The 56,576-nt window shown below is 45.4% G+C and carries 61 protein-coding genes and 1 tRNA gene (1 of these 62 running past the window's edge); 34 read left to right on the forward strand and 28 right to left on the reverse strand.

The features are described from left to right. Positions 1-743: 743 nt before the first annotated feature. The 4 genes from PN466_RS04370 to PN466_RS04385 all read right to left on the reverse strand — a co-directional run bounded on the left by PN466_RS04370 (position 744) and on the right by PN466_RS04385 (position 3,468). Positions 744-1,055, reverse strand: coding sequence for a hypothetical protein (locus PN466_RS04370; protein WP_271937284.1), 312 nt, complete (start codon positions 1,053-1,055; stop codon positions 744-746). A gap of 60 nt (positions 1,056-1,115) precedes the next feature. Further along, positions 1,116-1,658, reverse strand: a complete 543-nt coding sequence (locus tag PN466_RS04375; protein WP_271937286.1) for an EndoU domain-containing protein — start codon at positions 1,656-1,658, stop codon at positions 1,116-1,118. A 42-nt stretch (positions 1,659-1,700) separates the two neighbouring features. Beyond that, positions 1,701-2,948, reverse strand: a complete 1,248-nt coding sequence (locus tag PN466_RS04380; protein ID WP_271937288.1) for an FAD-dependent hydroxylase — start codon at positions 2,946-2,948, stop codon at positions 1,701-1,703. Between the two features lie 265 nt (positions 2,949-3,213). Beyond that, positions 3,214-3,468, reverse strand: coding sequence for a glutaredoxin family protein (locus PN466_RS04385; RefSeq protein ID WP_271937289.1), 255 nt, complete (start codon positions 3,466-3,468; stop codon positions 3,214-3,216). Positions 3,469-3,668: 200 nt separating this feature from the next. Between PN466_RS04385 and PN466_RS04390 the strand changes: the two genes are divergently transcribed. Then, complete coding sequence (locus PN466_RS04390; protein ID WP_271937290.1) at positions 3,669-4,406, forward strand: phosphoadenylyl-sulfate reductase; 738 nt, start codon at positions 3,669-3,671, stop codon at positions 4,404-4,406. Between the two features lie 45 nt (positions 4,407-4,451). Here the strand turns inward: PN466_RS04390 and PN466_RS04395 are convergent, their stop codons facing one another. Beyond that, entirely contained in the window at positions 4,452-5,087 is a 636-nt protein-coding gene (locus PN466_RS04395; RefSeq protein WP_271937291.1) for a hypothetical protein, read from the reverse strand. Further along, positions 5,071-6,135, reverse strand: a complete 1,065-nt coding sequence (locus PN466_RS04400) for a peptidoglycan-binding protein (RefSeq protein WP_271937292.1) — start codon at positions 6,133-6,135, stop codon at positions 5,071-5,073. The genes PN466_RS04395 and PN466_RS04400 overlap by 17 nt, the downstream gene beginning before the upstream one ends. A 128-nt stretch (positions 6,136-6,263) precedes the next feature. Between PN466_RS04400 and PN466_RS04405 the strand changes: the two genes are divergently transcribed. Continuing rightward, positions 6,264-7,376 (forward strand): Gfo/Idh/MocA family protein, encoded by a 1,113-nt coding sequence (locus PN466_RS04405; RefSeq protein WP_271937293.1) that lies wholly within the window; start codon positions 6,264-6,266, stop codon positions 7,374-7,376. On the opposite strand, the gene PN466_RS04410 is transcribed toward PN466_RS04405, so the two are convergent. Both PN466_RS04410 and PN466_RS04415 read right to left on the reverse strand, forming a co-directional pair. Beyond that, on the reverse strand, positions 7,348-7,818 hold the full coding sequence (locus tag PN466_RS04410) for a DUF2656 family protein (protein ID WP_271937294.1): 471 nt from the start codon (positions 7,816-7,818) through the stop codon (positions 7,348-7,350). The two genes, PN466_RS04405 and PN466_RS04410, sit on opposite strands and share 29 nt — an antisense overlap. Before the next feature lie 232 nt (positions 7,819-8,050). After that, complete coding sequence (locus tag PN466_RS04415; RefSeq protein WP_271937297.1) at positions 8,051-9,448, reverse strand: MFS transporter; 1,398 nt, start codon at positions 9,446-9,448, stop codon at positions 8,051-8,053. Positions 9,449-9,567: 119 nt separating this feature from the next. Between PN466_RS04415 and PN466_RS04420 the strand changes: the two genes are divergently transcribed. Next, positions 9,568-10,092 (forward strand): phosphoribosyltransferase, encoded by a 525-nt coding sequence (locus PN466_RS04420; RefSeq protein WP_271937298.1) that lies wholly within the window; start codon positions 9,568-9,570, stop codon positions 10,090-10,092. Further along, positions 10,049-11,689: a phospholipase D-like domain-containing protein gene (locus PN466_RS04425; RefSeq protein ID WP_271937299.1), complete on the forward strand. Its 1,641-nt coding sequence runs from the start codon at positions 10,049-10,051 to the stop codon at positions 11,687-11,689. Before PN466_RS04420 ends, PN466_RS04425 begins: the two co-directional genes overlap by 44 nt. Positions 11,690-11,756: 67 nt before the next feature. Here PN466_RS04425 and PN466_RS04430 read toward each other — a convergent pair whose 3' ends face one another. Then, positions 11,757-12,086 carry a XisI protein gene (locus PN466_RS04430; RefSeq protein ID WP_271937301.1) on the reverse strand — a complete coding sequence of 110 codons (330 nt, stop codon included), beginning with the start codon at positions 12,084-12,086 and terminating at the stop codon, positions 11,757-11,759. Then, entirely contained in the window at positions 12,074-12,490 is a 417-nt protein-coding gene (locus PN466_RS04435; protein ID WP_271937303.1) for a XisH family protein, read from the reverse strand. Before PN466_RS04435 ends, PN466_RS04430 begins: the two co-directional genes overlap by 13 nt. 308 nt (positions 12,491-12,798) lie before the next feature. Between PN466_RS04435 and PN466_RS04440 the strand changes: the two genes are divergently transcribed. After that, entirely contained in the window at positions 12,799-13,797 is a 999-nt protein-coding gene (locus tag PN466_RS04440; protein ID WP_271937304.1) for a PEP-CTERM sorting domain-containing protein, read from the forward strand. A gap of 311 nt (positions 13,798-14,108) precedes the next feature. Beyond that, positions 14,109-14,291: a 30S ribosomal protein S21 gene (gene rpsU / locus PN466_RS04445; RefSeq protein ID WP_271937305.1), complete on the forward strand. Its 183-nt coding sequence runs from the start codon at positions 14,109-14,111 to the stop codon at positions 14,289-14,291. Positions 14,292-14,390: 99 nt separating this feature from the next. Here rpsU and PN466_RS04450 read toward each other — a convergent pair whose 3' ends face one another. Both PN466_RS04450 and PN466_RS04455 read right to left on the reverse strand, forming a co-directional pair. Then, on the reverse strand, positions 14,391-15,050 hold the full coding sequence (locus PN466_RS04450; RefSeq protein ID WP_271937307.1) for an ImmA/IrrE family metallo-endopeptidase: 660 nt from the start codon (positions 15,048-15,050) through the stop codon (positions 14,391-14,393). Then, complete coding sequence (locus tag PN466_RS04455; RefSeq protein WP_271937308.1) at positions 15,047-15,394, reverse strand: helix-turn-helix domain-containing protein; 348 nt, start codon at positions 15,392-15,394, stop codon at positions 15,047-15,049. Before PN466_RS04455 ends, PN466_RS04450 begins: the two co-directional genes overlap by 4 nt. A 135-nt stretch (positions 15,395-15,529) precedes the next feature. Here PN466_RS04455 and PN466_RS04460 point away from each other — a divergent pair, with 135 nt between their 5' ends. Then, positions 15,530-15,799: a hypothetical protein gene (locus PN466_RS04460; protein ID WP_271937310.1), complete on the forward strand. Its 270-nt coding sequence runs from the start codon at positions 15,530-15,532 to the stop codon at positions 15,797-15,799. Positions 15,800-15,872: 73 nt separating this feature from the next. Here the strand turns inward: PN466_RS04460 and PN466_RS04465 are convergent, their stop codons facing one another. Both PN466_RS04465 and PN466_RS04470 read right to left on the reverse strand, forming a co-directional pair. Continuing rightward, positions 15,873-16,262: a RidA family protein gene (locus tag PN466_RS04465; protein ID WP_271937311.1), complete on the reverse strand. Its 390-nt coding sequence runs from the start codon at positions 16,260-16,262 to the stop codon at positions 15,873-15,875. Between the two features lie 18 nt (positions 16,263-16,280). Continuing rightward, positions 16,281-16,712, reverse strand: a complete 432-nt coding sequence (locus PN466_RS04470; protein ID WP_271937312.1) for an NUDIX hydrolase — start codon at positions 16,710-16,712, stop codon at positions 16,281-16,283. A gap of 111 nt (positions 16,713-16,823) precedes the next feature. Between PN466_RS04470 and malQ the strand changes: the two genes are divergently transcribed. Next, the gene (gene malQ / locus PN466_RS04475; RefSeq protein WP_271937313.1) at positions 16,824-18,341 is read left to right on the forward strand and encodes a 4-alpha-glucanotransferase; all 1,518 of its coding nucleotides are present in this window, start codon (positions 16,824-16,826) and stop codon (positions 18,339-18,341) included. Here the strand turns inward: malQ and PN466_RS04480 are convergent. The 4 genes from PN466_RS04480 to PN466_RS04495 form a co-directional block, all read right to left on the reverse strand. Further along, on the reverse strand, positions 18,338-19,162 hold the full coding sequence (locus PN466_RS04480) for a helix-turn-helix domain-containing protein (protein WP_271937316.1): 825 nt from the start codon (positions 19,160-19,162) through the stop codon (positions 18,338-18,340). The two genes, malQ and PN466_RS04480, sit on opposite strands and share 4 nt — an antisense overlap. Continuing rightward, positions 19,162-19,956: a pseudouridine synthase gene (locus PN466_RS04485; RefSeq protein WP_271937380.1), complete on the reverse strand. Its 795-nt coding sequence runs from the start codon at positions 19,954-19,956 to the stop codon at positions 19,162-19,164. Before PN466_RS04485 ends, PN466_RS04480 begins: the two co-directional genes overlap by 1 nt. 243 nt (positions 19,957-20,199) lie before the next feature. Then, positions 20,200-21,570, reverse strand: a complete 1,371-nt coding sequence (locus PN466_RS04490) for a sensor histidine kinase (RefSeq protein ID WP_271937318.1) — start codon at positions 21,568-21,570, stop codon at positions 20,200-20,202. Between the two features lie 65 nt (positions 21,571-21,635). Further along, positions 21,636-22,397: a response regulator transcription factor gene (locus PN466_RS04495; protein ID WP_271937319.1), complete on the reverse strand. Its 762-nt coding sequence runs from the start codon at positions 22,395-22,397 to the stop codon at positions 21,636-21,638. A gap of 606 nt (positions 22,398-23,003) precedes the next feature. Here PN466_RS04495 and PN466_RS04500 point away from each other — a divergent pair. From PN466_RS04500 to modB, 18 genes are all read left to right on the forward strand, one after another. Next, on the forward strand, positions 23,004-23,405 hold the full coding sequence (locus PN466_RS04500; protein WP_271937321.1) for a NifB/NifX family molybdenum-iron cluster-binding protein: 402 nt from the start codon (positions 23,004-23,006) through the stop codon (positions 23,403-23,405). 91 nt (positions 23,406-23,496) lie between these two features. Beyond that, positions 23,497-24,726, forward strand: coding sequence for a cysteine desulfurase NifS (gene nifS, locus PN466_RS04505; RefSeq protein ID WP_271937323.1), 1,230 nt, complete (start codon positions 23,497-23,499; stop codon positions 24,724-24,726). Between the two features lie 58 nt (positions 24,727-24,784). Then, positions 24,785-25,720 (forward strand): Fe-S cluster assembly protein NifU, encoded by a 936-nt coding sequence (gene nifU / locus PN466_RS04510; RefSeq protein ID WP_271937325.1) that lies wholly within the window; start codon positions 24,785-24,787, stop codon positions 25,718-25,720. Between the two features lie 555 nt (positions 25,721-26,275). Next, positions 26,276-27,100, forward strand: coding sequence for a nitrogenase iron protein (gene nifH, locus PN466_RS04515; protein ID WP_271937326.1), 825 nt, complete (start codon positions 26,276-26,278; stop codon positions 27,098-27,100). A gap of 74 nt (positions 27,101-27,174) precedes the next feature. Continuing rightward, positions 27,175-27,561, forward strand: coding sequence for a P-II family nitrogen regulator (locus PN466_RS04520; RefSeq protein ID WP_271937327.1), 387 nt, complete (start codon positions 27,175-27,177; stop codon positions 27,559-27,561). 141 nt (positions 27,562-27,702) lie between these two features. After that, positions 27,703-28,113, forward strand: a complete 411-nt coding sequence (locus PN466_RS04525) for a P-II family nitrogen regulator (protein ID WP_271937329.1) — start codon at positions 27,703-27,705, stop codon at positions 28,111-28,113. A 237-nt stretch (positions 28,114-28,350) separates the two neighbouring features. Further along, positions 28,351-29,940, forward strand: coding sequence for a nitrogenase molybdenum-iron protein alpha chain (gene nifD, locus PN466_RS04530; RefSeq protein WP_390889968.1), 1,590 nt, complete (start codon positions 28,351-28,353; stop codon positions 29,938-29,940). Positions 29,941-30,048: 108 nt separating this feature from the next. After that, positions 30,049-31,422 carry a nitrogenase molybdenum-iron protein subunit beta gene (gene nifK / locus PN466_RS04535; RefSeq protein ID WP_271937333.1) on the forward strand — a complete coding sequence of 458 codons (1,374 nt, stop codon included), beginning with the start codon at positions 30,049-30,051 and terminating at the stop codon, positions 31,420-31,422. A gap of 119 nt (positions 31,423-31,541) precedes the next feature. Further along, positions 31,542-31,859 carry a (2Fe-2S) ferredoxin domain-containing protein gene (locus PN466_RS04540; protein ID WP_271937335.1) on the forward strand — a complete coding sequence of 106 codons (318 nt, stop codon included), beginning with the start codon at positions 31,542-31,544 and terminating at the stop codon, positions 31,857-31,859. 214 nt (positions 31,860-32,073) lie between these two features. Then, a complete protein-coding gene (nifE, locus tag PN466_RS04545; RefSeq protein WP_271937336.1) occupies positions 32,074-33,423 on the forward strand; it encodes a nitrogenase iron-molybdenum cofactor biosynthesis protein NifE in 1,350 nt (449 codons plus the stop codon). A 42-nt stretch (positions 33,424-33,465) separates the two neighbouring features. Continuing rightward, positions 33,466-34,860 carry a nitrogenase component 1 gene (locus PN466_RS04550; protein WP_271937338.1) on the forward strand — a complete coding sequence of 465 codons (1,395 nt, stop codon included), beginning with the start codon at positions 33,466-33,468 and terminating at the stop codon, positions 34,858-34,860. Between the two features lie 129 nt (positions 34,861-34,989). Continuing rightward, positions 34,990-36,285, forward strand: coding sequence for a nitrogenase cofactor biosynthesis protein NifB (gene nifB / locus PN466_RS04555; RefSeq protein WP_271937339.1), 1,296 nt, complete (start codon positions 34,990-34,992; stop codon positions 36,283-36,285). A 94-nt stretch (positions 36,286-36,379) separates the two neighbouring features. Then, entirely contained in the window at positions 36,380-37,054 is a 675-nt protein-coding gene (cysE, locus tag PN466_RS04560) for a serine O-acetyltransferase (RefSeq protein ID WP_271937381.1), read from the forward strand. Then, on the forward strand, positions 37,044-38,195 hold the full coding sequence (gene nifV, locus PN466_RS04565; protein WP_271937341.1) for a homocitrate synthase: 1,152 nt from the start codon (positions 37,044-37,046) through the stop codon (positions 38,193-38,195). The genes cysE and nifV overlap by 11 nt, the downstream gene beginning before the upstream one ends. 349 nt (positions 38,196-38,544) lie before the next feature. Next, complete coding sequence (locus PN466_RS04570) at positions 38,545-38,847, forward strand: hypothetical protein (protein WP_271937343.1); 303 nt, start codon at positions 38,545-38,547, stop codon at positions 38,845-38,847. Positions 38,848-38,935: 88 nt separating this feature from the next. Continuing rightward, a complete protein-coding gene (gene modA / locus PN466_RS04575; protein WP_271937345.1) occupies positions 38,936-39,718 on the forward strand; it encodes a molybdate ABC transporter substrate-binding protein in 783 nt (260 codons plus the stop codon). A 94-nt stretch (positions 39,719-39,812) separates the two neighbouring features. Next, entirely contained in the window at positions 39,813-40,022 is a 210-nt protein-coding gene (locus PN466_RS04580; protein ID WP_271937347.1) for a TOBE domain-containing protein, read from the forward strand. A gap of 10 nt (positions 40,023-40,032) precedes the next feature. Then, positions 40,033-41,895 carry a molybdate ABC transporter permease subunit gene (modB, locus tag PN466_RS04585; protein ID WP_271937348.1) on the forward strand — a complete coding sequence of 621 codons (1,863 nt, stop codon included), beginning with the start codon at positions 40,033-40,035 and terminating at the stop codon, positions 41,893-41,895. 5 nt (positions 41,896-41,900) lie between these two features. On the opposite strand, the gene PN466_RS04590 is transcribed toward modB, so the two are convergent. After that, entirely contained in the window at positions 41,901-44,504 is a 2,604-nt protein-coding gene (locus PN466_RS04590) for an eCIS core domain-containing protein (protein ID WP_271937349.1), read from the reverse strand. A 486-nt stretch (positions 44,505-44,990) separates the two neighbouring features. Then, entirely contained in the window at positions 44,991-45,395 is a 405-nt protein-coding gene (locus PN466_RS04595) for an NIL domain-containing protein (protein ID WP_271937351.1), read from the reverse strand. 82 nt (positions 45,396-45,477) lie between these two features. Here PN466_RS04595 and PN466_RS04600 point away from each other — a divergent pair, with 82 nt between their 5' ends. Beyond that, entirely contained in the window at positions 45,478-47,076 is a 1,599-nt protein-coding gene (locus PN466_RS04600) for an Hsp70 family protein (protein WP_271937353.1), read from the forward strand. 42 nt (positions 47,077-47,118) lie between these two features. Then, positions 47,119-47,985: a Cof-type HAD-IIB family hydrolase gene (locus tag PN466_RS04605; RefSeq protein WP_271937354.1), complete on the forward strand. Its 867-nt coding sequence runs from the start codon at positions 47,119-47,121 to the stop codon at positions 47,983-47,985. A gap of 102 nt (positions 47,986-48,087) precedes the next feature. On the opposite strand, the gene PN466_RS04610 is transcribed toward PN466_RS04605, so the two are convergent. The 7 genes from PN466_RS04610 to psbH all read right to left on the reverse strand — a co-directional run bounded on the left by PN466_RS04610 (position 48,088) and on the right by psbH (position 52,341). Next, the gene (locus tag PN466_RS04610) at positions 48,088-48,924 is read right to left on the reverse strand and encodes a DUF928 domain-containing protein (RefSeq protein WP_271937356.1); all 837 of its coding nucleotides are present in this window, start codon (positions 48,922-48,924) and stop codon (positions 48,088-48,090) included. A 78-nt stretch (positions 48,925-49,002) separates the two neighbouring features. Beyond that, complete coding sequence (locus PN466_RS04615) at positions 49,003-49,707, reverse strand: metallophosphoesterase family protein (protein WP_271937357.1); 705 nt, start codon at positions 49,705-49,707, stop codon at positions 49,003-49,005. 100 nt (positions 49,708-49,807) lie between these two features. Continuing rightward, positions 49,808-50,677, reverse strand: a complete 870-nt coding sequence (locus tag PN466_RS04620; protein ID WP_271937358.1) for an SDH family Clp fold serine proteinase — start codon at positions 50,675-50,677, stop codon at positions 49,808-49,810. A gap of 41 nt (positions 50,678-50,718) precedes the next feature. Beyond that, positions 50,719-50,982, reverse strand: coding sequence for a DUF3146 family protein (locus PN466_RS04625; RefSeq protein WP_271937359.1), 264 nt, complete (start codon positions 50,980-50,982; stop codon positions 50,719-50,721). A 42-nt stretch (positions 50,983-51,024) separates the two neighbouring features. Next, positions 51,025-51,669, reverse strand: coding sequence for an aminoacyl-tRNA hydrolase (gene pth / locus PN466_RS04630; RefSeq protein WP_271937360.1), 645 nt, complete (start codon positions 51,667-51,669; stop codon positions 51,025-51,027). 9 nt (positions 51,670-51,678) lie between these two features. Next, positions 51,679-51,972: a TatA/E family twin arginine-targeting protein translocase gene (locus PN466_RS04635; RefSeq protein ID WP_271937361.1), complete on the reverse strand. Its 294-nt coding sequence runs from the start codon at positions 51,970-51,972 to the stop codon at positions 51,679-51,681. Positions 51,973-52,137: 165 nt separating this feature from the next. Continuing rightward, positions 52,138-52,341, reverse strand: a complete 204-nt coding sequence (psbH, locus tag PN466_RS04640; RefSeq protein WP_271937362.1) for a photosystem II reaction center phosphoprotein PsbH — start codon at positions 52,339-52,341, stop codon at positions 52,138-52,140. A gap of 156 nt (positions 52,342-52,497) precedes the next feature. On the opposite strand from psbH, the gene psbN reads away from it, so the two are divergent. Beyond that, on the forward strand, positions 52,498-52,629 hold the full coding sequence (psbN, locus tag PN466_RS04645; protein WP_271937363.1) for a photosystem II reaction center protein PsbN: 132 nt from the start codon (positions 52,498-52,500) through the stop codon (positions 52,627-52,629). A 380-nt stretch (positions 52,630-53,009) separates the two neighbouring features. Here psbN and PN466_RS04650 read toward each other — a convergent pair. Beyond that, positions 53,010-53,082: transfer RNA gene (locus PN466_RS04650), tRNA-Val, on the reverse strand. Positions 53,083-53,154: 72 nt separating this feature from the next. On the opposite strand from PN466_RS04650, the gene PN466_RS04655 reads away from it, so the two are divergent. The 5 genes from PN466_RS04655 to PN466_RS04675 form a co-directional block, all read left to right on the forward strand. Continuing rightward, complete coding sequence (locus PN466_RS04655; protein WP_271937365.1) at positions 53,155-53,760, forward strand: metal-binding protein; 606 nt, start codon at positions 53,155-53,157, stop codon at positions 53,758-53,760. Between the two features lie 124 nt (positions 53,761-53,884). Continuing rightward, the gene (gene mazG / locus PN466_RS04660) at positions 53,885-54,706 is read left to right on the forward strand and encodes a nucleoside triphosphate pyrophosphohydrolase (RefSeq protein ID WP_271937366.1); all 822 of its coding nucleotides are present in this window, start codon (positions 53,885-53,887) and stop codon (positions 54,704-54,706) included. Between the two features lie 84 nt (positions 54,707-54,790). After that, a complete protein-coding gene (locus tag PN466_RS04665; protein WP_271937367.1) occupies positions 54,791-54,994 on the forward strand; it encodes a DUF751 family protein in 204 nt (67 codons plus the stop codon). A 77-nt stretch (positions 54,995-55,071) separates the two neighbouring features. Then, a complete protein-coding gene (gene rbfA, locus PN466_RS04670; protein ID WP_271937369.1) occupies positions 55,072-55,482 on the forward strand; it encodes a 30S ribosome-binding factor RbfA in 411 nt (136 codons plus the stop codon). 23 nt (positions 55,483-55,505) lie between these two features. Further along, positions 55,506-56,576: the 5' portion of a glycoside hydrolase family 3 N-terminal domain-containing protein gene (locus tag PN466_RS04675; protein ID WP_271937370.1), read on the forward strand. The gene runs 501 nt beyond the window's last position; the window shows 1,071 of its 1,572 coding nt (coding positions 1-1,071); it begins with the start codon at positions 55,506-55,508; its stop codon lies beyond the right edge, outside the window.

A 56,576-nucleotide genomic window follows, 5' to 3' on the forward strand; every position in this document is an offset into this window, starting at 1 on the left:
ATCTCGATGAACTCGAAGAGGTTTTATACCAACGTTGCCGAAAGTTACTGACCCAGAGGGCATTGATTCGAGACTTGACCCGTTTTCATTGGTGGCGTGAAATCGCGGCTATACTTTGATTGATTCTCCGGACTTGATATCATGGGGGGATGGGGAGATGGGGAGATAGGGGGAAGAAACAACAGACTCGGTGGCGCTTTGAGCTATTCTAGCTATCGTTAAAAACCGTCATTAATGTACCTCATAGCAGAGGAAACTGCTGTAAGAGGGAGAAGAGGAGCGTGAATTCTAGGGATTTAAAAACTCAAGTGAATTCCTGCAATTATAAAAATCATCATCCTATGTGTTTGAAAAGTGGCTATCATGAAATAGCTCAAAGCCCTAGAAATTGGTTAAAGTTGCATTGAGATCTTCCAAGTTGATGATGGGGTGAAAACATTATGCCCAGAGGTGTTAAGAGTTTTAGGAGATGTCTAATAGGCACGAATAGCAATAGAAAATGTCCTAACTCTCCTTTTCTCTGCTATAGCTCTCTTCTGTCACTCTTGGCAATTCTGACGTTTCATGTCCGCGAAGCGGAAATTTCCGTCATTACAGCCCGCGATCGCGAAGCGATGCGGACCATTATCGCTAACGAAAGAATCAGGGTTTCACCCCCCTTTTTTGGAAAGTGACAGGACAAGCTGTATTGGTCTATCCATATTCAAGATAAAGGTTAAGGGTCATAACTGACCACTATCCAATTAGGGTGACAACTGCTGGAGCCAGGTTAGGACTGCCATGCGAAATTCAGCAAGAGAAACGGTTTGTATTGGTATAGACTCATCTACGAGATCCTCAATTGAAGCACCACGGGTAGATAGCTCTAGATGAAAAGCATTACCAGTGCGCTCCCATTGACGCAGTTTACCGGACATCACTGCTTCAATTTTTTCAGCTAAATCCTCTGCCCATTCTGGACTGTGCTGAATGTCCACAACCAAAAACGTGCTCACCCGACGATGGGCAGGGTTTGTTGCGGAGTAACCGGGCCATTCAAAAGGAGGTTGAGACATTTATTGATAGAGGTTGTACCTAAAAATAACGATGGCTTTGTGGAGATTGGCAAACTTAGATTAGCGCAAGGGGAATGCTGTATTAATGTTGCCGTTTCTCAAGGAAGCCCCAGCAATAGTAAAAACGTTATTGTCATCGCCGTTGCAATAGCCTTGGGCTGCTCGAGCGGGGGCACTCCGCCCGCACCATGCCCAATCCGGGGCGCTACCCGGACAACTTTGCCGATGGGCAGCGGAATACAAGATTGAATTTAGTACTTCCTGCTGGGTGCAGCGATCTGGAAACATGGTGGAGAATTTCGTTCTTCCCGCTTGTCCCACATAGCCCCAAGTTGCACCATAGATGCCCTGAGCATTGCCTCGCTGGGTAATCTGAAAATTGGTGACGGTTTGCGGACTGATGCCATTGGGTCGTGAGTGGAACCCTTTCGGTCTGCCACGTCGGCTATCCCACTCGCCACAAAAGATATGAGTCTGACTGACGGGTGGATTGGTAGCCGACCAATGGGAGAGTTGGGCACAGTTGACCTGAGATCGGGCAGCGGAGGAAAAGAAGAGAACCGTGCCGATCGCCATGACCAAGGCCAAGCCAATAAGTTTCATTTTCCTTTTCATGGTTGTGCTTGCTCTTTCTGATATTAACTTTTAATCGGTTTCTGGAGCGCGTCCCATTAAACCGGTCATTAATCTGAGGGAAAGAGTACGACCGATACGAAACTTCTGCAAGAAGAGTAATCCTAAACGGCGCGTCCAGACTACGGGGAACCAGTCGGTGGAAAATGTCCGGTCTAAGAAATCGGTAAAACCGAGAATCATCCAATTCTGAGGTTTACGCCACTGTTGATAGGGTTTGAGGTTCTTTAAGTGGCCGATATCTTTGTTTTGAGTATGGGAATTTTTAATAATTTCAGCTAACGCAGCCGCATCACGAATGCCTAAATTCAGCCCTTGTCCTCCTACGGGATGGCAACAATGGGCTGCATCTCCAGCTAGGGCAAGACGATGGCCGACGTAGCGATCGCACTGCATTAATTGTACCGGAAACACCAACCGGGGGCTATCAAGTTCTAGCCGTCCCAAAATACCGTCGGTTCGATATTCCAAAAGACGCAAAAACTCAGCCTCATTTAATTGTTGCAGCGCTTCTGCTTGTTCGTGGGGAGCCGTCCAAACCACCTGTACCCGATTTCCTGGCAAAGGTAAAACCCCCATAGGGCCGGTATACCAAAACCGTTCAAAAGCCACATTATTGTGGGGTTTTTCTGTTTTAATGGTTGTCGCAACGCAAGATTGCCAATAGCGCCATCCTTGGGTCGAAATTTCCGCTGCTTGGCGAATGGGCGATTTTGCGCCATCAGTAGCCACAACTAACCGACTCTCAATCACTACCGGTTCCGAATGTTCGGCTGAGTTGACCCAAACCTGAGCAAAATCTTCAAAATATTTGATTTCTTGCACCTGTCCTGGGCATACCCATTGAATCTGATTGGATTGATTAATCTGCTGTTGCAGCGCGGTTAAAATCACCCGATGTTCTCCCACATAACCCAGATGATCCATACCTAAATCATCTGGCGTTAAGTTCACTACCCACTGATTGGCATCAGATATCTGAATCTGGTTAAACGTAACGATTTGAGGCAAAATTTCTTGCCAAACCCCTAATCGATCAAAAATCTTCCCAGACATCAATGTAAGGGCATAGGCTTGGCGCTTAGATGTGGCTTTCTCTTGGGGTTGAGCCTCAATCAGGGTAATGTTTAAGCCAGAGTCTTTTAAGGCACAAGCTAACGTGGCTCCCACAATTCCTGCACCCACAATAGCGATATCCGTTTTGTAGGTTGGGTGAGGGTGAATAGTGGGTTGAGCTGTCAGGGGTGCAGCAATGGTCATAACTCAATTAAAAATTAAAAATGATTTCCTCAATGGATTTGAAGTCAGGTAAGCTTGACATTCCTACACTGATTCTCTTCTAGTTATTGTGACGCGAAGTTCTCTTCTGAGCAAGGTAGAGATCGAACTCCCCACTGCTGACTCCCTGACTAAAAGAATGATTTTTTAGGATTGAGCATCCATAGAGTCATGCCATTCTTGGCGTTCCTATTTCTCCGTGTTGCCCTCACTCAAAGAGTAAAAAATACCTTAAAATAATCCCTCTCTACAGCGCAAAGCGCTGCAACATCTTCTCGAGTTGGGCAACCGTTCCCCTTGGAGAGAGACGAGGTAAGCGCTCAGGAGGATTGCCCTCAAGCACTAAAACGGGTATTTCATATTCATAGGCTTGCCACCAAGTGTCATTAGTGGTAATGTCCCTAACTTCTAACTCGAAGGCAATGCTCTGTATTTGTTCAAGCTTTTCTTGTAATCCCTCACAGAGATGACATCCAGGCTTACTGTATAAGATTAGTCGCATAACCAGAAATTTTACAATCTATTTCCATCCCATTGTCTCACTCGAAGGATTAAAAATGGGGATTCCAGAGTGTGAAAAACTGTTTTCCCATTACCGATTACCCTTCTGCCGTGCGAAGCGCTATAAATCAAAGATGTATGGGCACAATCTTAAGGTAAACTAAAGAATGGAGGTCACATCATAAAGGGTATTCAGTCTTCATGACCAATCTGACTGCAACTTTAGGCCAAGTTCACACTAACCTCGACTTACAGGAACTTAATCGCCGATTCAGCCATACCCATCCTTTACATATCATTGGTTGGTGCTTGCAGAACTTTCCTACGGGTCTAGTACAAGCAAGTATTTTTAACGTAGATGATATGGTGATTACAGATATGCTGTATCGCTATCTGTGTCCAGAGCAGAAAATTCCGGTACTGTTTGTCGATACGTTGTATCATTTTCCCGAAACTCTAGCGTTTATTTCAGAAGTAGAAGCCTGCTATGACCTAGAGCTGAAAGTCTATACCATGGCGAAGATGGCGACACGCAAAGCGTTTGAAAAGTCCTATGGTAAAGCCCTGTGGCAAAGTGACTTAGAACGATTTGTAACTCTAACCCGTCGCGAACCCCTAGAACAGGGACTCAAAGATTTAGGAGCGATCGCCTATTTGACAGGAAGACGACGCGATCAAATGACGAGCCATCATCAGATCAATGTCCTAGAACTCGATCCCATGGGACGCTTGAAAATCAATCCTCTCGCCTACTGGCGCGGACGGGAAACTTGGGCTTATGTCTACGAACATGAAGTGAGGTACAACCCCCTCCATGACCAAGGCTATCCCTACATTAGCGATCGCCCAACCACCTCCTTAATTCCCAAACCAGTGGAAGATGAAACGCTCAAGCGGTGGAGAGGTAGTCATAAAACCGAATGTGGGATTCGGTTTTAATGGGTTCTATCTTCATAATGATCAGCGATCGCTCTCCCTTCAAGTCTAGGGAGTGGCGGCGATCGCTGAATTTGCCATCTCGATTAGCTGTTCCTTATCTCCCGCTTTCAAGCCCACACTATAGTGTCCTTCAGCTTGTTCCCACATCACCACAGCATCGGAACAATTAGCCCCACAAGTGGCAGGAACAAAATAACCTTTAATTCCTTGGGCCAGAGTAATCGATTCTCCTCCTTCTGGAGCTGTCAACGGCCCCATTTGACCGGACAGTTCTCCCCAACGGCAAGCCGTTCCACCATTACAATCCGCACTAAAGGCCAGCAAAACTTGATATTCAGAAGCAGACACTTCTGTCAGGATAGCAAACACTGGAGAAGCTTCCGTCTCTTCAGGAAGCCAACTGGGTAAAAGAACCGGTAGCTGAGTCTTCTGGTCCAACTCCGACAAAATTGGTGCAAATACCCCATGGGGAAGTTTAGCCTCAGCCGTCAGAACTGGGGGAGTAGCTCCCCCAGAAAATTCCTGAGATGTTGAGGCTCCAGAAGAAGCAGAAGAGCGGGAAACTGGGGCATCTTGACATGCAGCAAGAGCGACGACCATCAAAAGAGTCATCCACTTGACAGGAGCTAATCTAAATGTATTCATAGAACGATCGCGATAGACGCTACAGAACTCTGTCATACTCTTCTGCGATCGCCCCTATCAGTCCGGCACGATCTAAACCATTAATAATCCGCCGAGCGCCACGAAACTCTCGAGTTGACCCAGCAATAAAATGGCCCAACCGATATCCTGTAAACGTTCCATCGCGCATTCCAATCACCAGAATTCTCGCGGCAATCTCCCAATCTTTGGCCAAACTCGGATTGCCCACCAAATCAATTCCTAACCGATTTGACCAATCCGTATAATTGCGCCGTCCCGTAATTTGCACAAACCCTCGTCCCTTATAACGAGGCCCATCTCCATACTGAGTATTGCCCAAATCTGAGCGATATTCATAAGCCCAACCACTGGCAAACTCTTCCATCCATTTACCTAACCGAGATTCATGCTCGGCAGTGGCCAAAATATAAGCAATCTGTCCCTTATCGGTCACATTAGCCGCCTCAGCTTCCCGAATAATCAAGGGAATGGAATCCCAAGCATACGATCGCACATCGGGATAAGGAATAGAGTAAATTACCTTATCGAGATCGATGGACAACAGTAAATTGCCATAGGGTAAATAGGTTTCTACCTCTTCATCCGATAAGGCTGACCAGGTTTTTTGCCCCGCTACTCCATCATCGACGAGATTATTGGCTCTCTGGAATTGTTTGAGCGCCGATTCAGTATCATTGCCAAATAGACCATCTAGGGGAGAATCAGCCGGTAACATCTGGGCCTTTTTCAGCAATTCTTGCAGGACTTTTACCTCATCCTTTAAGTCCGTGAACGTAATCCCATCGCCCTTCCGTAATACGGGATAGCGCAGTTTTTTCGGGGTAGCGGACTCTAAAGCTGCCCAGGTATTTGGCCCAACAAAGCCATCGGCTCTTAAGCCTTTCTTCGCCTGAAATGCTTTGACCGCCTGTTCTGTGCCTGAACCAAAGAGACCATCAATCGGATCGGTCGATTGGAATATCCCTGCTTCCTTGAGCAAGTTTTGCAGGTATTTGACCGGTTCTTTGAGGTCGGGGTAATTGATGCCGTCACCTTTTTGTAAAATGGGCTTGTCGCTGGCCATAATCAGTTTGGGTGGGTGTAGTTGTGATCTTCTTTCAAAAATATATGGTTCTGGGAAAGGGCACAACTGGGTTTTGCCTATTCTCTATGGCCTTATAATGCACCATAAGACGTAATCTTTCACATTCTATGAATCAGTCTCCTGTTGGTATCGGCATTGTGGGTACAGGATTTGGTCAAAAAGTCCATATTCCTGCTTTTGAGCATCACCATCGGACTCAAGTGGTGGCAGTGTATCATCACGATCTAGCAACGGCTCAGAAAATTGCCACTCAACATCAGATTCCCCATGCTGTCGATACTGTGGAGGCGATCGCCAATTTACCAGACGTAGAGGCGGTTAGTATTTCTACCCCGCCTTTCCTGCACTACGAGATGGCGAAAACGGTTCTGAAGGCCAAAAAACATTTATTACTGGAAAAACCGACGACGCTTTCCGTTGAGTCTGCCCAAGATCTTCACAAATTGGCCCAATCACAAGGAGTCGTGGCAGCGATGGATTTTGAATTTCGCTTTGTCCCTGCCTGGCAAAGGTTTCAAGAACTCCTTGCCGATAATTATGTGGGTGAAAAACGGTTTATTAAAATTGATTGGTTGGTTCCTTCTCGCTCCGATCCCAACCGTGCTTGGAATTGGTATTCCCAAAAAGAGAAAGGGGGTGGCGTATTAGGGGCGATTGGTTCTCATGCTTTTGACTATATTGCCTGGCTATTTGGAGACATCAAGCGCCTATCGGCTCGTTTGAGTACCGCTATTTCCGAACGCCGAGATCCGACGACAGGGGAACTCAAACCGGTTGACGCGGATGATACCTGTTTATTGATGCTGGAATTGGCTGATGGTACGCCGTGTCAAGTGTCACTCAGTTCGGTTGCATATCAAGGACGGGGGCATTGGGTGGAAGTTTATGGCGATCGCGCTACCTTAATTCTGGGTAGTTCCAATCAAAAGGACTATATCTATGGGTTTACCCTACAAGGAGCCAAATTTGGCGAACCCTTAAGCCAACTGGAGATTCCCCAACGCCTAGAATTTCCCCAAACCTATCCCGATGGACGGATTGCCGCTTTTATGCGCGTCGTTGATGCTTGGGTAGACAGCATCGAAAACCATCCGGAGCAACCCACCGTTCCCACCCTACGAGAAGGAGTATATTCCCAACTGTTGATGGATTTAACCCATCAATCCCATACCACAAATAACTGGGTCGAGGTTATATCCGAACTTCAACCCGAAAAATAGTGGGTTTGCGATCGTTTTCTTCCTGCCAACCGATTGAGGTGAGAAAATCCGGAATTGATTCGGTTTCAACGACATCAACCCCCCATTCACCGGTTTTCAACGTCTCGGGATCGGAACGGGTAGCAGGCGTTTGTTTCTGTCCGGCTAGAACCAGAAGATCATAAGAACTCTTGGTGGATACTTTCTGTTCTTTGCGAGTTTCTGCAAGAATTGCAGCGCAGATTTCGCCCACTTGTTGGGGTTCTAAGTGTTCTAAGTCAAAGAGAATTTCAACCATCCAATGAGCGTGAGTTAAAGCACGACCCTTGATATCGGTGCGATCGCCCAATCCTTCTAGAAAAATAGCGGCAAATGCGTCCCGGGAGATTTCGGGGACGATCTTGTCAGTTAAAGCAAAATTATGAGCGAGGAGCATTCGGCCTTGCCGGCGATCGAGATCCATGGTTATCACCCTTGAGTTTGAGACTTTTCGCTCCAGAGTATAGAACAAGGTGGGTTAACCATCAAGGGCACTTCTATGTAGGAGATTAAAATCAAAATATTGCCCATAATTTATTGCCTATTTTTAAGGTATGAAATCCCATCTTTTTGGGAAAATGTGGAATTTCGATCTTATTAATTGCTCTTTTGAGCAATTAATAGAAGTGCCCTAAACTTTTGTAGGGCTTTAGCCCTTATTTTCGATTCTGTTCCAACTTGAGTACAATCTCTTGATGAACCGTGCGAGTAATGGGATAGAAGTAAGCTAAGATCGCACCGAGTACCACACAGGCAAGGGGAAGCAGGGTAATACACAAACGAATGGCTAATAGGGCAGAATCCGGTTGGATAGGAGGGGTCGATCCGGCGATCGCCGATTGATACCCCGACCACTCCAAAATCTGTCCCACTAATGCTAAACCCAGGGCAAGTCCCATTTTTTGTAAAACCAGCATGAAGGAATAGAAAATTCCCTCCCGACGTTGACCGGTTTTCAATTCATCGAGATCGATTACATCAGGAAGCATTGACCACGGAATTAAATAGCCCACAGAAACTCCAAATCCGGCAATAATCGATAACAAGAACATTAAGCCGACTTGACCGGGTTGGAGCAAGAATAGCCCCAATTCAGTGATCAGCCAAAACCCACCACCAAGATAATAAACGGCTTTTTTACCTAAACGGTAACTGACTTGACTCCACAGAGAGAGCATCACTAGAGCTGTTCCTTGTACTCCTAAAGCCGCCAGAAAAAAGAGAGAATCAGGTAATCCCATCCAACTCACCACATAATATTTAAGGACAGTGGCTGTCACTTGAATGGCTAACCAGGAGGATAAATAAATCCCCATGACGAATAAAAAGGGCGTATTGCTAAAAGCAATCTTGATTTGATCGACTAGGGGAATAGAGACTTCAGTATGGGTGGCTTGTCTTTGTTGTTCTACGCGTTTTACGGGTTGCCGCGTGCCCCAAATCGATAAATAGATGGGAATGACCGATAATACGGTTGCTAGAGCAGCAAGTACCAAATGTTGGAGTTGCGGATCTTTGATGAGTAAGGAGAGGACTAATCCTAAAATTAAGGAAAAGATACTACCACCAATGGAGAAGGTGAAGCGAAATCCATTCAGGGTTGTGCGTTCATTGTAATCTGGGGTGAGTTCAGCCGTGAGCGCGACATAGGGCAAGTTCACCATGGTGTAGCCCAGATTGAACAAGATGCTTACGACCACGTAGTACCAAAAAGTGCCCCATTCTCCGAAGGGAGGGACAACCCAACAGAGGAAGAAAAAGAGGCCAAAGGGAATCGCACCCCAAATCATCCAAGAATGTCGTCTTCCCCATCGAGATTGGGTGCGATCGCTTAAAAAGCCAATGATAGGATCGTTAATAGCATCCCAGATTTTACCAATCATTAAGACCTGACCGGCTAAGGCTGGACTGAGACCAGCTACATCCGTTAAGAAGGGTAAAAAGATAAAAACTAGGAGATTAGCAGTAATAGCTGGGCCTAAATCTCCTATGCCATAGGATAGTTTGTGTAACCCGGTCAAGGGTGATGGCGATCGCTCGGCTTCAGAGGTCATGAGTAAGATATGCTGAAAGTATGCAATAAATATGGGATAATTGGGTCTCCATCTGGTTCGGAGTCCCTGAGAATAAATATTCTATGATGCTCCCTTGATACCCTTCCCTTATACCTGTCATGTCTGATTTATTTGTTTCTTGGTCAGAATACCACCAAAAGATTGAACAATTGGCAGCCCAAATTTATCAATCGGGTTGGGAATTTAATCAAATTGTCTGTATTGCTAAGGGCGGTTTGCGCGTGGGAGATATTCTCTGTCGATTATATCGGAAACCCTTAGCGATTCTTTCTGCTTCATCCTACACGGGCCCGGATTATCAGACACGGGGTCAAATTCAGTTTTCTCGGCATCTAAGCATGACTACTGAGGGTTTAAGTTTTCCAATTTTGTTGGTGGATGATTTGGTGGACTCCGGGATTTCCCTACAAGAAAGTATCACTTGGTTGAAACATTACCAAAAACAAGAACCGGAGGGCGATCGCCCCAATCAGATCCGCACGGCCGTATTATGGTATAAATCTTGCTCCGTCTTTGCGCCAGATTATTATGTGGATTATTTGACAGATAATCCCTGGATTCATCAACCTTTTGAAGTGTATGAGCAAACCCCCCTTGAGGAACTGGTGGCAAAACATCAGTAAATTACTCTTACTCTTGAGTCTTCTGTTCGCTGGATGTAAACCCAAAATTCCAGAGATTACTCCCCTTGAACCTCTCCCTCAAGATCCGTTTATTCAAGTTTATTTTAACGCTTCTGAAGCCTCCAGTTATACGGAACCCTATCGCCAGATTACGCGATTAGGCGATAACTTAGAAGCGGTGATTATTGAAGAAATTAATCAAGCTCAAACCAGCATAGATATCGCAGTTCAAGAGTTTCGTCTCCCTCAACTTGCCCAAGCTCTTGCTACTCAAGCCAAAGCTGGGGTCAAAATTAGGATTATCTTAGAAAATACTTACTCGCGTCCTTGGATCGATTTTACACCTCGCGAAATTGCCCAATTCGATCCTGACAATCAAAACCGATATCGGGAATTTGTGAAACTTGCTGATATCAATCAAGATGGTCAACTTTCTGAGGAGGAAATCAACCAAAGAGATGCCCTTGTTATCCTGCGTAATGCCCAAATTCCAGTCATTGATGATACGGCAGATGGATCGAAAGGCAGTGGGTTAATGCATCATAAATTTGTGGTGATTGATAACTCTCGGCTGATTGTTGGTTCAGCTAATTTTACCACCAGTGGTATTCATGGAGACTTCTACAATCCAGACAGTCGCGGCAATGCCAATCATTTGCTAACGATACAAAGTCGCGAACTTTCAGAGCAATTTACCCAAGAATTTAATATTCTCTGGGGAGAGGGAAATTCAGGCATTTTAGACCCTGAGTTTGGACTGCAAAAACCCTTGCGTTCTGCGGAAAGTCTTGTTGTAGGAAATACTCCAGTCTCCGTTCAATTTTCACCCACTTCCGGCTCCGAGTTATGGACAAACAGCGCCAATGGTTTAATCGGTAAAACTCTGAAAACGGCTCAAAATACAGTTGATATGGCACTCTACGTTTTCTCAGAGCAACCCTTAGCCAATATTTTGCACATCCAACATCAAAATGGCGTTCAACTTCGGGCGTTGATCGATCGCACCTTTGCCTATCGATACTATAGCGAAGGTTTAGATATGTTGGGGCTGGCGATCGCCCGTCAATGCAAAACTGAACCCGACAACCGCCCCTGGAGAGCCAAGATTACTACCGTCGGCACACCCAATTTACCCATTGGAGACAAACTACACCACAAATTCGCCATCATTGACCAAAAAACAGTCATTACCGGCTCGCAAAATTGGTCAAAAGCCGCCAATCATAAAAATGATGAAACCGTCCTTATCCTCACCAATCCTACCGTTGCCGCCCATTTTGACCGCGAATTTCAGCGCCTTTACCGCAGCGCTAATCTTACCCTTCCAGAGCGCATTTCCGAGCAAATTGCCCGTCAACAGAAAGAATGTCCGCAAATCGAAGCCCAAACTGACAACCCTATTCGTGGAAAACTTGTTAATCTGAATACTGCTACCCAAGCAGAATTAGAAGCCCTACCTGGAATTGGAGAAACCCTAGCGCAACGCATTATCGCTTTCCGTCAACAGCAACCCTTTACCTCCCTCGAAGATTTAGATCGAGTGTCAGGAATTGGGCCGAGTTTACTCAGAAAATTAGACGGCCGAGTGACCTGGTAATATCAATTAACAAATTAACAATTAACAATTAACAATTCAAGGTTTTCTACCAATCATTGATATAAGCTCAACTCGCAGCAAAGTCAGTAAATTTTCGCTTGTATGGAGCCTTAAAAGCCAAAACGATATCCTGTTTAGGAATGCCAGCTTCTACTAATTCATTGGCTATTCCGATTTCCGTCCCATCCCGTTCAATCCAAATTGTACCCTCTTTAATTTCCACATAAACAAGGCAACCAAATACTCTCCTTAGCTCTTGCCAACCCATATTCATAATTTGATAGCGATCGCGCTCTGTGTCAAATAACAATTTAACTTCGGTCTGGCGATTTGAGCAATTTTTGGCATGACTTTCTAGAATGTTTTGGACAATTTCTTGATAATTTAGTCTTTCCATAAAACAACATCCTCTTGATCTGGATTAAAAATCAGTAATTTGAGCTGATACTCGCTAATGATTCTTTGAATAAACTGGCGACTAAAAAACTCATGATAAACATCCACTGGAATTGCTAAGTACAAAATCCGATCGGGTTCGGTTAATCTCAAGGCTGAACGGTAGTTCAGACATTGACCCAGAGCTAGGTGAAATTCAGTTACATCTGAGGGGCCTAAAAAAGACTTGATCTCTACGGCTATTTTTTTACCTGTTTTTTCAGCCGCTAAAATTTTCTCTGCTGTTAGGTCTATGTAAAAATCAATATCCTCAATTTGAATAAATAGATTCTCATCAGTAATTGTCCATTTATCTTTTTCAAGGGCTATTTTAACAGTATTATGAAATATATCTTTAGCGGGCATACTCGAACCAGATTTATTTTACCACTACTCATACCATCAAGCGATCGCCAACTAACCGATTGCCCCCTTAAAACAACACAGTTTGGGGAGCATCTATTTGTAAAGAAATATCACAATTTCCGCGAATTCGCATAAAATCGCTCCCAAAAAACAGAGTAACTAATAGGAGGGATAATAAGCTTCTGGGGAAATCCCGACGGGAAATTACCCAGAAACCGAACTTTAACAGCCTCCTAAGTCCATCCAGAGAGGGATTCCACTGACTCAACCCCCGCTCTGGAACTGAAAACGATTAGGAGAATAAATCCATGTTAACCAACAAATCTGGGATTGATACAGTGGCTCATACCCTTCAGCGCGTTGCTCTTGGAGTAACGTCTGTCGTTCTCTGTTGGAGCGGTTTGAACTGGGACTCGAAAGCGAACGCTGCTCAGTTTTCCGTCTTGTGGTGGGACACAACGCCCGTGAATCCTTGGATCAATAGTGAACTTCGTCAAGAAATGTCTACTTTTCTAGATGATTTTGGTGGTGGAAATCTCTTTGATACCACGTATGTTTCTCATAGAACATCTGGAGGACTGCAAGCCCATTTAGCTTCTAATAGCTATGACGTTGTGGTTTTAGATAGTTTCTATAATCCTCCTTATAGTCCTGCTTTTCCATTTGATTCAGCAGACCAGGAAGCTCTAAAACAGCATTACGCCCAGAAATCGAATTTGATCCTTGATGGAACCCTAAGCATTCGTAGTTTGCAAGCTATCCCAGAAACTGATTTTCCCGGTCCCAATAATGCCTTTGGTAACTTTACCGTGAATCAGATTTATGAACTGGCGACACAGGGAGGAGGGATTTTTATTGGTACTGATGATTATACTGTTCAACGTGATGGAAATTATATGCTTGAGGCTCTCTTCCCAGGGCAACCAGCTAGGTTTAGTGGTTTAAGGAATCCTTCTACAGATGGAGTGTTCTACGGTTCAGATTTGCTCAATAACCAGGTAGCCGTTTCACCTAATGATATTTTTACCCATTGGAGTGCAGTTCCCAGTCAAGGAGTTGCTCCCACGGGGGATTTTATCGATTTCTTGGGTAACCCTGTCACCCTTTACAGTCAAGTGGATGTTGCCGATAAACCTGGTGGTGGGCAAAAATATTCCTATATTTCCACCAGTTGGAAACCGGATGACTGTAAAACTGACGTTACCAGTACAAGTTCTGCGTGTAATCCGGAAAAAGTCCCTGAACCTTCTGCACTTTTGGCACTTTTAGCCGTTGGTGCTGTTGGTTCTCTATTGAAGCGCCGCTAAGGTTAATACTGTAGGATCGATTTCGTTCGTAGTGAGGGCTTTAGCCCTCTCCAGCTAGACTTTTAAGCACTAAAGTGCTTACTACAAACAAAGCCCTATTTTAGGTGAAACAATCCAGTAGGTTGGGTTGAACGAAGTGAAACCCAACATAAAATCAACCTATTCGTTGGGTTTCGGTTCCTCAACCCAACCTACTACGACTGTAAGTCCCTCTCCCACAGGAGAGGGCTACGAATGAATGAAAATGGTATAGAATAGAATCAAACTTATTCACCCAAACCATACACTGAAATTAGGAGACAAGAACAAGAATGACCCAAGTGGTAGTCGGAGAAAACGAAGGAATCGATTCAGCTCTACGTCGCTTTAAGCGCCAAGTATCCAAAGCCGGAATCCTTGCGGATGTGAAAAGCCGCCGTCATTTTGAAACCCCTCAAGAGAAGCGCAAGCGTAAAGCCGTTGCTGCGCGTCGCAAGCGGCGTATGTCTCGCTAGGCAAGATTATTTCAGGTTGATACACCAGGATCTATCTGCAACAATGAGATCTGTAGGGGGGAACGGCCGTTCCCCCCTACAGTCGTTTTTGTCTAACCCTTATCCCCAGGATTGCGTTGTGGATTCCCGGTTCACTGGGCCTAATATCAGTTTTCTAGACCCCTGGGGAATGTAAATCCAACCTAAATCTTGTAGACGGTTGACTAAATTCGAGATGGTAACTCCTAATTGATCCCGGAGTTGGTATAGGGTAGACCATCGGGTAAGATTTTGGCGATGACAATATTCGAGAAGGATGTTCTCTGGCATCAGCAGACAACTGGCAAAGTATTGTGCCTGCCACTCAATCGATTCGAGTTCGGTTAAGGAACTATTCGGACGACACAAGAAAGAATCGCTACTGCTGCTCAGATTTCGTTGTCCTTCTTCACTGACTTCTGCATGGTTGATATGCAGCATCCAATGGCCGATTTCATGGGCTAGGGTAGAGGATTGAAATCCTTCAGGTAAACTGAGAATTTCTTCATTAAGTTCAATTTGACGATTCAAGGGGAGAATGCGGGCCGCAATGGGCCCGTACTCGTCTGAGGGAATCTTATCCCAAACCACTCCCAAATCTAGAAAATCAGCAATACGGTCTACTTCTAAGGGCCAAGAGGGTTTCCAGTTCGGGGTAAATTCCATGCGTAACAGGAGGTCGTTGGCCCGACGCTCAATTTCTGGTTTGGGATAAAAGCGGTAGGGTTTGATTAAACTCAACTGGGGGCATCCTCGTTGGCTGCTTGAAAGATTTTTTCGGCGAAGTCAGGGTTTTCTCGTAAGCGTCTCAGGAGCATGGGCATGGCTTGGGCATTTTGCTTGAGCAGTTCCTCATATTGGTGAGGAATGCGTCCAGCTAGACAAACCAACATATCGGGTTCAAGGTCGAGATGTTTGGCCAGGGAGCGGATGACATCTTCTTTGGGAGGATAGTCAGCGCGATCGTTTTCTAGCTTGGACAGGTAGGTAAAGTCAAGCTTGACCAAGGCGGCTAGGCTCCTTTGGGAATAGCCTTTGTCTTTGCGTGCCCTACGCAGAATTTTACCAAATGTTTCTGTGGTCATTCGTTTTCTCCATTACAAATCTATCCTATCTCTAGTTTGAATAAAAAATCAAAAAATGGGTTGCCAGTCAGGAGAAGTTTGGGCTAGGATAAGGGTGTTGAAAAAATAATCAACGCATGAATTGGAGGCGGAACGATGGCTCAAACTTGGACAGATACAACCTATAAGCTTGATGGCACGGAAATGACGATTTTGACCAGTCACCCTCGTCACGATCAGGTTTCGCTCTATGTACCGGGATATTCTTTAGGGGGTAATGGGTTCTCAATTTTCTTTACCCAAGATCATATTGAACTGCTGGAGACCCTATTAGATCAATTAAAGCAGTTAAAGGGCAGCGATCGCCTCTCCCAAGCTGAACCGGTTGCCCTTCGCCGGTCTTCACCAGCAGAATTGGTGGGATAGGAGAGTGGGGGGATAGGGAGACGCGGAGAACTATTGCCTGTTCCCTGTTCCCCATTCCCCATTCCCTGTTTCCCTAAAGAACGGCAATACAGTCAATTTCGACCAAAACATCCTTCGGCAAGCGCGACACCTCTACACACGCGCGAGCGGGGGCATTCTCCGGGTCAAAATAACCTGAATAGACCTGATTCACGGTAGCAAAATCATTCATATCCTTAAGGAAAATAGTCATTTTCACGGCATTTGCAAAGGAAGCGCCAGCCTCGGCTAAAACCGCTTTCAGGTTATTCATCACCTGTTCCGTTTGTTTGGCCACATCATCGGTATGGACTAATTGATTGGTGCTGGGATCGATCGCAATTTGACCAGAAACAAACAACATCTGACCGCTCGCGGCGATCGCCTGATTATAGGGCCCAACGGGAGCTGGAGCGCTCTGAGTATTAACCACTTTACGAGTCATTCTTCTTCCTCTATCCACTTAAAACAATCGGGGACGCAAGCCATAATTGCGGTACATCCAATAATCTTTCAAAATGCTGTCATGGTCAAAACATAAATTGGGCGGCACTTGCCACAACTCAAACAAATCCAAATTCTGAGCATCATCAGCCGCCTGGGGTTCACCCATCGCTGCCGCAATCATCACCACTGATAAGGTATGCTGGCGAGGATCGCGCCCCGGCTCAGAATACACATGGAACTGCTCCACCAACTCCACTGATAACCCGGTTTCCTCCTTCGCCTCTCGGATAGCCGCCGTTTCTACCGACTCCCCATAATCAACAAATCCCCCAGGAATTGCCCATCCGAAGGGAGGATTTTTACGTTCAATCAACACAATCGGGCGTTCAGGGCGGTCAATCATCTCAATAATGATATCAACCGTAGGCGTAGGATTACGATACTGCATAGTCAAGTCAGATATTTAAAGATTTGCATCTTCCCCAAATTTAAACCCAAGGACACCCCAAGAACATGATAAGGTCATCATGTTAGCTGCGAAATACGCCAATTGTAGAATATGCCCTCTTCTAGACTTAGTGGCATCTTACTCCATCCCACTTCATTTCCGAGTCGGTTTGGTATTGGAGACTTAGGCCACGAAGCATATCGCTTTGTTGATTTTCTTGCCCACACGCACCAAAAACTGTGGCAAATCTTGCCTTTAGGGCCAACCGGTTTTGGGAATTCCCCCTATATGTGCTATTCAGCCATGGCTGGTAATCCCATGCTCATTAGTCCTGAGCATCTCAAGGATGACGGTTTACTCCAAGAAGAGGATTTTCTTCATTTGCCTGAATTTCCCCTAGATTGGGTAGACTTTGAGCGGGTAATTGCCGTTAAAACAGCCCTATTGGAAAAAGCCTGCCAAAACTTTCAGGTACAAATCGAAAACTCCAGCGAAACTCAAGAAGCCTTTGAAACCTTTTGCCAAGAAAAAGCCAGTTGGCTCGAGGATTATGTTTTGTATATGTCCCTCAAGGACGATCGGGAGGGGAAACCTTGGTATGAATGGGATGAAGCGTTAATTAACCGGGAACAAAGCGCTCTGAAAGCGTCTCAAGAGCGGTTACAAGAGAGAATTTTCTACCACCAATTTACCCAATTTAAGTTTTTTCAACAATGGGCAGCGCTCAAAGCCTATGCCAATCAGCAGAATGTGGAAATTATTGGGGATATTCCCATTTATGTTGCCCATGATAGTGCGGATGTCTGGGCTAACCGAGATAACTTTTTGATCGATCCAGAAACCGGTCAACCGGAACTGATGGCAGGTGTTCCTCCGGATTATTTTAGTGAAACCGGTCAGTTATGGGGAAATCCAGTGTATGACTGGGAGTATCTAAAAAAGACTGATTTTAAGTGGTGGATTCATCGCTTTCAGACCATGTTAGAGTATGTGGACTGGATTCGGATCGATCATTTCCGGGGTTTTGAGTCCTTTTGGGCAGTTCCTGAAGGGGAAGAAACGGCGATAAATGGCACTTGGATGCCCACCCCTGGAGAAGCATTTTTTGAGAAATTGGAGCAGACGTTAGGTAAGCTACCCATATTAGCTGAAGATTTGGGGGTGATTACCCCAGAGGTGGAAGCTCTGCGGGATAAGTTTGGATTTCCAGGGATGAGGGTCTTACATTTTGCGTTTGGTTCCGATGCGGGGAACCCGTTTTTGCCCTACAATCTACCGCGCAACTGCTTGGTTTATACGGGAACCCATGATAATAATACGACTTTGGGTTGGTTTGAGAACGATCTACCCGATTGGGAGTGCGATCGCGTGGTGAATTATTTGGGTCATTTGAGTCCCAATGGTATTCATTGGGATCTCATTCGCTTGGCCTTGTCTTCTGTGGCCAATTGGGCCATTATTCCCATGCAGGACTTGTTGGGTTTAGATGAGCGAGCAAGGATGAATACTCCTGGACAGGCTGAGGGAAATTGGAGTTGGCGTTATCGTCCAGACTCGATTGGTACTTGGTTGTGCGATCGCCTCCAACTGCTCACCCAACTCTACGGCAGATCCTCAAAGGGCAGTTAACTGCGAGAGAGCTGGTTCGCTGTAAAGATCACTTCTTCTACAGCACCCGGTTCTCCCAGTTTTTCGGATTTCCCTTCGTTGAGGGCAACAGAAACTGCTCCAGCATTACCCGCTACGATAATCAATTTTTGATTGGCGACCCAGGTTTGTTGGGTTCCTTCGGTCAGAGTTCCTTCAAAAGCGGTTTCTCCATCCGCTTCAATCAATATCCAAGACGGTTCAGTGACGATCACGCTGACCCGAACCGGTTCGATAGAGTTCGGATCGGGTTCAGATTTGACGACTAGGGAAGCGGGGGAGGATTCTGAGGGAACTACTGAGGGGGGAGAAGGAGGGCTAGAGGCGATCGCTTCGATTTCTGGTGCAGGTTGTTCAACTAAATAATCGACAGACGACCCCACAGAACGTTCAATCCAATAGGATAGCCCATTGACGGAACCAAAAATAATAGCCACATATAACAAATACAAATGAACCGGGCGCAGTTGCCACATGGGCCAACGCATCCAAGAGGCCTTGAGCAAGTTAAATCGAGACTCTGAAGGGAAGGGACTGGCAAAGCTAGAACCATCGAGTCCTAAAAAATCGGCATAGCGTCTGAGGAAATAATGGACATAAACGGGTTCTGGGAGTTGTTCAAGTTTTCCCTCTTCGATCGCCCCGAGTAGGCGTTGTCGGATACGGGTTTTCGTGGCAATGTGGTCTAAACTCAAACCTTTTTCCTGACGGCGATCTCGTAATTGAGACCCCAGGTCAATTAAGACGCTCTTCAAGGAATCAAACTCATTGACTGAGGATTGTATGGTTTTCTGTTTCTTCATCAATTACGCTCCTTCACCACCGATCTGTTTGTACCACAGTTTCCTCTCAAAGCTGTAATTTCCAAGGCTCTCAGATATCGATATTGCCCTTTAGGTAAGGCTTTGAGTTGAATTGAGCCAATAGCACTCCGATGGAGACTAAGCACGGGATACCCTAGGGTTTGGGCCACCTTACGGATTTGCCGATTCCGACCTTCCCATAAGACAATTTCGAGCAAAGTTTTGTGAGTGCCTTGCGATCTCATTCGCCTGACTTTAGCGGGTAGAGTTTGGATGTTTTCATAGACTATACCGTTTCTCCAGTCTTCGAGAACCGATTCTGGGGGAATTCCTTCGACCCAAACGCGATAGGTTTTGGGGATACTATGGCGAGGGTGAGTCATCTGAAAGGTCAAGTCTCCATCATTAGTGAGCAAGATTGCCCCGGTCGAATCAACATCTAAGCGACCGACCGGGTGAATACCAGTATGGTGAGACAGAGTAGGAGGAAGGAGGTCTAAAACGGTAGTGCGATTTTGAGGATCGGCACAGGTGCAAATCACTCCTAGGGGTTTGTTCAGTAAGAGGTAAAGGGGTTGGGGACGATGGTGAAGGGAGAGAAGAGAACCATCAATTTCGATCGCATCGCGATCGGGGTTCGCTTTCTGGCCGAGTTGATGAACCACCTGACCATTAATACGAATGCGACCCTGTTGGATCATCACCTCTGCCTGTCGTCGGGACGCGACACCCCAACGAGATAAAATTTTTTGTAATCGTTCATCCCTGGGTAGATGACTCGAATCAGCCTCCATCATTGTTGTGATACTCACCAGTTTTAGGGTTAGGTTAAGAGGTTAGCGAAGAAAAAAGTTTTGCTTGACTGGCAGTCCCAGTTGCTGACAACTGGGTAATCTTTACAAATCTTACAAGAAGTTGCCCAGAACGGGGGGGAGTTCAATTAAAAATTCAAAATTAAAAAACTCAAAATGATTATCTTTGCCTTAACTCAGCGCTCTCAACGGACTAGGGGAGGCGAGAATTAATCAAGGTAGAGATTAAGGTTTATTGAAATCCCCTGATGGCTGTTGAGGTAGATAAATTTCAATCCATGCTCCTCTGGTTTCTAGATGGTTACTGGCCTTGACCCATCCTTTATGAGCTTCGACAATTTGCCGGACAATGGCCAATCCTAATCCACTACTGTGAGTTAAGGGGGTACGGGGAGGGTCAGATGAATTGGAGGACACAGCAGGAGCAGTTTGGCTACTGGAGAGGACTCTAGCACGGGAGGGTTCTCCCCGATAAAAGCGCTCGAAGACATAGGGTAAGTCAGTTTCTGGGAAACCTACACCGCCGTCAATAACTTCAAGATGCACCCATTTCTGAGATGGAGTGGTTGAGTTTGGGCATTCTTCTATACTGAGTTTAACCCATATTTGACCTTGGAGGGGACTATATTTAATGCTGTTGTCAAGGAGATTAATGAACACGCGACATAAGCGATGTTCGTCGCCGTGGATCAATAGCCGTTCTGGGCCAGAATATTGCAGTTGGAGTTGTTTCTGACGGGCTAGGGGTTCGAGGGCGATCCAGGAGGAGCGGATCAGGTCAGGTAGGTTAATGGGTTTCCAGTTGAGGCTATAGGACGATCCTCGTTCGAGTTGACTCAGATCGAGGAGGACTTGGACAATATCGCTCAGGCGAATGACTTCGGAAAGGAGGCGATCGATCCAGTTGCGCAGGGGCGGATCGAGGCGAGTTTGAAGGGTTTCGGCAACGAGACGAATGGAGGTCAGGGGAGTTTTGAGTTCATGGGCAACATCGGAAAACGCCCGATCGCGCTGGTTGGCTAAAGTGAGTAGTTCTTGGCAGTTTTCCAAGAAGACTCCAACCCGACCTTTTGACAGAGGAATACTGTAGGCTTTCAGGGCGATTTTGGGTTTGAGCGATCGCTGGGTATTCTGAGGTTCTACCGTTGGCGCAATCGGTTGAAAGTTCCAGTATTTTTCAACCGGTTTTTGGGTCGTGCGGGTTTGGTCGATCAGTTCATCTAACTCATAGGACCGAACAATTTCCAGCAGTAGGCGAGGACTGTTGAGTTCTGGAGGAGTAATGCCAAAGAGTTGATAGGCTTGGGCGTTGCACCAGATAAGTTGATTTTGATCGTCAACTTGTAAATGGCCTAGGGGGGCACAAGTGAGGATTGATTGCCAGTAATCTATGTCTTGTTGTAGATGGTATTGATGTTTCCGTTGATGGGCGATCGCTCTTACTAGACGTTCTGGGAACCGGCCCATCAGTCCTGAACCAGAGGTCAATTCAGGTAGGATTCGCTTGATTTGTCGTTCTAAGCGAAATTGACATCCTAGCCATAGGAGCAAGCCTACCGCTAATCCCAGTAAGAATCCGAGTAGTGGCACAATCATAGCTTTCCTTGATTATCACCTCATCGCCTAGGGTTGCGATCGCATTTTCAATGGCGCGATTTCGGTTAGCTAAAGCGGTATCCAAATCCACGAACCGTCAGTAAATATTCTGGGTGACTGGGGTCGAGTTCAATTTTTTCGCGTAGCCAACGAATATGTACATCTACGGTTTTAGTATCTCCCATGAAGTCGGGTTCCCAAATGCGCTCGATCAGTTGGTCTCGCGACCACACTCGTCGAGGATGGTTCATAAAGAGTTCGAGTAAGCGGAATTCTTTGGGAGAGAGGTTAATTTCTTGGTCGCGGACGATGACGCGGCACTCTTGGGGTAATAGGGTAATGTCTTTGATTCTCAGGACTGAGGGACAAGATTCGGGAATGGGATAGCGGTTGCGCCGCAGGAGGGCGCGCACTCTAGCTACTAATTCTCGCACGCCGAATGGTTTGGTAAGGTAGTCATCTGCTCCAACTTCTAACCCGACGACGCGATCGGTTTCTGAGCCTTTGGCACTGAGAATGAGGATAGGTACCGTATGACCTCTTTGACGCAGCCAACGGCAAAGGTCAAGACCATTGATCGAAGGTAGCATCAGATCGAGAACGATCGCATCAATGGATTCTATCGGGCGATCGCCTCCTTCCTGTTGTTGATGAAATAATTCCACAATTCCCCGACCATCTTCAGCCGCTATCACCTCAAATCCTTCATCCCGTAAGGATAGGGCCACCGTTTCTCGAATCAGTTCTTCATCTTCGACGACCAAAACTCGCCCTAAACTCAATTGTGAATTGGTTTGGGTTGTTTCTATCGGCAATGTAAATACCATGACTAGCCTACCAACTCCGACAGTACGATCCCCTTAAGCGTACCAGTTTTTCTTGAAAAACATCACATTTTTCCAATTCAATTTATGTGAGGTTTGTCTATACTTTGTCTATATGAATAGATGGTTGATTTTTAGGGCTTTTCCCTGTTGATAGCTAACTTTATTGTCTAATCATGCAGTAAATTCATTAATTTTATCCTTTAATTTTCTTCTACGTGAATCCCTGTTTTTTCTGGGCAACCAATTCTAACCTAGGACTTGAAAGTCCTAGTCATTTTAAACTATAGATCGCCAGGTCAACTTTCACTGAATTGTTTAAAGGTTGCATTTTCCCGATAATCATCATGCAAGTCAAGAATACAATTAAAGGATTATGAAGAAAACATAAAGTTGTGATTGATCAAACTTATCTTCCTATTCAGATGAGGTATAACTGGCACAAGAGAATAACGAATCTATAAAACGTCCGATCAATAAAGAGTCAAGATTTTTCCTATTTATCAGGTATTGACTCTCTTGATTGGGTAATACGGATAACACACTGATAATACTCTCCTTTTTGCCTCGATAGCCCCTAACTCTCATTCAGGCAAGGAGATTATGACTATGACAGCTTCAACTGTTGTCAAACCCCCCCCAAAAATTCGAGTTGCAGTGGCCAGTAAGGACAAGGGTTTAACCAACGAGCATTTCGGCCATGCTCGCGAGTTCCTCATCTATGAAGTTGATACTCATCAAGCTCAATTGCTCGAAAACCGCCCGGTTAAACCCTATTGTCATGGCCCAGAAGGAGGCCCAGGAGACCTGAGCGAGAACATTGCGGCTTTATCCGATTGCACAGCAGTTTTAGTGGCTAAAATTGGCGCACTACCGGAAAGTCGCCTCCAAGAAGCCGGGATTGAAGTCGTACAAGTTTACAACACAATCGAAACTGCTGTCTTAGATTTTTACAGTCAATGGGTTGAGAAATCCATTCAATCAATAGAGCGCCAAGATAACCCAGACTAGCGCGTTAGATCTCCATCGAGCAGAACGCGGGCTATTGGCCATTTTTAGCTATTCATGTTTGTCCAAATTATCCTCAATCCTCATCGAAACCATGGACGCACGACCCTCAACAATTTATCTCGATAATAATGCAACCACCCGGATTGCCGACGAAGTTTTAGAAGCCATGCTTCCCTACTTACAGGACTATTATGCGAATCCTTCCAGTATGCATACCTTCGGAGGACAATTGGCCAAACCGGTACGAAAAGCACGGGAACATGTGGCCCAATTATTAGGCGCTCAACCTGATGAAATGATCTTCACCAGTTGCGGTACAGAAGGGGATAATGCTGCTATTCGGGCTGCCTTAGCCAGTTATCCCGATAAGCGCCATATTGTTACCACTAAAGTTGAACACCCGGCCATTATTAACCTCTGTAAGCGGTTAGAAAAGCAAGGCTATACCACCACCTATTTAGGCGTAAATGAGAAAGGGCAACTCAATTTAAATGAATTGAAGGCAGCGTTGACAGAGGATACGGCTTTAGTGTCCGTCATGTGCGCGAACAATGAAACGGGAACCCTCTTCCCCATCGAAAGAATTGGGCGCATTGTCAAAGAACGGGGCATTTTGTTCCATGTAGATGCGGTACAAGCGGTGGGTAAAGTGCCCCTGAACATGAAAGAGAGTACCGTGGATTTTCTGGTGTTATCTGGACATAAGTTGCACACTCCAAAAGGTATTGGGGCCTTGTATGTTCGCAAAGGGGTAAGGTTTCGGCCCCTTTTAATTGGGGGACATCAGGAGCGAGGCAGACGTGCAGGAACGGAAAATGTACCCGGTATCATTGCTCTAGGGAAAGCGGCTGAGTTGGCGATGCAGTCGATGGAGACTGAAAATAAGCAAGTCCGACAGTTGCGCGATCGCCTCGAACAAAGCATTTTAACCACCATTCCCCATACCCAGCTCAATGGACATCCTGCCTTAAGACTGCCCAACACCACCAATATCGGCTTTAAGTACATCGAAGGAGAAGCCATCTTACTCTCCCTCGATCGCTATGGAATTTGTGCCTCCTCTGGATCGGCTTGCACCTCCGGTTCCCTAGAACCGTCCCACGTTCTGCAAGCCATGGGACTGCCCTACACCATTTTGCACGGTTCCATTCGCTTTAGCCTATCTCGGTATACCACCGACGCAGAAATCGACCAGGTATTGCAAGTGATGCCCAAAGTTGTAGAGCGACTCCGCCAAATTTCCCCCTTCAAAGATGCCACCGACGAACAGCACGGTTGGTTGAGTTCAGTGGGGGATAAACAACTGGCTCAGACTCGCTAAATCTATAGCCATTGACCAACCTTTCTAACCATTCAAACTCAAGGGAGCTGCTAGAACCATGTGGGACTATACGGATAAAGTGATCGATTTATTTAACAATCCTCATAACATGGGGGAAATTACCTCCTCCGACTGTGAAGAATATGAAACCGTTGCTGTCGGTGATGTCGGTAGTATCGCTTGTGGCGATGCCTTGCGGTTGCACCTAAAAGTCAATACTCAAACCGAACAAATTATTGATGCCAGGTTTCAAACCTTTGGATGCGCCAGTGCGATCGCCTCCTCTTCTGCCTTAACCGATCTTATTCAAGGCATGACCCTCGATCAAGCCCTAACCCTCAGCAACCGAGAGATTGCCGACTTTTTAGGAGGGCTTCCCGAAGAAAAAATGCACTGCTCCGTCATGGGACAAGAAGCCCTAGAAGCAGCCATTTACAACTACAAAGGCATTCCCCTAGAAGCCGAAGAAGAAGATGAAAGCCCCTTAGTTTGTCGCTGCTTTGCCATCACCGAAGGCAAAATTAAACGCATTATCCAGGACAATCATCTCACCACAGCCGAACAAGTCACTAACTATATCAAAGCAGGCGGCGGTTGTGGTTCTTGTCTGGCTGAGATTGACGATATCTTGGCTGAAGTGACCCAAGAACGAAAACAACAGCAGCATATGAACCAGGTTGCTGTTGAAACCTGCGTCGAATTAGCCGAAAAACTCGCCAGTGCCTCTCCAGAACCGGCATCTGAATTGCCCCCATTAACCACATTACAAAAGATTACGTTAATTCAACAAATTTTAAATGATGAAATTCGTCCGATGGTGGCTATGGATGGCGGTGATGTGGAGCTTTACGACATAGAAAATAATCTCGTTAAAGTCATCTTAAAAGGAGCCTGTGGTAGTTGTCCGAGCGTGCTGACGACTTTAAAGCAAGGCATTGAGCAAACCTTGCGCGATCGCGTCTCAGATGATTTAATCGTCATTGCCGTTGAATAGCACTCTATAGACTTAGGAATAAACCTGCCATATCTTCACTCAATAATCCATACAACCCTTATTTAAAGCACGGTTTAGCCGTGCTTTTGTCATGATATAGACCTGTATATTAGGAGTTAAATTAAAAATATTGTTATAATAAATTAATCTTTAAACACATTTAAATAATATCAATTTCTGCATTTTTACAATCCAGTTTTTGCCAATAAAATAAGAATAATTGACAACAAAGTGATTGTTTAAAATTTAAAAATAGAAAAAGTAAGCAAAATCACTTTTATTGAATCAAAAAATGTGTTTTGTGTAGTCACATATACAGTTATTTTACTTTTAAAAGTTTATAACTATATTCGTAGGCAAGAAAAGTGAAGTCATCCTTGAACCCATCCAGTTACAGGAAAACTTTGCAGAGTATATTGTCAGTGTTTCAGAAGTTATTCTCTTTAATCGTAGTGGCTTATATTTGTCAATAGAGAGAGGAAGTCTTAAACCACCCCCACTCTATTGATTCCTCTGTAAGCCATTACTTAACTACCCCAAACAGGAGGTTTAATCATGAGGAAAATCGCTGTTTACGGAAAAGGCGGAATTGGTAAATCAACCACCACTCAAAATACAGTTGCTGGGTTAGTTGAATTAGGCCGCAAAGTCATGATTGTCGGTTGTGATCCCAAAGCTGACTCCACTCGGTTACTACTCGGTGGCTTACACCAGAAAAGCGTCTTAGATACCTTACGCGAAGAAGGCGATGACGTAGACTTAGAAGACATCCGCAAAGAAGGCTTTGGGAAAACTTTATGTGTTGAATCCGGTGGGCCAGAACCGGGTGTCGGTTGTGCAGGACGGGGGATTATTACCTCCATCAGTATGCTCGAACAACTCGGAGCCTATGAAGAACAAGTTGGTTTAGACTATGCCTTCTACGACGTTTTAGGAGACGTAGTTTGTGGTGGATTTGCCATGCCCATCCGCGAAGGCAAAGCTCAAGAAATCTATATTGTCACCTCTGGTGAAATGATGGCAATGTATGCTGCCAACAACATTTGTCGAGGTATTATGAAATATGCCGAGTCTGGTGGTGTTCGGTTAGGTGGATTGATTTGTAACTCCCGTAAAGTTGACCGAGAAGCAGAACTGATCATGGCTTTAGCCGACGCATTAGGCACACAAATGATTTACTTCATGCCACGGGACAACATGGTACAACGGGCAGAATTAAACCGGAAGACGGTGATTGAATACGCTCCCGAATCCGAACAAGCGCAACATTATCGCAACTTGGCTAAAGCCATTGATGAAAATACCAATCAAGTCATTCCTACTCCCGTATCTAATGATGACCTGGAAAAATTACTCGTGAAATATGGATTATTCGGTTAAGGATACACCCGTATTCTCAACGGACATCCATTCCTTTTGTTGTATTTTCTCATTTTTGAGGAGGAAAAACTCAAATGCCAGTCGCTATTCGAGCCATTGTTCGACCAGAAAAAGCCACTGATGTGATGCAAGCCTTATTGAACGCAGGCTTTCCCGCTGTCACCAAAATTGATGTTTACGGTCGAGGCAAACAACGGGGTTTGAAAATTGGGAACGTTCACTACGATGAACTGCCTAAAGAACTGTTAATGTTCGTCGTCCCCGACGAAGATAAAGACACTGTAATTCGGATTATTCTTGACAGCGCCCGTACCGGAACCGAAGGAGCCTATGGAGATGGAAAAATCTTCGTAACTCCAGTTGAAGAAATCTACACCGTCAGTACAGGTGTTAAAGAAACGGCTCAAGTTTCAGTCCCGGCCACCCCGGAAACTTCTCCTCGAACCTTAGTGACGACTTAGATCCAGATTGATCGCCGTATTGCTGATTGTTAGGGGTCATATTTTCCCGAAGAATATATCCAACACGAATCACCAGTTTAACCGATCGTTTAACCCCTAACAATTGTAATTCTACTGTAGATTAACACTGAGGAAAGAGACATGAAAGAAGTTATTGCGATTATTCGCATGAACAAAATGCATGAGACCAAAGAAGCCTTGATTAAGGCAGGTTTTCCTGGATTTAATGCCGTGAAAGTTGCCGGTCGAGGACGGCAAGCCATGGAAGCAGAAGTGGTAGATGCCTTAAATAAGCATCCTGAAGATGCATCAGAGGTATTGCCGTTACTCGCTCATGTTCCTCGCTTAATTCCCAAGCGTTTGGTTAGTTTAGTTGTTCCTGATGAGTTGGTCAAAGAAGTAGTCAATACCATCATCAAGGTCAATCAAACTCGGAATGCTGGAGATGGCAAGATCTTTGTAGTGCCAGTACTCGACAGTATTCGGATTCGGACTCGCGAAAAAGGGAATTTTGCGATCGATGAAATGGGTTCAGGCATGTTTTTTGCCTAAAGTAGTCCCTAATCTAGTTGACATCGAATGATAGGAGAATTTATCTCAAACTAGCCGGATTTACTGTGAGATTAATTCGGGACGGGAGATCGGAAATAAAAAGCAGATTAACTCTAAATATTGTTCTCTTCTCTCGTCTTTACGAACCCCAAACATAATGGAGAGAAAACCATGACTGAAAAATTATCACCGACGACTGATTTTGAATCAGAATCCCAACAGGCACAACAAGGTGTGATGCTTTCTCCGTCTCCCATAAGTCTGGAAGAGACCCAGGATAGTATTGCGGAAATCATTGGAGCCTATCCGAAGAAAGTCGCTCGCAAACGGAGCAAACATATTGTTGTTCGTGACCCATCTATTCCGGAGCAAGAAATTAACGCTAATGCCCGTACAACTCCCGGAATTATAACTCAGAGAGGATGTGCTTTTGCGGGATGTAAAGGTGTGGTTGTGGGGCCATTTGGTGACTGCGTACACATCGTTCATGGTCCGATTGGGTGTTCCTATTATTCTTGGTTAACTCGACGCAATCAGTTTAAACCGAGAGAAGATGGCAAAGAATTTTTACACTATTGCTTCTCCACCGATTTGAACGAACATGATGTTGTGTTTGGTGGCGTGAATAAGTTAAAGCAGGCGGTGCAAGAAGCCTATGATATTTTCCAACCCAAATCGATTACGGTTCACTCCACTTGTCCGGTGGGATTAATTGGAGATGATATCCAAGGTGCAGCTAGGGAAATGACGCAAAAACTGGGACTTCCGGTCGTTGCCTTTAACTGTGAAGGATATAAAGGAGTCAGTCAATCCGCAGGACACCATATTGCCAACAATGGTTTCTTCAAACATTGGATTGGAAATGATACTGAAACGGAAGAAATCGAAGGATTTACCGTTAACCTGATGGGTGAATATAACATCGGGGGTGACTCTTGGGAAATTGAGCGGGTGCTGGAAAAATGTGGCATTAAAGTGGTTTCCACATTTAGTGGCGATGCCTCTTATGATGATGCGATCAAGGCTCATTTAGCCAAAGTAAATCTGGTCATGTGCCATCGTTCCATTAACTATATGGCTTCCATGATGGAAGAGAAATATGGTACGCCTTGGATGAAAGTGAACTTTATTGGCGTTCATGCTTTTGCCAAGAGTTTGCGTAAGATTGCTAAGTTCTTTGATGATCCAGCTTTGATTCAACGGGTTGAAGACGTGATTGTGGAAGAATTGGCGATCGCCGAAGCTCAGTTGACCCAGTACCGCAAACGACTCGAAGGAAAAACGGTATTCTTGTTCGTTGGCGGTTCCCGGGCCCATCACTACCAAGAACTATTTGCAGATCTCGGCATGAAAACCATTGTAGCAGGCTATGAGTTTGCTCACCGGGATGACTACGAAGGACGGCAAGCCCTACCGAAGATCAAGGTGGATGCAGACAGTCGCAACATTGAAGAATTGGATGTAGAACGCGATTCAGAGCGCTATAATCCTCCATCGGATGCAGAAATGGAACGTCTGCGTAACGAGAAGATCATGAATGACTACAAAGGAATGATGCCCGATATGGGTGAAGGCACATTGCTAGTAGACAACATTTCTCACCATGAACTCGATGTGTTGATCAAACGCTTTAAACCCGATCTGATTGGTTCTGGAATTAAAGACAAGTACGTCATTGAGAAATTCGGCGTACCTTGCAAGCAGTTGCACAATTATGACTACGGTGGGCCCTTTGCTGGTTTCCGAGGTGCAGTCAACTTTGCCAAAGATGTGGATCTGCGAGTCAATAGCCCCACTTGGCAATACATCAAAGCCCCTTGGGATTAGGGTTAACGGGCTGGAAAGCCCCTACCCTCCCTCCTCCAGTTGCAGGGGGTTTGTCCTGAACTCGTTGCAACTCTCACCCTTCATTCATCCCAACTCGGAGAGAAAATCATGTTAGAAGCAACCCCCAAAGAAGTTGTAGAACGCAAAGCACTACGGGTTAACCCCGCCAAAACATGCCAACCCATCGGGGCTATGTACGCCGCATTAGGAATTCATGGATGCTTACCCCATTCCCATGGCTCACAAGGATGTTGTTCTTACCATAGATCGCACCTAACTCGTCATTATCGCGACCCGATCATGGCAGCAACCAGTTCGTTTACTGAAGGTTCAGCCGTCTTTGGTGGTGGTGCAAACTTGCGTCAAGCGTTTACCACCATGTACAAACTGTACGACCCTGATGTAATTGCGATTAATACCACCTGTCTGTCAGAAACCATTGGTGATGATATTCCGACGTTGATTCGGGAAGCGCGGGAAAGTGGGATTATCCCCGAAGGTAAAGTGGTCATTCATGCCAATACCCCCAGTTATGTGGGAACTCATGTAACGGGTTGGTCAAATATGACGGCTGGGATTGTCAAGTACCTTTCAGAGAAGACTGAAACTCCCCAACAGCAAATTAATGTGATTCCCGGATATGTAGAACCGTCCGATATCCGCCAGATTAAGCATCTGCTGGATCAAATTGGGGTGAACTCTGTAGTCTTCCCAGATACCAGTGATGTGGTGGATACGCCGCAAACGGGAACATTTGAGATGTATCCCAAGGGAGGAACCTCAGTGGAAGCGTTGCATACTACTGGCGATAGCATCGCAACTCTGGCTCTGGGGCCAGATGCCTCGAAACAAGCGGCGAAAGAACTGGAAAATAAATGCAAGGTTCCCTATCAATTGTTGGATTTACCCATCGGTATTGCCGCAACGGATCGCTTTATCCAAGCAATTATAGAAACCACAGGTGCAGCCGTTCCAGAGTCCTTGAAAGATGACCGGGGTCGGTTAGTAGACTTGATGACGGATATGCAGCAATATCTCTATGGCAAGCGAGTCGCTTTAGCTGGAGATCCCGATCAAATTGTTCCTTTAACTGAGTTTCTCGTCAGTTGTGGCGCTAAACCCATGTATGCGATCACTGGAACAGCTTCCAAATATTTCACCACGCGCTGTAAAGAAATCTTGGAAGAGTGGGTTCCCGATGCGATCGTCAAAGATGATACGGATCTGTTCTATCTACATCAACTGATCAAGACTAATCCTGTGGATCTACTCATTACCAACGTTTATGGCAAATATATTGCCCGTGCGGAAGATATTCCCCTAGTCCGGTTTGGTTGGCCGATCTTAGACCGTGTCGGTCACAGTTTCTTCCCCTCTGTTGGCTATAAGGGCAGTATGCATCTGTTGTGCGACATCATTAATACGATTTTGGAACGCAAAGATCGGGATGACCCCGATGAAATCTTTGAGTTAGCTCTGTAATATTAATTGCTCAAGGGTGAGAGGGTATGGTCTAGATCCCCCAACCCCGTATTCGTGTCAGCAACAGCCGATTCAGGTCGGCTCTGTCTCAACCTTTGTGTCTAAATCAGGAGGATATCATGAGTAAACTAACGAAACCCGAACACCACATTTTTGTTTGTAATTCTTTTAGAACCAAGGGAGAAGCTCAGGGCGTTTGCAACAAGAAGAAAGCGGTAAGTTTAATTCAGTATCTTGAAAATGAATTGGTCGATCGCGGACTCGATAATGTCCTAGTCTCTTCTACCGGTTGTCTGAAACTCTGCGATCATGGCCCCGTGATGATGGTCTATCCCGACAACTATTGGTATGGGGAAGTGGATGAAGATGCGATCGATGAAATTCTCGATGCACTTGAAGACAATCAACCGGCTGAAGAATACTTATTTGCCACTTAAAGCCATCCCTATAGCAGAGAAAGAGTTGGTGAGGACAGTTAGATTATGGTTTTAGGCAATAGGCAATAGGCAATAGACAGTATCCTAACTCTCCCTTCTTCTCTATACAAGTCAGGTTGGGGACAGCCATAACCTCCCTTTGTCAAGGAAGATTTATACCCTCAAGGGCGCAAGCCATGCGCCCTTCCTTATTACTTCTCATTCGGACAAAATTATGACTGGAATTTTAAGAGAGCGAGAGAAACAAATTCACCGCAAAGGAAATAGCCCTTTTGAGTTTGCTTGCAATAAAGAAAGCTTGGCGGGTGCGGTTAGCCAAAGAGCTTGTGTTTTCTGTGGTTCTCGCGTCGTTCTTTACCCCATTGCCGATGCCATTCATTTGGTTCATGGCCCCATTGGTTGTGCGGCGTATACTTGGGATATTCGTGGCGCGCTCTCTTCCGGCCCAGAATTACATCGACTCAGTTTTTCCACAGATTTACAAGAGCGAGATGTGATTTTTGGCGGTGAGAAAAAACTCGACCAAGCCCTATGTGAATTAATCGATCGTCATCATCCCAATGGTGCATTTGTCTATTCAACTTGTATTGTGGGTATTATTGGAGACGACTTAGAAGGAATTTGTAAACGAGTTAGCCAAGAAAAAGGCATTCCGGTTATTCCCGTACAGTCCGAAGGCTTTAAGGGGAATAAACGAGCCGGATATAATGCCGCTTGTCGAGCCATGTTTCGCTTAGTGGGCATGGGCGATACCACCGGCATTTCTCCCCACAGTATTAATATTTTGGGTGACTTTAACTTGGCTGGAGAGATTTGGATTATCCGTGAATATTTTGAGCGAATAGGCATTCAAGTAGTCGCTAATATTACTGGGGATGGACGGATCAAAGACATTCAGCGATCGCATGGTGCAGCCTTGAATGTGGTGCAGTGTTCTGGGGCAACCCTGGACTTAGCCAAAATGATGCAAGAAGACTATGATGTTCCCTTCCTGCGAGTCTCTTATTTTGGCATTGAAGATATGGCAGAAGCCTTATATTCAGTTGCTCGGTTCTTCGATGACGATCCCACCATTTTGCAACGAGCGCAAGAGTTAGTGCGCTCTGAATTATCCACCCTTTATGGACAGTTGAACGAATACCGCAAAGACTTAGAAGGAAAAACCGCAGCCATTTATGTCGGTGGTGCATTTAAAGCCTTTTCCTTAGTCAAAGCCTTCCGGTTATTGGGTATGGATGTGGTCATGGTCGGGTCACAAACAGGAACTAAAGCAGATTATCAAGAACTGCATGAAATTACCGATGAAGGAACCATTATTGTTGATGATTCTAATCCCTTAGAATTATCTGGTTTTTTGAAAGAAAAGGATGTGGATATTTTTGTTGGTGGAGTCAAAGAGCGCCCCATTGCCTATAAATTGGGGATTGGCTTCTGCGACCACAACCACGAACGAAAAGAAGCCCTGGAAGGATTTGTTGGAATGCTCAATTTTGCTAAAGAAGTTCACTCTACGGTGATGTCTCCCATTTGGCAATTTGTGCCTCGACGTAACCAACCGGAGTAATCGACAAATTTTGATCGTTGCAATTTGGGAGAGGGAAAAATCATGGGTAAAATAAAAATTAAGCAGAAAACCGAGGCTTATGTCTCTACAACCAATGCCTGCAAACTCTGTAAACCTCTAGGAGCTTGTATTGCTTTTCGAGGCATAGAAGGATGCGTTCCCTTCTTGCATGGATCTCAAGGCTGTGCGACGTATATGCGCCGTTATATTATTAGTCATTTCCGAGAACCGATTGATATTGCCTCGTCTTCTCTGAGTGAAAAACATGCTGTCTATGGGGGCGGGCCAAACTTGAAAAAAGGTATTCTCAATGTGATGGAGAAATACCATCCCGATGTCGTGGGAATTGCCACCACTTGTTTAACGGAAACCATCGGCGATGATGTGAGACGATTCTTATTGGAATTTCAAGAAGAATTTGGCCAAGAAGAGGATCCATTACCGACTTTGGTACGGGTGGCAACTCCGAGCTATAGTGGCACTCACGCGGAAGGATTTCATGCCACGGTTAAAGCAGTCATTGAACAATTGGTGGGGGTAGAAAGTTCAGCTCCTTCCGTTTCCTGTTCCCTGAATGTATTGCCGGGTTTAGTTTCTCCGGCAGATCTGCGCTATCTGCGAGAAGTTGTGCAAGATTTTGGCATTAAAGCTACAATTTTACCTGATTTTTCCGATACATTGGATGGGCCAGCGCAACTGGATTATCTGACGATTCCAGAAGGTGGAACCCCGGTTGCTGAGATTCGCGCGATGGATCGGGCGATCGCCACTTTGGAATTCGGACGAGTCTTAGAAGGCACGGGCAGCACTGGAGGAGAAGTGTTGCGCGAGCGTTTTAACCTACCATTGCACCCCTTGGGACTCCCCATCGGTTTGCGAGAGAGCGATCGCTTCTTTAACCTCCTGCAAGAACTCACCGGACAACCCATCCCCCAAATTCATGCATCCGAGCGGGGACGGTTAGTCGATGCCTATGTCGATGCTCACAAATATCTCTTTGGCAAACGCGCCGTAGTCTACGGAGAGGAAGATTTAGTCGTGGGATTAACCGCGTTCCTCACAGAAATTGGCGTTAAACCCATTTTATGCGCCTCTGGAGGCAATAGCGGCCAACTCGCCGCTGCCATAGAAGCCGTCACCGCAGAGATCGTCAGAGAACCCGTCCCCGTCCGTGACAATGTGGATTTCTACGAAATAGGCGAACAAATCGATCGCATTCAACCTGATTTAATTATCGGTACGAGCAAAGGATATCCCATTGCTCGCAAACATCAAATTCCCATGATTCGCGTCGGTTTCCCCATTCACGATCGCTTTGGCGGACAGCGCCTGTTGCACCTCGGTTATCGCGGAACTCAGCGCCTGCTCGATCAAATTGTTAACGCCATTATCGACAAGAAACAAGCCGATTCCCCCGTCGGGTATGGCTATTTGTAGACAGCGATCGGGGATAGGGAGACGCGGTGACACGGTGACGCAGAGACGCGGAGAAATAGGGAACTTCCTATTCCCTATTCCCTATTCCCCATTCCCCATTCCCTAAAAAAACATCACGGAGAACCTAAAATGACTACCACCATTGATTACGCCAAACATCCTTGCTTCAATGTCGATGTAAAAGGACAATATGGACGAGTTCATTTACCCGTCGCACCCAAATGTAATATTCAGTGTAATTATTGCAATCGCAAATATGATTGCGTCAATGAAAGTAGACCTGGAGTAACCAGTACTGTTTTATCTCCAGAACAGGCACTCTATTACATGGGTCAAGTTTTGGAGAAAGAACCCCGAATTACGGTGGCTGGAATTGCCGGACCGGGCGATCCTTTTGCCAATCCAGAGCAAACCTTACGGACGATGGAATTGTTGCGGGAAGAATACCCAGAGTTAATTCTTTGTCTATCGAGCAATGGACTGAATTTAAAGCCAGAATATATTGCCAAAATTGCGGAAATTGGGGTCAGTCACGTCACCGTTACCATGAATGCGGTAGACCCAGAAATTACCCGCAAAGTTTATCGTTGGGTTCGGGATGGTAAAACGGTTTATCAAGGATTAAAAGGAGCAACCTTACTTCTAGAGCGACAATTGGAAGCCATTCAGAATTTAAAAGCGGCTGGAGTAACGGTGAAAATCAACTGTATTATTATGCCGGGAATTAACGACCATCATGCGGTAGAAGTGGCTAAAAAAGCGGCAGAATTAGGGGCGGATTTGTTCAATGCAATGGCTATGTTCCCGACTCCAGATACTCCCTTTGAAGAATTGACGGAACCCAATGCGCGGATGATGAATAAAATTCGCAAAGAGTGCGAACAATACTTACCGCAAATGCGCCATTGTACGCGCTGTAGAGCTGATGCTGTCGGATTGTTGGGCGAAGATCGATCGCAGGAATTTCATGGCTGTTTGGCGGCTTCTTCTAAACGAAAACTTCCCCAACAATCCAACAATCGCCCCTATGTTGCCGTCGCTACTGTTGAAGGAGTGTTAGTCAATCAGCATTTGGGACAAGCGCCGCAATTGCAAATTTGGGAACAAACGGGCAGCGGATTTAGTTTGGTTGAAGAACGGTTGACTCCAGAAGTGGGAACTGGATTTGAACGGTGGCAAAAACTAGCCAATAATTTGCAAGATTGTCGGGCTATTTTAGCCAGTGGCATGGGAGAGAATCCCAAGCAAATCTTAAGTCAATGTGGAATTACTCCCATCGAAATTAGTGGGTTTATTAACCTGGGATTGCAAGCCGTTTATGATGGGGAAGATCTGTCAAAATTCAAACGGCGTAAACAAACGGAATGCACTCGCCTATCCGCAGCCGCGTCTGAATGTCAAGGAGATGGTTTAGGTTGTGGATAAATTGGGGAGTAATGAACCTTGAAGAATCATGAAGAAAACGGTGATGTCTATGATTTCTAACTCCTGCACTCCTGACTTCCCAGACTTAAGAGATATGCGATCGCATAAGCAATGCGGAGCATTATCGCTCTGGCAAGATATGGGTACGGATTTTCGCATCATATTTGAGCGAGATCCAGCCGCGAGAAATCCCTTGGAGGTGTTTCTATTCTCCCCTGGATGGCACGCCTTAATTTTTTACCGTATTGCCCATTATTTGCAAGCTCATCATATTGGGTTAATCCCTCGCCTGCTGTCAGCCATAGCGCGGTTTTTAACGGGCGTGGAAATTCATCCAGGGGCTTGTTTAGGACGGGGAATTTGTATCGATCATGGTATGGGGGTGGTGATTGGAGAAACTGCGATTGTGGGGGACTATGCTCTGATTTACCAAGGGGTGACTTTGGGAGGAACGGGAAAAGAGCAAGGGAAACGCCATCCCACGGTAGGCGATCGCGTTATTATTGGTGCCGGAGCCAAAGTCTTAGGCAATATTAAAATCGGGGATAATGTTCGTATTGGTGCGGGTTCGGTAGTATTAAACCCCGTACCCGATCATTGCACAGTGGTGGGAATACCAGGGCGCGTGGTGCGAAACTGCGGACAATCGCTAGATCCCTTGGAACATGGTAGTTTGCCGGATATTCAAGGAAGAGCGATCGCCGCTTTAAGGGATCGCCTGGAGTCCCTGGAAGCCCAATTACAGGAGAGGATTACCCATGAGTATTAATATTAATGACACCACTTTGAGGGATGGGGAACAAGCGGCTGGAGTGGCGTTTACCCTGGCGGAAAAAGTGGCGATCGCCCAATTCCTCGATCGCATGGGGGTTCCAGAACTGGAGATCGGAATTCCGGTAATGGGAGGTGAAGAGGCAGATGCCATCCGGGCGATCGTTGATTTAGGACTGAAAGCGGAGTTAATCGGTTGGAATCGGGCTAAAATTGAAGATATTCAAGCCTCCCTTGCCTGTGGACTGCACAGAGTCCATATCTCGATTCCCGTTTCCGAGATTCAGATCCAAGTCAAATTTGGCGGCAAGGTGTCTCAACTGTGGCGACAGTTAGAGGAAAGTATTCATTTTGCGATCGATCATGGACTCTATGTTTCTGTCGGAGGAGAAGACTCTTCCCGCGCGAACCCCAAATTTTTGGGTGAAGTGATTCAAAAGGCTCAAGATTGGGGAGCCAGTCGATTTCGATTTTGCGATACGATCGGCATTCTCGATCCCTTTGCCACCTATGACACCGTTCGCCAATTGGTGCAACAGTTTACCCTCCCGATCGAAATGCATACCCACGATGACTTAGGCATGGCAGTCGCCAATAGTTTAGCTGGAGTCAAAGCGGGAGCCACCTCCGTCAATACCACTGTTAACGGGTTGGGAGAACGAGCCGGAAATGCCGCCTTAGAAGAAGTGGCGATCGCCCTCAAACATCTTTACGGGATAAAATCAGGAATTGATACCCATCAGTTACGGGATATTTCTCAGTTTGTACAGCAAGCTTCGGGGGATACTCTCCCTCGCTGGAAATCAGTCGTTGGTGACAATGCCTTTACCCATGAAGCGGGGATTCATGTCAATGGCTTGCTGAAAAATCCTCACACCTATCAAGCTTACGATCCGGCGGAACTTGGATTAGAACACCAATTAGTTTTAGGCAAACATTCGGGGCGCTCTCTGTTGTACCATTTACTCCAAGAGCAGCAGATTACCCTCCAACAACCAGAAGTGCAACACTTGCTCGAGCAGGTTCGCGATCTCGCCATTCAACTGAAACGCGGATTAACGCAACAGGAAGTATTAGATCTGTTAAAGCACACGAATCTCCCCCATACACCCAATACCAAGGAACTCCACCCCTCTTAGCGTCCTATCAATCTCAAGTCTGATTAACCGCTATAGCAGAGAAAGAGTGGGTTAGGACTCCGGTTCAATACTAAAATCTAGTACCCATCACCTATTCCCTATTCCCCATTCCCTATTCCCCATTCCCCATTCCCTACCGCCCAGCGCGCAGCGCTATATCGCTTCCTCCATGCTTTTTTATCAGGATATCCTTACTTTGAACAACTCATCTCTTCCCCAGGATTGATAAAGAAGTTGTTAAAATGGTAGTGTCCAATACTAGAATTCTAGTTGAGCGACATCCAGTCAACCCACAAGTCCATCAAAGTTAGATCAAAACACGATAAAAAAGCGGCTGAGGAAACTATTGATGAAAATCCAGTTAGAAAGTAACTATTTTGATGAAAAATGTCAATGCCATCTCTGTGGGACCCTTTTCTTTGCTGAAGAAATCATTGCCCGAGCCTATCGCAGTTCTGATGAGTACATCACCGATGTCTGTCCGCAATGTCTAGCATCAGGAGATACAGGAATCAGTCAGAGAATCCGAAAACAAGCTGACTATTTGCGTCGTTTAGCCAGCGAACTAGAAAAATTAGCTGATGGAGACATTGAAACTCCCAGTTTTGAGCATTTTCAAACCGTCAAGCAGTTAACCAAATCCATGCTTTAAGCTATTGATGCTCAACTCTTCTAAGCTTTAAAAAATTCTCGTTTATCCTGGTTATCTAAACATTCTCACAACCTTGGGGGTGACGATCGTGAAAAAACGAGGATTTTTTTATTTCATTACAGCTCTAACCCTGACGATCTGTATAAGCTGTAGTTCTGGAACTCCTGAAACTTCAACCCAAACCCAGCTAACTGTATCTGTCGCTGCCAGTCTTCAGAATGTGATGCGTCCGATTGCCCAAGCCTATCAACAACAGGCATCAGATACTCTCATTGCTTATAACTTTGCTTCATCCGGAACCCTGCAACAACAAATTGAACAAGGCGCTCCAGTGGATGTCTTTATTTCTGCTTCCCCTCAACAAATGGATGCCCTAGAGCGCAAGAATTTATTACAACCCAAAACCCGGAAAAATTTACTCAAAAATCAAGTTGTTTTAGTGACTCCCAAAAGAGAAAAAACGATTAAAGTATTTGCCGACTTAACTCAAGAGCATATCGCTAAAATTGCTCTAGGAAATCCAGAAACAGTCCCCGCAGGACAATATGGAAAAGAAGTCCTCACTCAACTTAAGCTATATGAGTTACTTCGGCCCAAATTTGTCTTAGCTAAAGATGCACGGCAAGTCCTCTTTTATGTCGAATCGGGAAATGTGGATGCGGGAATCGTTTATCAAACGGATGCGATGCTCTCTGATAAAATAACTATCGTTGCCACAGCTCCCGAAACCGATCATTCTCCCATTCTTTATCCCGTTGCTATTTTGCAGCAAACAGAATCTCCCGAACCAGCCCAACATTTTATTGATTTTCTCTGGACAGAACCCGCACAATCTATTTTCCAAGACTATGGGTTTCAACTGGCTCAATAGACTGTAAAAAATGCCTGATTTTGTTCCCCATGATACTCTTTTTTTCTAGTGATATCGATAGAATATTGATTATATTATAAAATCAATAAATTCAATGAAAATTAGCGCTCGTAATGCCTTAAAAGGAACCGTGAAAAAAGTGGTCACTGGAGCCGTAAATAGTGAAATAACTTTAGAAATTGCACCCGGTGTAGAAGTCACTGGAGTGATTACTAAAGCGTCCGCCGAAAACTTAGGATTAGCAGAAGGAAAAGAAGCGTTCGCTGTGATAAAAGCTTCTGATGTAATATTTGCTGTGGATTAGCTCCCGAATCATGATCGATAACTTTTCCCCCTTGTTTATCTCCCTTAAAACGGCAACGCTTGCCACGATGATCGCTTTTTTCCTAGGGATCGCTGCTGCTCACTGGATATTCCGGTATCGGGGAAAAGCCAAATCGATTTTGGATGGATTATTTTTATCCCCCTTGGTTTTGCCCCCTACCGTTTTAGGCTTTTTCCTCTTGGTTATATTCGGGAAAAATACGCCAATCGGGTCTTTTCTTGCCCAGTTTAACATTCATATTGTCTTTACCTGGTATGCCACTGTGATTACAGCAACGGTGGTGGCATTTCCACTGATGTACAAAACTGCGTTAGCTGCCTTTGAACAAATCGATCGCACGATTCCCCAAGCGGCTCAAACCCTGGGCGCAAGAGAACAGACGATCTTTTGGCGCATTAGTTTACCTCTGGCGTTCCCTGGTTTGATGGCGGGAGCGACTTTAGCATTTACCCGTGCTTTAGGGGAATTTGGGGCGACGTTAATGTTAGCGGGAAATATTCCCAACCAAACCCAAACGATTCCGATGGCGATTTATTTAGCGGTGGAATCGGGTTCGATGGAAACAGCTTGGTTTTGGTGCATGGTAATGCTTGGTTTGTCTCTGTTGATGGTAACTTTAGTCAATTTATGGCGTAAGTTTCAGAGTAAAAGTTGGAAGACGGTTTCTCCAGCGTCACTCTCCTCTTGGCACGTCAATCGTCCAGTTTATCGAGCGTCGGAACCGTATTTGAGCGTGCAGATTCGCAAAACACTCTGCGAGTTTACTTTGGATGTATCATTGACCAGCAGCGATCGCCAAGTTTTGGGGATTTTAGGCAGCTCTGGCGCAGGCAAAAGCCTGATTTTGCGCTGTATTGCGGGCATCGATACCCCAGATTCCGGTCGTATTGTCCTCAATGGTCGAGTGTTATACGATTCAGAACAAGACATTAATCTGCCCGCCTCCGAGCGCCGCGTGGGGCTTGTCTTCCAAAATTATGCCCTATTTCCCCATCTCACCGTCGCGGAAAATATCGCCTTTGGGATTCCCAAATCAGTGAACATGACTCGCGCGGATATCGAAGCGCAGTTAGCTGCGGTATACTTATCGGGATTTGGCGATCGCTACCCCGATCAACTCTCTGGAGGACAACAGCAACGAGTCGCCTTAGCCAGAGCCTTAGCCAGTCAACCGGATATTCTCCTCTTAGATGAACCCTGCTCCGCTTTAGATACCTATCTGCATTTACAGATGGTGAAATTATTAGTCGATCGCCTAGAGAGTTATCCTGGAGTGAGCTTATTTGTCACCCATAATTTAGAAGAAGCCTATCGAATTTGCCAAGATCTCTTGGTTTTAGATCGAGGAGAGGCGATCGCTTTTGGCAGCAAAGAAGACATCTTTACCGAACCTCGCTATGAACCCGTTGCTCGCATCACCGCTTGCAAGAACTTTTCCCGCGCGACTGTTGTCGAAAATGGGCAAATTTTAGCCATTGACTGGAATTGTGCCTTAACCACCCATAAACCCATCCCCGATACATTGACCCAAATTGCCATTCGAGCGCATCATATTACCTTTGTTGCCGATCTTAACCAAGAGAATACCTTTGAGTGCTGGTTAGCCGATACTAGCGAAAGTCCCCACCGGATGACCCTCTATCTCACCTTAAATCGTCCCCCGAATCATCACCGGGACTACCATCTCCAGGCAGAAATCTTTAAGGAGAAATGGGAAACCCTGCAAACCCAGCCAACTCCCTGGTCTGTTTGTCTGCGATCGGAGAAACTGATATTATTGCAAGAGCCAAGGGTTAGTGAAGTGAAGGGGCGATCGCTCAATCCCAACTCTCCCCCTTCAATGAAAAATTAAAAATCTTATATTACAATCTGCTCTTTAGTAATCCAACGACTTGCCCCGATAGGGTTGGGAGTTATATTGTCTAAGTTAAATTCATACTTATTAACATACTCTTGAGCACTGCGGTCATGAGCCAGAGTATTTAAAGTTTTCGAGTTAACCAATGCAATTCCAGTCACCTGTAATACTGGCTGATTGCTCTGATTATAGCTATAGGCAGTCACCTTAGCCAAACAATCAATATCCAGTGGCCCGCCGTGAAATTCACCTCGATGAATATTGTTGGCAATTCGGTATCGAACCAAGGAATTAACCGGGTGATTTTTTTGCAATTCCTTGAGTTTGATTTCTAACTCTTGTTGATTTGTTCTCTTCTTGTAGCCACGACCCCGAAAACCTCGCCTGGGACGTTGGATTTGATTATTTACAGGGACTTGTTCCGAGCGTATATCCTTTAATGTCTCTAAGAAACTATTGACATTGCGGCGTGACTCTAAGACATGGGCGCGATTTCCACTGCCCGGTAATTTAACTGTTCCACCTTTCAAGAAAGTATCTTGCCTTGGGCTAATATACTTCTCTTTATGGGATAAGAAGCTACGCTGTTCATCTACTCCAAAATCAAGGTCTTCATTGGGGGCAGTTGTATCGAGTTTATTACTTTGAATTTGGGAGATAATTTTGTTAGCCCCAGCAACCATTTTTGGCCCAATTCCACGATTTTTACTAAAGGCCCAGGGATATTGTGTACGCAGCGCACTCATCGCCTCATTTTGTTCTATACCACTTAACATCCCTTGTATATCTTTATCTAGAAGGATAGTTTTGACTGTATCCCAATCTTCAGGTTTTAAGGATAGCCCCAAGCCAAAATTCATCAGAGTATCTTTTACCCACAGGTCTTGAACGTCTTTAACATGGCTGGTGAGTAGTTCCATTTCCTTATATTTTTTCAACCATGTATATTTTATTTTGTACTTTTTTTCCTCTTCCGACCAGGTCTTCTCACGTATACCCTCCGGATTTTTGTCCGATTTTTTGTCATTGTTATACCCTTTCCAATACTGTTTCCAATGGCCAAACATTTTTGTCGCTTTACCTTGTGCTGCAAGTTCTCTGCTTTGGAAAGGGACAGAGACAATCCCACTTAAGGTTCGTGCCAGTTGATTAAGAAACGTTTTCAACTCAGAAGAGACTTGATTATTAGTTAATTCATTTCCTTTCTCTACCAATTTAGCTTTAATCCCCATTTGTAGTGTGCCAAATGCAGATATCTTTGGACTAATCGCCACATTAGGAGCGCTGCTTTTATCGATTACTTTTGCCAGATCCTTACCGCTTAGAGCAACATTCGCTTGGGGCAAAATACCACCATTTTTATTGGATGGTTTTAAGTGTATTCCAGGGATTTTATCGACTATAGTAATCGGCTTATTCCCTTTGAAGGGATTGCCGAATTTTAAACTCGACCAAGAATGGAAAAATCGCTTAAATACATTACTCCTCCTCGTATTGTCTGGAGTTCGCTGTTCACTTCCAAGGTCGGGTCTTCTTTTCAGCTTGAATGTAAGATTGGAGGAGCCTTTCATTGTGCTGACAAACTCACCAATCGTTCTGTCTTCTGGATTGACCGCCCCTTGCAAATCCATGGAAATTAAACGATTGATTTTGGCCAGATCTTCAGGAACAGGGATGGAACTTCCCTGGCCAATGGTTTCTACAAGAAAAGGAGGACTGACGAGTTCAAGAGCATTATTGGCATCGGTCTCTAACTTAAAATTGATCCCAGTAAAGGGCATATGCTCGCTCGATTCACCAATTTCCACATGATCTAATCCCCGCAACGGCCCATCCTTCATTTGGGCAAATTCATGTTCAAACCCTACTGTTGTGTAGGTCTTGCCATCTTGAATTCCATTCGCTTTAACATTGGCTTGTAACCCAATTTGCTGCTCGACTAATTGTCCGAGATTATTGGCTTCTATCTTACGTTGGATCATGGGGGAACCCGAACTCTGGGTATTCTGGCCTTTGAGTTGTACTGAAACGGGTTGATTTTGACTAATTCGTTTTTCGTTATCTTGGGCATCTTGTTCCAAGGTATCGTTGATGGGAGTGTTGGGAATGGTAGGTTGCACATCCATATTATGTTGTTGCACCACATGGGTTGCTTCGTGGGTCAACACTTTAGGATCGTTAGCTACGCTTGATTGGACGACAATATTTTTTTTCTGGGTGGTATAAGCTTGAGCGCCGATGCTTTGGGTGGCAACATCATCAACATGAACTTCAGCGTTTGCCACTTCTGGATGGCCTTGCTGGCTAAAGTTGTCTACGATTTCATCCGGTAGAGGCGATCCTTTTCCTGTAGGGTAGAGATTGACCGATTGTTGTTCTTCACCTTCATTATCTCGCTGCACAACAGGTTGCCGGGCATCTCGCTCCATAATCCGTTGTAGGATATTGCCATGACGCACTAGAGGGCAATCTTTACCCATGGCATATTGATTGCCTTCTCGTTGAATCGGGTTAGACTGGGCTTGCACGGTGTGGCCTGTTTTGCCTTTACCTTGAGATGGAACAATTGAACGCTTGCTGATCCGCCTCTGTCCACGTGCCATAGTTTTTCTCCGATCGCCCAATAACTGAGTCAATTCTTCCATTTTACAATGTAGGTTGGTCAATGACACACGCCCTGATTATTCCCGAACAGCTATAGCAGAGAAGGAGTCAGTTAGGACAGTTAGGTTATGGTTTGAGGCAATAGGCAATAGGCAATAGGCACGAATCGCAATAGAAAATGTCCTAAATCTCCTTTTTTCTGCCATAGAAAAATGCCTTTAACCCATACTTTATACAGTGAAACGATATTACCAGGGTTTACCTTAGGGGTGGGCAATATGTGGGCTAAGTCTGATTAAACTCCATGGGTAATGATTCACTATTGATCTGCATTTCCTCTCCCGTCAACCCCTGATATTGACGAGAGAGAAATCATCACTTTAAGTTTAGACCTCTTGCATAATTGTGCAGAAAATAAATTGCAATGGAGTAATCCTGCATTCTTACCCCTATTCCCTATTCCCTCACCTTCTGCAAGAAGTCTTTTAAAGAGTGGTAGAAATGGCTTGGACGGGACAAGCGACGATACATTGTTCACAAACGACACAGCGCGATCGCATAAAGGATAGCTTAAATGTCTCTGGATTGAGAGTGAGTGCTTGAGTCGGACAAACTCCAGTACACAGTCCACAATCAACACAGATTTCTTCATTAACGATAATCTCGCTGGTGGCTTGAGAGACTTGAATATTTTGCGATCGCATCCATTCAATCGCATCCTCGAGTTGATCGATGTCTCCAGAGAGTTCTACCACCAGCTTTCCCACTTGATTGGGAGCCACGTGAGCGCGAATAATATTGGCAGCGACATTAAAATCCTTGGCCAAACGGTAGGTAACTGGCATTCGTACCCAACGCTGGGCAAACGTAAGGGTGACTCGTTTTTTCACTGCTTTACCCCCTGATTTGGTAGAATTTGAGTGTTTATATCCGATAACAAATTTTTTTTAACTCTATCATTTCTAATCCCTTATGGCGATCGCAATTGATTTTGGCACTTCTAACACGGTCATTAGCCGCTGGAATCCAGTGACTCAAACCCCGGAAATACTTAAAGTTCCTGGATATTCCCTACAACAGGCTCCCAATCCTCCCCTAATTCCCAGTCTCGTCTATGTGGAAAATGCCGAGTCGGAACAAGTGATTATTGGCCAGCCGGTGCGCGATCGCGGTTTAGATCTGGCTCAAGATACCCGATTCTTTAGCCACTTTAAGCGCGGGATTGGAACCCCCATTCAGGGATTTTTACCCCAACTTGATGGAGTGACGATTCAGTTTGAACAAGTGGGCACTTGGTTCCTCACTCATTTGTTCAATCAAATCAATCTGGAAGAGTCTTTGATTGTGACGGCACCAGTCGATAGTTTTGAAACCTATCGTCACTGGTTAGGGCAAGTTTGTCAAACTTGGTCGGTGGATAAAGTGAGAATGATTGATGAACCGACAGCAGCAGCCTTAGGCTATGGCGTGGGCGATCGCAATTTAATTTTAGTTGTAGACTTTGGCGGCGGTACATTAGATTTATCGTTGGTGCAACTAAATAGCAATGGAATTAAAAGTGAAGGAAAAGCGGCGAATCCTCTAGGATTTGTTCTCAAATGGGGGGCAAAATCGTTTGAGGAAAAATCAGGTCAACAGGTGAAAACTGCGCGAGTGATTGCTAAAGCAGGTTTGAATTTAGGGGGTTCAGATTTAGACCATTGGATTACCGATGAATTGATAGCCCAGTATGATTTAGTTCAATCTTTGTCTTTAACTCGATTGGCAGAAAAACTAAAAATTCAATTGTCTTCCCGTACCACAGCAACAGAAGTTTATTTTGACCGAAATTCTCTAGAGAGCTATGAGTTAAAACTCACTCGTAAACAGTTGCAATCGATTTTAGAAGACCGTAAATTCTTTGATCAACTTGATACGATTATGGCTCAAGTGCTGCAACAAGCAACCCGTGAGGGGGTGAATAAATCCCAAATTGATTCGGTGTTATTGGTGGGTGGAACTTGTCAAATTCCGGCCGTACAAGGTTGGATTAAGGGCTATTTTGAGGAAAAACAGGTACGCTGTGATAAACCGTTTGAAGCGATCGCTGAAGGTGCGCTGCAATTGGTTCAGGGGGTTGAATTACAGGATTTTCTCTATCATAGTTATGGCATTCGCTATTGGAATCGACGCACGAAAAGTCATAGCTGGCATCCGATTATACCAGAAGGACAGCCCTATCCCATGTCTAAACCGATTGAGTTAATGTTAGGGGCTTCCGCAGAAAATCAACCTAAACTGGAGTTTGTTTTGGGAGAATTAGGGGCACAAACGGGAGGAACAGAGATCTATTTTGATGGCGATCGCCTGATTACCCGTATTTTGAGCGGCGATAAGCGCTCGGTAACACCATTAAATGATACAGAAAATGCCCGTACTATTGCCAATTTGAATCCTCCCGGTATTCCTGGAAGTGACCGGATCAGAGTATTGTTTCAAGTCGATCGAGAGCGCTTTTTAAGAATTACGGTGGAAGATTTGCTCACCAATCAAACTTTGCTCAATAATCAAGTTGTGGTTCAATTAAGCTAGATTGGGTAATCGGTCATAGGTAATAGAGGGAACTTCGATCTCATGTCTTTGAATGCTTTTCCGGTTGGCGATCGCCAAAACATCAAACTGTTAGTCTTAGATATTGATGGAACGATCGCCGGGATCTTGAACCAAGTCCGTCAACCGGTGATTGAAGCTATCGCCAACGTAAAAAAACAGGGAATTCCAGTAGCGGTGGCGACAGGACGCATGTTTTGCTCGGCTTTACGCTTTTACGAGGCGATCAGTGCGGATTTTCCTCTGATTTGCTACAATGGAGCCTTAATTCAAGACCCAGAAACGAATAAAGTTCACCGACATTTTCCTGTTTCTATTCCCTTAGCTGGGCAAATCCTCGACTTTTTAGAACAACCCCAATATCGGCATAAAATTACGATCCATTTCTATATTGATGATTGTTTATATGTCGAATATATGGGAGAAGATACCCACAAATATCTAGAGCGCACCTCAGTACCAGTTCAGGTGGTAGAAGACTTCAGAGAACTGCTGACGGTGGAACCGACCAAAATTTTAGCCCTGAGTGAGAATGTGGAGTTAATTGAGAAACTCTCGGCAGATTTATATGCCACATTTACTCAAGACCAACTACATTTTACCAAATCTACACCCACATTTTTCGAGATCACCCATCCCTTAGCTAATAAGGGTTGTGCGGTACAATATTTAGCAGAAACCCTACTGGGATTGAAGGCTGAGAATGTGATGACGATTGGCGATAATTTTAATGATTTAGAAATGATTAAATATGCTGGAATTGGTGTTGCCATGGGAAATGCTCCTGCTCCAATTCAGAGGATTGCAGATTGGATTGCTCCCTCAATAGAAGAGGATGGTGTGGTTACAGCTTTAGCTCAAATCATGAATGGAGGTACCCTGATTGGATAAATTCCGTTTTCTGAATCAAGAGGGGCTAAAGCTCAACAGGTCATACTGTCATGGTTATGGGTGATGATGGCGATAGTGAGCTTTAGGATGATTGATAGTAGACTAGGGCGCTAAAACGGTTGAAGTTCGACTCTTCGATAAAAGGGGAGCATCAACAATCTGGTCGAGTCCCACTTGAGGATGAGTCAGGATACTCTTCCAATCGGTTGTTGCTTGAGCTTGTTCTTCGCTAGATGGGGTTTGGCGCAACTGAGCTAAAGCTACGAGCAAATCGTACCATACACCTGCTTGGGCATAGATTTTAGCGCGATCGCGATCGGATTTTGCTTCCTCTAATTTAGCTCTCAAGGTGGCTTGTTCTTCGGTATTTGTGGCTACCTGAATCCAGCCCTGGGCATAGTCGCTAAAGGTATTATTACAAACGAGCTGAACGGCCCACAAATAAATTTTTCCCGCCTCCAGTTTAGGGATCTCAGGATGTTCGCTCAGGGCAACCCCTAAGATTCCTGATTCTTGATTGAGGGATATAGGACTCTTGAATTCAGCTTTCAAAAATTGATCTTGATTGTGATCAGTGAGATTGGCTAAAGTTAAGCCAGATTGAGCTAATTTTTCCTGATCTAATTCTTGCAAAATTAGTATCCCTTGATCTGTGGTATGTTGAGGCAAATACACAAATAGAGTAGGGGAATCTTTGAGGGTACGGCCGATATTAAATTTAGGAATAATGGGTAAGAGTTGACCGCTTTTATCGGTAATACAGGGGCCACGGGTTCCACCGGCTTGACGGCGACTCGGTAATCCAATATCTTCTGGCAGTTGCAAATCTTCTAGGGCTAGACTGGGTAAAGGGAATACCGTCACGCCTAAAGCTAAAAGGGTAGCTAAAGTCCCTTGAAGACGAGGCCAGGAAATGGAAGGCAACCAGGAAAATAGCATAAACAATTGATCCTCATCAGAAAAAAACAATACGAAAAACCACTATCCCATCTCCTTTTAGTTTAACGTCAGTTTTGGTTAAGCGATCGCCATGGCTCGCTGTTGGAAGTCGTGAATATGGCTCCTTTGCCTGGCCCCTTGTTGGTTGGACTGCCAAAGCTCTCCCGTATTCACATCTAGAGCTGTTAACCATCCTTGACCGCAGGCCCAAGTATCAATACAAATAGCGTGACCTAAATTAACCGGTTGACCATTTTTTTGGCTCGTATGACCGCAGATCATCACCTTACCGGACTGATGAGGACGAGGCGATTTAAACTTTTGCCAAAATAGATTTTCATAAGGTTGTTGATCGAGGGGAAGATCCGGATCGGCAGTTGCGTGGAGGAAGAAGCGATCTTTGGTTTCCCAATAGTTTAAGCAAGTTTGGGCTAAAAAGCGGTAGTGGCGATCGGGAATATTTGTGATGTTGATGGGTTTCCCATTCTCTTGAGTGCCATAGGAGGCAAGAGTTTCTGGAGTAATGCGATCTTGAGCAACCTTCTCTTCAGGAAGCGATCGCGCCAATAGGAACATTAAATCATGATTTCCTCGAATCGGTACTAACTGACCCCGTTCGTGAAGCGCAATCAATCGATCTAACACCCCCTTCGTATCCGGGCCTTTATTCACGTAATCGCCAAGAGTAACAATTACATCACTTTTCCGGAGATTCACCCCATTCAATAAGCTATCCAAAGCAGTAGAGCAGCCATGAATATCACCTATAGCTAAAATTCTCATATCACAATTCCATGAGACAACAGGTTCAACTCAAGCACCTCTATATTTTATAACAAAAATTCTGAGTAATTTAGTCGTCAAGTGAGTTTATAACCCAATCCTACTTTTCTGTATTTTTAGGGATAGGTAAGGTGGGCGAGCGATCGTAGGGCATCGGAATATACTGAACACTGGGTCGCCGATTGGTTGGTTGAGGATACAAATCCATTAAACCATAAATCTCTTTCGGTAACCCGGTCACTACAGGTAACCCCAAGGCTTTCGCTTCCTCTGGGGGAATGGGATAATCATGGGTGACTTTACCCGTGGTTAATTCTTCAATAATCCGATCTATGTTTTCAGGAGCGATCTTTTGCTGGGGAATATCATCTTCTAATAATTCGCGTACAAACCGTTTGACTTGTTGAATTGCTTTACGGGATAAATCCGCCATAATCAACGTTTGATCGTCAATTTCTCCTAAAGGTTTATCTTCTAAAACTTTGAGAATACTAGCAGCCGGGAAATTCCCCAGTTGCGGATCGACGGGGCCTAAAACTGCATTTTCATCCATAACAATTTCATCAGAAGCTAAGGCTAACATCGTTCCTCCACTCATGGCGTAGTGGGGAATAAAAACCGTAACTTTGGCTTGATGGCGAATCAGGGCGCGGGCAATTTGTTCAGTGGCTAAAACTAAACCTCCTGGGGTGTGTAAAATTAAGTCAATGGGAACATCAGGAGGCGTTAACCGAATGGCTCGCAGAATTTGTTCTGAGTCTTCAATACTGATATAACGAGACAGGGGAACGCCGAGTAAATTAATCGATTCTTGACGGTGAATCAGCAAAATAACCCGACTGCCCCGTTGTTGTTCAAAGGCGGTTAGGGTTTGGATTCGCCTCCGGATAATTCGTCGTTGTTGCCAAGCCGGTTGTATGGAAATCAGTAGAAGGACAATGAGGATGATATCGAAGAAGGTAAAGGACATAAATTAGTTAAAAATTAAAAATTAATGATGGTAAGATTCAGTTAAAATTGGGCGCGGACGGTGAAAGTGTAATCACCGCCCGGTTCTAATTGATAATCTCGTTGTTCTAAAAATCGCCCCAGGGGTTCTTGAATGAGAGCACGTCCTAGGGAGGGTTTAACGAGGAGTTGTCCATGGCGAAAGAGCCATTGAAATTCCCATTGATATTGATCGGCTAAGACTTCTCCTTCTAGTTTGCCTTGTTGCCAAGAGTGGCGCAATACGCGGACGTAAACGGTGGTTTCGGGTAGGCGCTGAGAACTCATATCAATTCAACATTAAAAATTTGATATTGCGATCGCTCTTCACTATGCAGCAAACAGTCGGTTATTGTACAAGTTCATTGCTTTTTCTATCCCTTGTTTGAGGCTGATTTCCACGGCATCGGTTGCTCCTGGAAGTACATCATTGATGATTTTGGCTTCTGATGGGGAAAATTTGCCTAAAACATGGGATACAGTGTCTTTGCTCCCGGTGTCTGGAGATTTGGAGGAGCCGATCCCCACTCGCAGACGCGGGAAGTCTTGGGTTCCTAAGTGGGCGATCGCACTTTTCATGCCATTATGACCTCCAGCGGAACCGGATAGGCGCAGCCGTATCCGTCCCACGGGTAGATCCATATCATCATAGACAATGAGGACTGAATTAGGCGGCAGTTTATACCAATCTATAACTGCGCGAATCGATTGCCCAGAGCGGTTCATATAGGTGGAAGGTTTGAGCAGGCGCAATTTCTGCCCGTTGGCAAAGGGCGCTTCAGCAAACCATCCGTGAAATTTTTTGTTGGCACTCCCGGAGGCATTCCAGCGCCGGGCTAATTCATCGATGATGTCAAAGCCGATGTTATGGCGAGTACCATCGTATTGAGTGCCTGGGTTGCCTAAACCGACAATCAGTTGGGGGATCGCGAGAGCGGGTTGGGGTTTGGGATTTGGCGATCGCTCGCTATTCATGGTTCTTCGTTAGCTAGTTGAGGTAGAATTATTACTTGCTGTTGACGTTTCTTGAGGTTCGCTTTCAGGGGTTTTGATCACTTCAACACTTGGTTGAATGCTCGGTTGCTCTTTTACCGAGGCTTCAATTTGGGCAGCTTCGCGCTTAAATTCCTGTTCAAATTCTTTCGAGGCTTGCTGGAAACTACGGATGGTTTTGGCGATCGCCTTGCCCATTTCCGGTAATTTCTTTGGCCCAAAGATCAACAGAGCCACAATCATGATCACAGCCATTTCCGGTAAACCAATGCCAAAAATATTCATGCTCTTCTGTTCTCCTAAATTAACTCGCGTGAAAAACGGTTTTCCCGTTACCCTTCTGCTGCGCAAAGCGCTGTAAAAAAACCCGGTTTATCGACTAAACCGAGTTTTCAGGAATCACTAAACGTTCTGAGTAAACGTTGGTTACTGTATTATGATTGCCGTATTCTACCGACCGAGAGTTGTCCAGTCTACGTCTAATCCTTCCAGAAGAAGAGATGAGTTGTAGATTTGGAGAATAATCAGCAGAAAGACTAAAAAGAGTAGCATAAACACTCCCATGAGGGGGGTGGTTCCCCAGCCGGGGGCTACCTTACCATATTCCGAGTTCAAGGGTCTGAGGATCTCTCCTAAACGGGTACGTTGTGCCATAGGTCTCCTATCTTCCGTTTCAATTTTCTGATTTTACACTGGTCTGGGTCTGGCAGAACTGCAAATCCTGAAGGAATCTTGGTCGCCGCGATCGCCCCCAAATGTAAATTTTTGTAATACTATATTTAAGGATAGTATATCTTAGTTCAAAAACCTATGGAAACTGCAACGGTTCTTAATATCGGCATTGTAGCAATTGTCTTGGCGTTAACCGGTGTTTCGTTATATACCTCGTTTGGGCCGCCCTCGGAAGCCCTAGACGATCCCTTTGAAGATCATGAAGATTAGGAATATATAGTTATGTAGCAGAAAAGGAGTTGGTTAGGACACTTAGGTGATGGTTTAAGGCACTCTAGCAACAGGCACGAATCGCAATAGAAAATGTCCTAACTATCCCTTTCTCTGCTATAGAACCCATCTGAGATCTTGTTAACCAGATGCTTTGGTACAGTGGGAAGTGTTATCCCTGAGAGAAATCTTGGGGGTGTTCAGCGCCAACCAGGAGGTCATGTGACCACAACAGAATCATCTGTCTTATGGTGACCTCTTTCTGTCCCATTTCGTTTTCTGGTGCTAAACTAGGCTTGTGTGAAATATGTATAAGCCCCTTGACTTAAAAGCACGATGGAGCTAGCTAGGGTTCAGGATTAGTAGAAGCTGAAGACGAATGGGCGGTACCGGGCTCGAACCAGTGACATCCTGCTTGTAAGGCAGGCGCTCTACCAACTGAGCTAACCGCCCCCATTTGACTCACAATAACCTATTGTAGCAAACTGGATTAGATAACGCAAGCTTTTTTTTGAATTAATTTTTATGCCTTCTGGTGCTACCCACGATCGCATTACCCTGTGGAGTCTCCCCCTTGTGACTGGAGCGACTTTAGCGATCACCCGCAGTAGTGAGTTAACTCTATGGGTAGCGGGGGGATTTCTGTTTGGGGGATTGATGCTCAGTCCAGATCTGGATTTGCGATCGCGCCCCTTTCGGCGTTGGGGATGGTTTCGCTGGCTGTGGATACCGTATCAAAAGAGCTTACATCATCGCTCGTTTATCTCCCATGGTGTGCTGATTGGAACGGTGGTGCGGGTAATCTATTTGCTCTTTTGGATAGCTGTATTCGGATTCGCGATCGGGGCGATCGCCGTTCAATTCTCTGCTATAGCTTGGGGTTGGACGGATTTAGGTGAATGGATCGGGAGGACTTTAAAAGAACATCGCTGGTCTGGATTAGCCCTATTTGTGGGATTAGAGCTAGGATCGATTAGCCATATTTTAGGCGATCATATCGGTTCTACTTACAAACGCTATCAAAAATATGGCTGGTCTGGCCTATGGAAAAAACGCCCCAGCCGTAAAAGTGCCCCCCGTCGTCGCTCCACCGCTCGTAAACCGACTAAGAGAAAACGGAGTAATAAATAATGAGTCACCTCTGCGTCCAGAGTGTCCACATCTGTTCCATTACAATACCTACCAAGTTTATCGTTTATGGTAGTTAGGAGTGGGTTTGCCCTATTCCCTATTCCCTATTCCCTATTCCCTAAACATGAGTCATTCCGAATCATCGATCGCCTCCAGCTTAGAAGCCATGCAACGGCTGATTGAAGTCATTGCCCAGTTGCGATCGCCCTCTGGAGGGTGTCCTTGGGACTTAGCGCAAACGCCCCAATCCCTGATTCCCCATGTGATTGAAGAAGCTTATGAAACGGTGGATGCCATTCGGGGAGGGGATCAAAGGGCGATCGCCGAAGAATTGGGGGATTTACTCATGCAAGTGGTTTTGCAAGCCCAAATTGCCCAAGAAAATGGAGACTTTACCCTGAAAGAAGTGGCTGATGGCATTAGTGACAAACTGATCCGTCGCCATCCCCATGTCTTTGCTGATGTTGAAGTGGAAAGTGTCGAAGACGTTAGACAAAATTGGGAAGACATTAAAGCGGCTGAAAAAGGCAAAGCCCCTAACCTATTGACAAAACTCGAACGATATGCATCGACTTTGCCGCCCCTAACCGCAGGCATGAAAATCTCTAAAAAAGCAGCTTCGGCCGGCTTTGAATGGGATGATATTGAGGGAGTTTGGGGTAAATTTGAGGAAGAACTAGCTGAATTGAAACAGGCTGTCGCCCATGAGGATAAAGCCGCTCAACAAGGAGAACTTGGAGATGTGCTATTTACCCTGATTACTCTCGCTCGTTGGCTAGAGTTAGATCCCTCGGAAGCCTTACACGGAACCTATGGCAAGTTTTTGAAACGCTTAACCATCGTTGATGCGATCAGCGATCGCCCCCTATCCGAATATACCCTAGACGAACTAGAGGAACTCTGGCAGCAAGCGAAAAAGAGTGAGGCACTAGGGAATGGGCAATAGGCAATCGGCAATCGGGTTGTATCTACTCAAAGGCGGTAGAATAATTAGAGACCTGTTCACTTTTGGCACTCTAAACTCGATCCCATGGGAGACTTCTTTCAGAACGTATCGCGCTATCCTCGGTACTTAATTACCTTCACGCTAGGCATTTTCTTCTTTTTATTCAAATCTGTCCAGCCGCTCTTTCGCACTCCCGTAACGGCGATCGCCACTTTGGGACTTCTAGTTTCCAGCTTAGTCTTCCTAACCCTGACATTACGGGCTATGCTAGGATTAGCTCCGGTGTGAAGATCGCATCAAACAAGATTCGGACTTTAGACCCGAGAAAATAACCGCTAATCACCCCAAAATGTGGAGGAAGTCTTATGGCTAACAGTCGTCGTGTCTCTCGCGTGTCCTCCCAAATTAAACGCGAAGTCGGCCAAATGTTGCTTCATGGCATTAAAGATGACCGAGTAGGGGCGGGTATGGTCAGCGTTACCGATGTGGATGTCTCTGGAGATCTGCAACATGCTAAAATTTTCGTCAGTATTTACGGTACGGAAGAAGCAAAAGCCGAAACCATGGAAGGATTGGAGTCTGCAACTCCCTATGTTCGCTATGAACTCGGCCATCGGATGCAGTTACGGCGCACTCCAGAGGTGGTATTTTTAGAAGATACCTCTTTGGAAAGGGGCGATCGCCTTTTGCATCTGATTAACCAGATTTCCCACGAGCATCATCCCCTCGAAGATGAGGACTCAGAAAAGATTGTCTCCGCTGAAGACAATGAGTAAAGCTGTCAGGCAGGTGTAGAGCAATGGTACATTCAACTTATTCTTTTCATCTGCCCGATCCAGCTTCTCTTTCTTTAGAGCAACAGGTTGCCCAAATGGTCGTCATTCGGGCAAGTGGCTATTTATTCGATCATCAAATCCGCTACCCTGATTGGGAACCACCGAATGATACCCTAAAAGCCTGGATTGCCCAGTGGGGCGTGGGTGGCGTGATTTTAGTGGGTGGAAGTGCGGCGGAGCTGCACGATCGCATTAACCGTTTGCAGAGTTGGGCAATGTTTCCCCTTTTGGTGGGTGCAGATGTGGAAGAAGGAGTGGGACAACGCTTTAGTGGCGCTACCCATTTTCCACCCCCCATGGCACTGGGGGAGATCGCTGAAAAATCACTCCAAGCAGCTCGCCACTATGCCCAACAGATGGGGGAAATGACGGCAAAAGAGGCGATCGCGATCGGCTTAAATTGGCTCTATGCGCCTGTGGTAGATGTGAATAATAATCCCCAAAATCCGGTGATTAATGTGCGAGCATTTGCCCAAACACCGCAACGGGTGAGTCAATTAGCTGCCGCCTATATTGAAGGAGTTCAACCCTATCCGATTTTAACCACAGCCAAACATTTTCCCGGCCATGGAGATACGGCGGTAGACTCCCATTTAGAACTGCCGGTGCTTCCCCATTCGGAAGGGCGGTTAGCCGAGATTGAGCTACCCCCGTTTCAGGGAGCGATCGCCGCTGGAGTCGATAGCATTATGAGCGCCCATTTGCAGATTCCGGCTTGGGATGAGCAATATCCAGCCACGTTATCTCCCAAAATTCTTACCCAGAAACTACGTCAAGAGTTGGGCTTTAGCGGTTTAATTGTCACCGATGCTCTGGTGATGGGAGCCATTACCAAGCATTATGGCAGCCACGAGGCAGCCGTTTTAGCCGTGCAAGCAGGCGCTGATATTCTGCTCATGCCCCAAGATCCTCCAGGGGCGATCGCCGCCGTCTGTGCCGCCGTCAGAGCCGGAAAAATTGCTCCAGAACGCATCGAAGCCTCCGTAGAGCGCATTTTTCAAGCCAAACAAAAGGTTAAACCGAGACCAGATTCT

The organism is Roseofilum reptotaenium CS-1145, from assembly GCF_028330985.1.
Classification (GTDB): Bacteria; Cyanobacteriota; Cyanobacteriia; order Cyanobacteriales; family Desertifilaceae; genus Roseofilum; species Roseofilum reptotaenium.

Bases quoted from the DNA above. Each gene is read 5' to 3' on its own strand.
- PN466_RS04370 (WP_271937284.1), bottom strand. From the start codon at position 1,055: ATGTCTCAACCTCCTTTTGAATGGCCCGGTTACTCCGCAACAAACCCT.
- PN466_RS04375 (WP_271937286.1), bottom strand. From the start codon at position 1,658: ATGAAACTTATTGGCTTGGCCTTGGTCATGGCGATCGGCACGGTTCTC.
- PN466_RS04380 (WP_271937288.1), bottom strand. From the start codon at position 2,948: ATGACCATTGCTGCACCCCTGACAGCTCAACCCACTATTCACCCTCAC.
- PN466_RS04385 (WP_271937289.1), bottom strand. From the start codon at position 3,468: ATGCGACTAATCTTATACAGTAAGCCTGGATGTCATCTCTGTGAGGGA.
- PN466_RS04390 (WP_271937290.1), top strand. From the start codon at position 3,669: ATGACCAATCTGACTGCAACTTTAGGCCAAGTTCACACTAACCTCGAC.
- PN466_RS04395 (WP_271937291.1), bottom strand. From the start codon at position 5,087: ATGACAGAGTTCTGTAGCGTCTATCGCGATCGTTCTATGAATACATTT.
- PN466_RS04400 (WP_271937292.1), bottom strand. From the start codon at position 6,135: ATGGCCAGCGACAAGCCCATTTTACAAAAAGGTGACGGCATCAATTAC.
- PN466_RS04405 (WP_271937293.1), top strand. From the start codon at position 6,264: ATGAATCAGTCTCCTGTTGGTATCGGCATTGTGGGTACAGGATTTGGT.
- PN466_RS04410 (WP_271937294.1), bottom strand. From the start codon at position 7,818: ATGGATCTCGATCGCCGGCAAGGCCGAATGCTCCTCGCTCATAATTTT.
- PN466_RS04415 (WP_271937297.1), bottom strand. From the start codon at position 9,448: ATGACCTCTGAAGCCGAGCGATCGCCATCACCCTTGACCGGGTTACAC.
- PN466_RS04420 (WP_271937298.1), top strand. From the start codon at position 9,568: ATGTCTGATTTATTTGTTTCTTGGTCAGAATACCACCAAAAGATTGAA.
- PN466_RS04425 (WP_271937299.1), top strand. From the start codon at position 10,049: ATGAGCAAACCCCCCTTGAGGAACTGGTGGCAAAACATCAGTAAATTA.
- PN466_RS04430 (WP_271937301.1), bottom strand. From the start codon at position 12,086: ATGGAAAGACTAAATTATCAAGAAATTGTCCAAAACATTCTAGAAAGT.
- PN466_RS04435 (WP_271937303.1), bottom strand. From the start codon at position 12,490: ATGCCCGCTAAAGATATATTTCATAATACTGTTAAAATAGCCCTTGAA.
- PN466_RS04440 (WP_271937304.1), top strand. From the start codon at position 12,799: ATGTTAACCAACAAATCTGGGATTGATACAGTGGCTCATACCCTTCAG.
- rpsU (WP_271937305.1), top strand. From the start codon at position 14,109: ATGACCCAAGTGGTAGTCGGAGAAAACGAAGGAATCGATTCAGCTCTA.
- PN466_RS04455 (WP_271937308.1), bottom strand. From the start codon at position 15,394: ATGACCACAGAAACATTTGGTAAAATTCTGCGTAGGGCACGCAAAGAC.
- PN466_RS04460 (WP_271937310.1), top strand. From the start codon at position 15,530: ATGGCTCAAACTTGGACAGATACAACCTATAAGCTTGATGGCACGGAA.
- PN466_RS04465 (WP_271937311.1), bottom strand. From the start codon at position 16,262: ATGACTCGTAAAGTGGTTAATACTCAGAGCGCTCCAGCTCCCGTTGGG.
- PN466_RS04470 (WP_271937312.1), bottom strand. From the start codon at position 16,712: ATGCAGTATCGTAATCCTACGCCTACGGTTGATATCATTATTGAGATG.
- malQ (WP_271937313.1), top strand. From the start codon at position 16,824: ATGCCCTCTTCTAGACTTAGTGGCATCTTACTCCATCCCACTTCATTT.
- PN466_RS04480 (WP_271937316.1), bottom strand. From the start codon at position 19,162: ATGAAGAAACAGAAAACCATACAATCCTCAGTCAATGAGTTTGATTCC.
- PN466_RS04485 (WP_271937380.1), bottom strand. From the start codon at position 19,956: ATGGAGGCTGATTCGAGTCATCTACCCAGGGATGAACGATTACAAAAA.
- PN466_RS04490 (WP_271937318.1), bottom strand. From the start codon at position 21,570: ATGATTGTGCCACTACTCGGATTCTTACTGGGATTAGCGGTAGGCTTG.
- PN466_RS04495 (WP_271937319.1), bottom strand. From the start codon at position 22,397: ATGGTATTTACATTGCCGATAGAAACAACCCAAACCAATTCACAATTG.
- PN466_RS04500 (WP_271937321.1), top strand. From the start codon at position 23,004: ATGACAGCTTCAACTGTTGTCAAACCCCCCCCAAAAATTCGAGTTGCA.
- nifS (WP_271937323.1), top strand. From the start codon at position 23,497: ATGGACGCACGACCCTCAACAATTTATCTCGATAATAATGCAACCACC.
- nifU (WP_271937325.1), top strand. From the start codon at position 24,785: ATGTGGGACTATACGGATAAAGTGATCGATTTATTTAACAATCCTCAT.
- nifH (WP_271937326.1), top strand. From the start codon at position 26,276: ATGAGGAAAATCGCTGTTTACGGAAAAGGCGGAATTGGTAAATCAACC.
- PN466_RS04520 (WP_271937327.1), top strand. From the start codon at position 27,175: ATGCCAGTCGCTATTCGAGCCATTGTTCGACCAGAAAAAGCCACTGAT.
- PN466_RS04525 (WP_271937329.1), top strand. From the start codon at position 27,703: ATGAAAGAAGTTATTGCGATTATTCGCATGAACAAAATGCATGAGACC.
- nifD (WP_390889968.1), top strand. From the start codon at position 28,351: ATGCTTTCTCCGTCTCCCATAAGTCTGGAAGAGACCCAGGATAGTATT.
- nifK (WP_271937333.1), top strand. From the start codon at position 30,049: ATGTTAGAAGCAACCCCCAAAGAAGTTGTAGAACGCAAAGCACTACGG.
- PN466_RS04540 (WP_271937335.1), top strand. From the start codon at position 31,542: ATGAGTAAACTAACGAAACCCGAACACCACATTTTTGTTTGTAATTCT.
- nifE (WP_271937336.1), top strand. From the start codon at position 32,074: ATGACTGGAATTTTAAGAGAGCGAGAGAAACAAATTCACCGCAAAGGA.
- PN466_RS04550 (WP_271937338.1), top strand. From the start codon at position 33,466: ATGGGTAAAATAAAAATTAAGCAGAAAACCGAGGCTTATGTCTCTACA.
- nifB (WP_271937339.1), top strand. From the start codon at position 34,990: ATGACTACCACCATTGATTACGCCAAACATCCTTGCTTCAATGTCGAT.
- cysE (WP_271937381.1), top strand. From the start codon at position 36,380: ATGCGATCGCATAAGCAATGCGGAGCATTATCGCTCTGGCAAGATATG.
- nifV (WP_271937341.1), top strand. From the start codon at position 37,044: ATGAGTATTAATATTAATGACACCACTTTGAGGGATGGGGAACAAGCG.
- PN466_RS04570 (WP_271937343.1), top strand. From the start codon at position 38,545: ATGAAAATCCAGTTAGAAAGTAACTATTTTGATGAAAAATGTCAATGC.
- PN466_RS04580 (WP_271937347.1), top strand. From the start codon at position 39,813: ATGAAAATTAGCGCTCGTAATGCCTTAAAAGGAACCGTGAAAAAAGTG.
- modB (WP_271937348.1), top strand. From the start codon at position 40,033: ATGATCGATAACTTTTCCCCCTTGTTTATCTCCCTTAAAACGGCAACG.
- PN466_RS04590 (WP_271937349.1), bottom strand. From the start codon at position 44,504: ATGGCACGTGGACAGAGGCGGATCAGCAAGCGTTCAATTGTTCCATCT.
- PN466_RS04600 (WP_271937353.1), top strand. From the start codon at position 45,478: ATGGCGATCGCAATTGATTTTGGCACTTCTAACACGGTCATTAGCCGC.
- PN466_RS04605 (WP_271937354.1), top strand. From the start codon at position 47,119: ATGTCTTTGAATGCTTTTCCGGTTGGCGATCGCCAAAACATCAAACTG.
- PN466_RS04610 (WP_271937356.1), bottom strand. From the start codon at position 48,924: ATGCTATTTTCCTGGTTGCCTTCCATTTCCTGGCCTCGTCTTCAAGGG.
- PN466_RS04615 (WP_271937357.1), bottom strand. From the start codon at position 49,707: ATGAGAATTTTAGCTATAGGTGATATTCATGGCTGCTCTACTGCTTTG.
- PN466_RS04620 (WP_271937358.1), bottom strand. From the start codon at position 50,677: ATGTCCTTTACCTTCTTCGATATCATCCTCATTGTCCTTCTACTGATT.
- PN466_RS04625 (WP_271937359.1), bottom strand. From the start codon at position 50,982: ATGAGTTCTCAGCGCCTACCCGAAACCACCGTTTACGTCCGCGTATTG.
- pth (WP_271937360.1), bottom strand. From the start codon at position 51,669: ATGAATAGCGAGCGATCGCCAAATCCCAAACCCCAACCCGCTCTCGCG.
- PN466_RS04635 (WP_271937361.1), bottom strand. From the start codon at position 51,972: ATGAATATTTTTGGCATTGGTTTACCGGAAATGGCTGTGATCATGATT.
- psbH (WP_271937362.1), bottom strand. From the start codon at position 52,341: ATGGCACAACGTACCCGTTTAGGAGAGATCCTCAGACCCTTGAACTCG.
- psbN (WP_271937363.1), top strand. From the start codon at position 52,498: ATGGAAACTGCAACGGTTCTTAATATCGGCATTGTAGCAATTGTCTTG.
- PN466_RS04655 (WP_271937365.1), top strand. From the start codon at position 53,155: ATGCCTTCTGGTGCTACCCACGATCGCATTACCCTGTGGAGTCTCCCC.
- mazG (WP_271937366.1), top strand. From the start codon at position 53,885: ATGAGTCATTCCGAATCATCGATCGCCTCCAGCTTAGAAGCCATGCAA.
- PN466_RS04665 (WP_271937367.1), top strand. From the start codon at position 54,791: ATGGGAGACTTCTTTCAGAACGTATCGCGCTATCCTCGGTACTTAATT.
- rbfA (WP_271937369.1), top strand. From the start codon at position 55,072: ATGGCTAACAGTCGTCGTGTCTCTCGCGTGTCCTCCCAAATTAAACGC.